General features: G+C 64.9%; 51 protein-coding genes (1 of these 51 running past the window's edge). 24 read left to right on the top strand and 27 right to left on the bottom strand.

Going from position 1 to position 57086, the window contains the following annotated elements:
• The 5 genes from FFS37_RS23480 to FFS37_RS23460 form a co-directional block, all read right to left on the bottom strand.
• Positions 1–536, bottom strand: partial view of a trimethylamine methyltransferase family protein gene (locus FFS37_RS23480; RefSeq protein WP_137933354.1) — the 5' end (the start) only. The gene continues 1003 nt to the left of window position 1, outside the view; 536 of the gene's 1539 nt are visible here — the first part of the coding sequence; it begins with the start codon at positions 534–536; its stop codon lies off the left edge, out of view.
• 65 nt (positions 537–601) lie between these two features.
• A complete protein-coding gene (locus FFS37_RS23475; RefSeq protein WP_137933353.1) occupies positions 602–2704 on the bottom strand; it encodes an oxidoreductase in 2103 nt (700 codons plus the stop codon).
• A 142-nt stretch (positions 2705–2846) separates the two neighbouring features.
• Entirely contained in the window at positions 2847–3986 is a 1140-nt protein-coding gene (locus FFS37_RS23470; RefSeq protein ID WP_137933352.1) for an alpha-hydroxy acid oxidase, read from the bottom strand.
• Positions 3987–4008: 22 nt separating this feature from the next.
• The gene (locus tag FFS37_RS23465) at positions 4009–5106 is read right to left on the bottom strand and encodes an isocitrate/isopropylmalate dehydrogenase family protein (protein WP_137933351.1); all 1098 of its coding nucleotides are present in this window, start codon (positions 5104–5106) and stop codon (positions 4009–4011) included.
• A gap of 25 nt (positions 5107–5131) precedes the next feature.
• On the bottom strand, positions 5132–5875 hold the full coding sequence (locus FFS37_RS23460; protein WP_137933350.1) for a glucose 1-dehydrogenase: 744 nt from the start codon (positions 5873–5875) through the stop codon (positions 5132–5134).
• Positions 5876–6017: 142 nt separating this feature from the next.
• Here FFS37_RS23460 and FFS37_RS23455 point away from each other — a divergent pair, with 142 nt between their 5' ends.
• Positions 6018–7514, top strand: a complete 1497-nt coding sequence (locus FFS37_RS23455) for an aldehyde dehydrogenase family protein (protein ID WP_137933349.1) — start codon at positions 6018–6020, stop codon at positions 7512–7514.
• Between the two features lie 12 nt (positions 7515–7526).
• On the opposite strand, the gene FFS37_RS23450 is transcribed toward FFS37_RS23455, so the two are convergent.
• From FFS37_RS23450 to FFS37_RS23420, 7 genes are all read right to left on the bottom strand, one after another.
• Entirely contained in the window at positions 7527–8438 is a 912-nt protein-coding gene (locus tag FFS37_RS23450; RefSeq protein WP_137933348.1) for an arginase family protein, read from the bottom strand.
• A gap of 70 nt (positions 8439–8508) precedes the next feature.
• Complete coding sequence (locus tag FFS37_RS23445; protein ID WP_137933347.1) at positions 8509–9405, bottom strand: LysR family transcriptional regulator; 897 nt, start codon at positions 9403–9405, stop codon at positions 8509–8511.
• 124 nt (positions 9406–9529) lie between these two features.
• Positions 9530–11029, bottom strand: coding sequence for a sugar ABC transporter ATP-binding protein (locus FFS37_RS23440; RefSeq protein WP_137933346.1), 1500 nt, complete (start codon positions 11027–11029; stop codon positions 9530–9532).
• A 3-nt stretch (positions 11030–11032) separates the two neighbouring features.
• The gene (locus FFS37_RS23435; protein WP_137933345.1) at positions 11033–12127 is read right to left on the bottom strand and encodes an NHL repeat-containing protein; all 1095 of its coding nucleotides are present in this window, start codon (positions 12125–12127) and stop codon (positions 11033–11035) included.
• Positions 12124–14241: an ABC transporter permease gene (locus FFS37_RS23430; protein ID WP_137933344.1), complete on the bottom strand. Its 2118-nt coding sequence runs from the start codon at positions 14239–14241 to the stop codon at positions 12124–12126. Before FFS37_RS23430 ends, FFS37_RS23435 begins: the two co-directional genes overlap by 4 nt.
• A gap of 12 nt (positions 14242–14253) precedes the next feature.
• A complete protein-coding gene (locus FFS37_RS23425; RefSeq protein WP_137933343.1) occupies positions 14254–15270 on the bottom strand; it encodes a sugar ABC transporter substrate-binding protein in 1017 nt (338 codons plus the stop codon).
• 34 nt (positions 15271–15304) lie between these two features.
• Positions 15305–16309 carry an ABC transporter permease gene (locus tag FFS37_RS23420; RefSeq protein ID WP_332311494.1) on the bottom strand — a complete coding sequence of 335 codons (1005 nt, stop codon included), beginning with the start codon at positions 16307–16309 and terminating at the stop codon, positions 15305–15307.
• 260 nt (positions 16310–16569) lie between these two features.
• On the opposite strand from FFS37_RS23420, the gene FFS37_RS23415 reads away from it, so the two are divergent.
• On the top strand, positions 16570–16848 hold the full coding sequence (locus FFS37_RS23415) for a hypothetical protein (protein ID WP_137933341.1): 279 nt from the start codon (positions 16570–16572) through the stop codon (positions 16846–16848).
• A gap of 20 nt (positions 16849–16868) precedes the next feature.
• Here the strand turns inward: FFS37_RS23415 and FFS37_RS23410 are convergent, their stop codons facing one another.
• The 3 genes from FFS37_RS23410 to FFS37_RS23400 form a co-directional block, all read right to left on the bottom strand.
• The gene (locus FFS37_RS23410; protein ID WP_137933340.1) at positions 16869–18095 is read right to left on the bottom strand and encodes an NAD(P)/FAD-dependent oxidoreductase; all 1227 of its coding nucleotides are present in this window, start codon (positions 18093–18095) and stop codon (positions 16869–16871) included.
• Between the two features lie 137 nt (positions 18096–18232).
• Entirely contained in the window at positions 18233–18733 is a 501-nt protein-coding gene (locus FFS37_RS23405; RefSeq protein ID WP_137933339.1) for a peptide deformylase, read from the bottom strand.
• Between the two features lie 86 nt (positions 18734–18819).
• Positions 18820–19905, bottom strand: a complete 1086-nt coding sequence (locus FFS37_RS23400; RefSeq protein ID WP_137933338.1) for a CaiB/BaiF CoA transferase family protein — start codon at positions 19903–19905, stop codon at positions 18820–18822.
• Positions 19906–20025: 120 nt separating this feature from the next.
• Here FFS37_RS23400 and FFS37_RS23395 point away from each other — a divergent pair, with 120 nt between their 5' ends.
• Together FFS37_RS23395 and FFS37_RS23390 are read left to right on the top strand one after the other, a co-directional pair.
• Positions 20026–21048 carry an LLM class flavin-dependent oxidoreductase gene (locus tag FFS37_RS23395; RefSeq protein WP_171026389.1) on the top strand — a complete coding sequence of 341 codons (1023 nt, stop codon included), beginning with the start codon at positions 20026–20028 and terminating at the stop codon, positions 21046–21048.
• Between the two features lie 49 nt (positions 21049–21097).
• Positions 21098–21745 (top strand): ThuA domain-containing protein, encoded by a 648-nt coding sequence (locus tag FFS37_RS23390; protein WP_137933336.1) that lies wholly within the window; start codon positions 21098–21100, stop codon positions 21743–21745.
• A 206-nt stretch (positions 21746–21951) separates the two neighbouring features.
• Here the strand turns inward: FFS37_RS23390 and FFS37_RS23380 are convergent, their stop codons facing one another.
• The 5 genes from FFS37_RS23380 to FFS37_RS23360 form a co-directional block, all read right to left on the bottom strand.
• Complete coding sequence (locus tag FFS37_RS23380) at positions 21952–23979, bottom strand: amidase (protein ID WP_137933335.1); 2028 nt, start codon at positions 23977–23979, stop codon at positions 21952–21954.
• A gap of 101 nt (positions 23980–24080) precedes the next feature.
• Complete coding sequence (locus FFS37_RS23375; RefSeq protein WP_137933334.1) at positions 24081–25166, bottom strand: Gfo/Idh/MocA family protein; 1086 nt, start codon at positions 25164–25166, stop codon at positions 24081–24083.
• Positions 25167–25235: 69 nt separating this feature from the next.
• On the bottom strand, positions 25236–25988 hold the full coding sequence (locus tag FFS37_RS23370) for an ATP-binding cassette domain-containing protein (RefSeq protein WP_137933333.1): 753 nt from the start codon (positions 25986–25988) through the stop codon (positions 25236–25238).
• Positions 25985–26941 (bottom strand): ABC transporter permease, encoded by a 957-nt coding sequence (locus FFS37_RS23365; protein WP_408631448.1) that lies wholly within the window; start codon positions 26939–26941, stop codon positions 25985–25987. Before FFS37_RS23365 ends, FFS37_RS23370 begins: the two co-directional genes overlap by 4 nt.
• A 44-nt stretch (positions 26942–26985) precedes the next feature.
• Entirely contained in the window at positions 26986–27987 is a 1002-nt protein-coding gene (locus FFS37_RS23360) for a sugar ABC transporter substrate-binding protein (protein WP_137933331.1), read from the bottom strand.
• A gap of 393 nt (positions 27988–28380) precedes the next feature.
• Between FFS37_RS23360 and FFS37_RS23355 the strand changes: the two genes are divergently transcribed.
• Both FFS37_RS23355 and FFS37_RS23350 read left to right on the top strand, forming a co-directional pair.
• On the top strand, positions 28381–28611 hold the full coding sequence (locus FFS37_RS23355; RefSeq protein WP_137933330.1) for a hypothetical protein: 231 nt from the start codon (positions 28381–28383) through the stop codon (positions 28609–28611).
• A 96-nt stretch (positions 28612–28707) separates the two neighbouring features.
• A complete protein-coding gene (locus FFS37_RS23350; protein WP_137933329.1) occupies positions 28708–28908 on the top strand; it encodes a hypothetical protein in 201 nt (66 codons plus the stop codon).
• Between the two features lie 98 nt (positions 28909–29006).
• Here FFS37_RS23350 and FFS37_RS23345 read toward each other — a convergent pair whose 3' ends face one another.
• Positions 29007–30215 carry an alpha-D-ribose 1-methylphosphonate 5-triphosphate diphosphatase gene (locus FFS37_RS23345; protein ID WP_137933442.1) on the bottom strand — a complete coding sequence of 403 codons (1209 nt, stop codon included), beginning with the start codon at positions 30213–30215 and terminating at the stop codon, positions 29007–29009.
• A gap of 321 nt (positions 30216–30536) precedes the next feature.
• On the opposite strand from FFS37_RS23345, the gene phnF reads away from it, so the two are divergent.
• On the top strand, positions 30537–31331 hold the full coding sequence (gene phnF, locus FFS37_RS23340; protein WP_232375743.1) for a phosphonate metabolism transcriptional regulator PhnF: 795 nt from the start codon (positions 30537–30539) through the stop codon (positions 31329–31331).
• 9 nt (positions 31332–31340) lie between these two features.
• Here the strand turns inward: phnF and FFS37_RS23335 are convergent, their stop codons facing one another.
• Complete coding sequence (locus tag FFS37_RS23335; RefSeq protein ID WP_137933328.1) at positions 31341–32927, bottom strand: GMC family oxidoreductase; 1587 nt, start codon at positions 32925–32927, stop codon at positions 31341–31343.
• 4 nt (positions 32928–32931) lie between these two features.
• The gene (locus FFS37_RS23330) at positions 32932–34434 is read right to left on the bottom strand and encodes an aldehyde dehydrogenase family protein (protein ID WP_137933327.1); all 1503 of its coding nucleotides are present in this window, start codon (positions 34432–34434) and stop codon (positions 32932–32934) included.
• Positions 34435–34762: 328 nt separating this feature from the next.
• On the opposite strand from FFS37_RS23330, the gene FFS37_RS23325 reads away from it, so the two are divergent.
• From FFS37_RS23325 to FFS37_RS23280, 10 genes are all read left to right on the top strand, one after another.
• A complete protein-coding gene (locus FFS37_RS23325) occupies positions 34763–35653 on the top strand; it encodes a hypothetical protein (RefSeq protein WP_137933326.1) in 891 nt (296 codons plus the stop codon).
• 49 nt (positions 35654–35702) lie between these two features.
• The gene (locus FFS37_RS23320) at positions 35703–36290 is read left to right on the top strand and encodes a YceI family protein (protein WP_137933325.1); all 588 of its coding nucleotides are present in this window, start codon (positions 35703–35705) and stop codon (positions 36288–36290) included.
• A gap of 568 nt (positions 36291–36858) precedes the next feature.
• The gene (locus FFS37_RS23315; protein ID WP_137933324.1) at positions 36859–37647 is read left to right on the top strand and encodes an SDR family NAD(P)-dependent oxidoreductase; all 789 of its coding nucleotides are present in this window, start codon (positions 36859–36861) and stop codon (positions 37645–37647) included.
• A 13-nt stretch (positions 37648–37660) separates the two neighbouring features.
• Complete coding sequence (locus tag FFS37_RS23310; protein ID WP_137933323.1) at positions 37661–38455, top strand: MoaF C-terminal domain-containing protein; 795 nt, start codon at positions 37661–37663, stop codon at positions 38453–38455.
• Positions 38456–38473: 18 nt separating this feature from the next.
• Positions 38474–38863, top strand: coding sequence for a nuclear transport factor 2 family protein (locus FFS37_RS23305; RefSeq protein ID WP_137933322.1), 390 nt, complete (start codon positions 38474–38476; stop codon positions 38861–38863).
• 56 nt (positions 38864–38919) lie between these two features.
• A complete protein-coding gene (locus FFS37_RS23300) occupies positions 38920–40131 on the top strand; it encodes an amino acid ABC transporter substrate-binding protein (protein WP_137933321.1) in 1212 nt (403 codons plus the stop codon).
• Between the two features lie 178 nt (positions 40132–40309).
• The gene (locus tag FFS37_RS23295) at positions 40310–41047 is read left to right on the top strand and encodes an ABC transporter ATP-binding protein (protein ID WP_137933320.1); all 738 of its coding nucleotides are present in this window, start codon (positions 40310–40312) and stop codon (positions 41045–41047) included.
• Positions 41028–41756, top strand: coding sequence for an ABC transporter ATP-binding protein (locus FFS37_RS23290; protein WP_137933319.1), 729 nt, complete (start codon positions 41028–41030; stop codon positions 41754–41756). Before FFS37_RS23295 ends, FFS37_RS23290 begins: the two co-directional genes overlap by 20 nt.
• Positions 41753–42649, top strand: coding sequence for a branched-chain amino acid ABC transporter permease (locus FFS37_RS23285; RefSeq protein ID WP_137933318.1), 897 nt, complete (start codon positions 41753–41755; stop codon positions 42647–42649). The genes FFS37_RS23290 and FFS37_RS23285 overlap by 4 nt, the downstream gene beginning before the upstream one ends.
• A gap of 5 nt (positions 42650–42654) precedes the next feature.
• Entirely contained in the window at positions 42655–43641 is a 987-nt protein-coding gene (locus FFS37_RS23280) for a branched-chain amino acid ABC transporter permease (protein ID WP_137933317.1), read from the top strand.
• Between the two features lie 65 nt (positions 43642–43706).
• On the opposite strand, the gene FFS37_RS23275 is transcribed toward FFS37_RS23280, so the two are convergent.
• A complete protein-coding gene (locus FFS37_RS23275; RefSeq protein WP_137933316.1) occupies positions 43707–46829 on the bottom strand; it encodes a glycosyltransferase in 3123 nt (1040 codons plus the stop codon).
• A gap of 117 nt (positions 46830–46946) precedes the next feature.
• Here FFS37_RS23275 and FFS37_RS23270 point away from each other — a divergent pair, with 117 nt between their 5' ends.
• Positions 46947–47756, top strand: coding sequence for a hypothetical protein (locus tag FFS37_RS23270; protein WP_137933315.1), 810 nt, complete (start codon positions 46947–46949; stop codon positions 47754–47756).
• A gap of 37 nt (positions 47757–47793) precedes the next feature.
• On the opposite strand, the gene FFS37_RS23265 is transcribed toward FFS37_RS23270, so the two are convergent.
• Positions 47794–49002, bottom strand: coding sequence for a class I SAM-dependent methyltransferase (locus FFS37_RS23265; RefSeq protein WP_171026379.1), 1209 nt, complete (start codon positions 49000–49002; stop codon positions 47794–47796).
• Positions 49003–49425: 423 nt separating this feature from the next.
• Between FFS37_RS23265 and FFS37_RS23260 the strand changes: the two genes are divergently transcribed.
• Both FFS37_RS23260 and FFS37_RS23255 read left to right on the top strand, forming a co-directional pair.
• Positions 49426–50772 carry a hypothetical protein gene (locus tag FFS37_RS23260; protein ID WP_137933313.1) on the top strand — a complete coding sequence of 449 codons (1347 nt, stop codon included), beginning with the start codon at positions 49426–49428 and terminating at the stop codon, positions 50770–50772.
• Between the two features lie 31 nt (positions 50773–50803).
• Complete coding sequence (locus tag FFS37_RS23255; RefSeq protein ID WP_171026378.1) at positions 50804–51259, top strand: DUF2059 domain-containing protein; 456 nt, start codon at positions 50804–50806, stop codon at positions 51257–51259.
• A 41-nt stretch (positions 51260–51300) separates the two neighbouring features.
• Here the strand turns inward: FFS37_RS23255 and FFS37_RS23250 are convergent, their stop codons facing one another.
• Together FFS37_RS23250 and FFS37_RS23245 are read right to left on the bottom strand one after the other, a co-directional pair.
• Positions 51301–52449 carry an amidohydrolase gene (locus FFS37_RS23250; RefSeq protein WP_137933311.1) on the bottom strand — a complete coding sequence of 383 codons (1149 nt, stop codon included), beginning with the start codon at positions 52447–52449 and terminating at the stop codon, positions 51301–51303.
• 134 nt (positions 52450–52583) lie between these two features.
• The gene (locus tag FFS37_RS23245; protein WP_137933310.1) at positions 52584–53039 is read right to left on the bottom strand and encodes a hypothetical protein; all 456 of its coding nucleotides are present in this window, start codon (positions 53037–53039) and stop codon (positions 52584–52586) included.
• Between the two features lie 230 nt (positions 53040–53269).
• Here FFS37_RS23245 and FFS37_RS23240 point away from each other — a divergent pair, with 230 nt between their 5' ends.
• The 4 genes from FFS37_RS23240 to FFS37_RS23225 form a co-directional block, all read left to right on the top strand.
• Positions 53270–54130: an FAD binding domain-containing protein gene (locus FFS37_RS23240; RefSeq protein ID WP_137933309.1), complete on the top strand. Its 861-nt coding sequence runs from the start codon at positions 53270–53272 to the stop codon at positions 54128–54130.
• A complete protein-coding gene (locus FFS37_RS23235; protein ID WP_137933308.1) occupies positions 54130–54606 on the top strand; it encodes a (2Fe-2S)-binding protein in 477 nt (158 codons plus the stop codon). The genes FFS37_RS23240 and FFS37_RS23235 overlap by 1 nt, the downstream gene beginning before the upstream one ends.
• 17 nt (positions 54607–54623) lie before the next feature.
• On the top strand, positions 54624–56885 hold the full coding sequence (locus FFS37_RS23230; protein ID WP_137933307.1) for a xanthine dehydrogenase family protein molybdopterin-binding subunit: 2262 nt from the start codon (positions 54624–54626) through the stop codon (positions 56883–56885).
• Between the two features lie 17 nt (positions 56886–56902).
• Positions 56903–57086, top strand: a 184-nt coding sequence (locus FFS37_RS23225; RefSeq protein ID WP_137933306.1) for a MoaD/ThiS family protein, incomplete at its 3' end; no start/stop codon positions are given.

Raw genomic sequence — 57086 nt, 5'->3', positions numbered from 1 at the left:
AGATGCCTGGTGTTCTGGTGCAGGTCGAGCGGCTCGAACGGCCCGCCGCCTTCCTGATGCAGCACGTTGAACGACTGGACGAGCTTGAGGTAGTCGCACATCTCGGCATAGGTGCCGGGGCGGCGGCCGCGATCATTGTCCATGACATAGGCCGGCCCGCCGACCGACGACAGGATACAGTGCTTGCCGCCGACCTTGACGTTCTTTTCCGGATTGCGCGCACGCAGTTCGAAGGATGACGGCGCCATGGCGACGCGCTCCATCACCATGGTGCGGTCGAAGCGCACCCGCATCTCGCCTTCGTCGACATCGCAACCGGCCGCGCGATAGAGCGCGCGCGCCCTTGGCTGCAGCACGCGCATGCCGATCTCTTCCAGGATGGTCAGGCCCATTTCGTGGATCGTCTGCACCTGATCGGCCGACAGGATCTCGATCGGCTGATAGGGCCGCGTCAGCTGCTTCCATGGCCGCTGTTCGATGCCGCCGATCTCGCGCTGCGGGCGGCCGGGTCTGCGACGTGCGGCGATGCGTTCCATGCGTCTCTCCCTGCTTGATGCAATTCCGAACGGAAAACCGCTTCACGCTTTTCCTGGAATTGCTCCTATTCGGCTGCCGTGCGCATATCGAAATCCGTCACGGCATCGACGATCGGCGTGTCGCGGCGATAGGGCTGCCCGCGGCTTTTCGCGCCGATCTCCTGCGCGAGCTTATGGCCGCTGTGCACGGCATGGGCGATGGCGCCCGGCGCCAGCGTATCACCGATGCGATCGACGGTTTTGATACCTGCGGCCTCAAGTTCGCCCGCGCGCTCCGTGAGCGCCTCGAACAGTTCATTGCGCGGCAGCCTCAGCCCGACGATCAGCACCGAGCGGCAGGCAATGCTGCTTTCCTCGCCGGTGAACAGATGCGCCAGCGTCGCCGTCTCGCCGTCGAAGGATTTCAGCAGATGCAGCGTCGTCACCGGCACGTTGCGGCGCGCCAGCGCACGATGCACCAGCGGCAACTCATTGGTCATGATCGTCCATGCGGACGCCTGGCCGGCCGGCGTGACGTAACTGACGGGGATGCCAAGTGCTGCCAGATGTTCGGTCAGCACGCCGCCCATGTAGTAATTGTCGAAATCGAAGACGAGCGTCGGCCCTTGCGGCAACCGTCCGGCGGCGATGTCGTCGGGCGTGAACACGCCGGCACGATCGAGCCGGCCGACCGGGATCTCCATCGAGGAATAGAGCATGTCCGTCCAGCGCGCGCCGGTCGCCAGCACCACGCGCTCCGGCGCCAGATCGATGATCTCGTCCACTCCAAGCGCACTCTCGGGATAGAGCGAGACATTGCCCATCTCTCCGAGGCGGCCGAGGCGATAGTCGACGACACGGTTCCAGGCCGACAGGCCGGGCAAGGTCTTTTCGAAGGTCAGCCGTCCGCCGAAATTGCGGTTGGCGTCGGCCAGTGTCACCTCATGGCCGCGCCGGCCGAGCGTCAGAGCGCATTCGAGGCCTGCCGGGCCGCCGCCCACGATGAGGATGCGTTCCGGTGTGTCGGTACGGCCGGCGCGTTCGGGATGCCAGCCGCGCCGCCATTCCTCGCCGGCGGTCGGGTTCTGGGTGCAGCGTACCGGCACGCCGTCATGCCAGCTCGAAATGCAGATGTTGCAGCCGATGCATTCGCGGATCTCGGCCTCGCGGCCTTCGCGGATCTTGGCCGGCAGGAAGGGATCGGCGATGGACGGTCGCGCGCCGCCGATGAAGTCGAGCACGCCGCGTTTGATCTGCGACACCATCGTGTCGGGCGAGGTGAAGCGGCCGACACCGACCACCGGCTTCTTCGTCAGCGATTTGACGAAATCGATCACCGGTTCATGGCTGCCTTCACCGGTGAAGCGCGATGCCGAACAGTCGGTCGGGCTGGAGTCCATCTTGACGTCGAAGAGATCAGGCAGGTCGGCCAGCAGTTCGATCAGCTCGTGCGCTTCGGAAGGCTGGTTGCGGCCCGGCCGGCCGCGCAGTTCCTCGAGGCTGACGCGCAGCGCCACGCCGCAATCCTTGCCGACGGCCTCCTTGGTGACCTCGATCATCTCGCGCACGAAGCGCACCCGGTTCTCGATCGAGCCACCATATTCGTCGACGCGATGATTGTATTCGGGCAGCAGGAATTCGTAGCCGAGATAGCCCATTCCGGCATAGACATAGACCACGTCGAAGCCGGCCGTACGTGCCTTGCGCGCCGCTTCGGCCTGGCACCGCAGCACCTCTTTTATGTCGGCCTTGTCCATCGTTTTCGGCCTGAGATTGCCCATGAAGCCGACATGCGTGGCCATCCAGGGAATGCCCGACGGCGACAGCGGCGGCAGGCGGCTCGCCCGGTTCATGACCGATGCGCCGCCATGCCATAGCTCCACGCCGGCAAGCGAGCCATGACGGTGGACCGCTTCCGTCATCAGCGCATGGGCGCGGATGTCGTTGTCGTCCCAAAGCGTGGCGAAGGGCAGGGGCGCGTCGTCGGAGCTCGGGTCGATCGAACAGGCGCCGGTGCAGATCACGCCCCAGCCGCCCTCGGCCTTGGCCTCGCGAAAGGCGGCACGAACCCGGGGAAGGGCGTTGGTCATGCCGCTGGCGTGCGGCACCTGGTAGAAGCGGTTGGGCGCGGTGACGGGTCCGATCCGCATCGGCTCGAACAGGATTTCATAGCGGGGATTGCAGGTCATGTGGGCTCTGCGAATATGCTTGTTGTACGATCGTTCAACAAGCATATTCGCGGAAACCGCGGAACGCAATGGCCCAAGTGCCGGCAGGGACCGGTTGAGAAAGGGAAGCACATTCAGCGGTATTGCGGCCGGTCTGGCCTTCTCACGCGATCAGGTCGGGACCGATCTGTCTGAACACCGGCGCGCCGGCGAGCTTCAGGCCGTTGGCGATATCTTCCAGCAGGATATCGAGCACCCTGGCGACACCAGCCTCTCCAGCCGCGGCGCCGAACAGGGCGGCCCGGCCGATCGCGGCCGCGCCGGCGCCAAGCGCTCCGGCCTTGATGACGTCCATGCCGGTGCGGATGCCGGAATCGATGAGGATCGGCACTTGCGCCCCCAGCGCATGGCGGATCGCGGGCAGGGCATCGATGCTCGAAATCGCGCTGTCCAGCTGGCGGCCGCCATGGTTGGACACCCAGATGCCGTCGGCCCCAGCCGCCATGAGAGCGGCTGCGTCGCCGGCATGCAGAACGCCCTTGACCACCAGCGGCCCTTGCCACCAGTCGCGGATGCGGCGGAAATCGTCCCAGCCGAAGCCGGCATGAAGATTGGCGCCGACGCGCGCCGCGATCGTCAGTCCGGCGCTGGTGTCGCCGAGATAGCCGCGCACGTTCTCGAATTGCGGCAGGCCGCCACGCAGCAGGCGCAGCGACCAGCCCGGGCGCAGCATGCCTTCGAGCACGTGGCGAGGCGAGGGGCGCAGCGGGATCGAGATGCCGTTGCGCAGGTCCTTCTCGCGCTTTCCACCCGCCTGCAGGTCGACGGTCACCACCAGCGTCGAATAGCCGTTTTCCCGCGCCCGCTGGGTCAATTGCCTGACGAAGTCGAGATCCCTCAAGACATAGAGCTGAAACCAGAGCGGCCCGTCCACGGCCCTGGCCATGCGCTCGATGCCGGTCGTGGCCATGGTGGAGAGCGTGTAGGGGATGCCGCGCGCCGCCGCCGCCCTGGCGATCGCGATGTCGGCTTGCGGCCAGACCAGGGAGCAGGAGCCCATGGGGCTGATCACCAGCGGTGTCGGCAGGCTCTGCGAGAAGAGCGAAGTGGAGAGGTCCGGTCGCGACACATCGGTCAGCACGCGCGGTATCAGCCGGATGCGCTCGAAGTCGGCGCGGTTGGCCGCAAGCGTCAGTTCCTGCCCGGCGCCGCCGTCGACGAATTCGAAGATCGATTTCGGCAGGCGCCGGCGCGCGAGCTGGCGGAAATCCTCGACCGAAACCAGGCGATCGAGCGAACCCATGTTCAGAAGCCGGCCGGCCGCATCACGCCCGGCCAGCCAGCCGTTCGCAGACGGCCTGCGTGATCTCGCGCGTCGACGATTTTCCTTTCAGGTCGGCGCTGAGCAGGCCGCCGGCGAGGCAGGATTCGGTGATGCTCCGGATGCGCTCGGCCGCGTCGTTCAGCCTTTCGTCGCCATGCCTGTGGCCGAGCCAGTCAAGCATGGAAGCCGCCGACAGGATCGTGCCGTAGGGATTGGCGATGCCCTTGCCCGCAATGTCGGGCGCCGAGCCGTGCGCGGCCTGGAAGAAGCCATTTGCCTCGCCGATCTCGGCCGACGGCGCCATGCCCATGCCGCCGACGGTGGCGGCCGCGAGGTCGGACAGGATGTCGCCGAACATGTTCTCCGAGACGATGACGTTGAAGTGGCCCGGCTTCAGCACGAGGTGCATGGCCATGGCATCGACCAGCGCATATTCGGTGACAATGTCGGGATAGTCCTTCGCCACCTCGTCGAAGACCGAGCGGAAGAAGGCGTAGCTGCGCAGGACGTTGGCCTTGTCGCAGCAGGTGACGCGGCGCACGCCGTCGCGCGGCGCGCCCCTGGACAGGCGGGCCAGTTCGAAAGCCTTGCGCACGATGCGCTCGATGCCGGCGCGGGTCTGCACCAGCGTGTCGACCGCGACTTCCCCGCGCAGCAGCGCGCCCGAGCCGCGTGCCGCATAAAGGCCTTCGCTGTTCTCGCGCAGGATGATGTAATCGATGTCGCCGGCCTTCATGCCGGCCAGCGGGCTCTGCACGCCCTCGAACAGGCGGATCGGGCGGATGTTGGCGTAGAGGTCGAGCTCGAAGCGCAGTTTCAGCGTGAAGTCCAGGCCGGCTTCGGTGCCGTCCGGATGGACGACGCCCGGCAGGCCGCCGGCGCCGTGCAGGATGGCATCGGCCTCCCGGCAGGCCTTGAAAGTCGGCTCTGGAAAGCTTTGGCCGGTCTTGAGGAAATGCTCCGCGCCGGCGGGGTATTCGTCGAAGCGCAGCGGATTGGAGGTCGCGAGTGCCGCCTTCACCACCTCGACCGTGGCGGAGCAGACTTCGGGGCCGATGCCGTCGCCATGCACGACCGCGATCCGGTAGGTATCCTTCATCGCCAAACCCTCAGGGGACGCCGGTTCAGATGCACTTGCCGCCATCGACGTTGAGGTCGACGCCGGTGATCATGCTGGCTTCGTCGGAACAGAGGAAGGCGGCCGCATTGCCCATGTCCTGCGGCGTCGACAGGCGGCCGATCGGAATGGTCGCGACGACCCGGGCGCGGTTCTCCTCGCCCGAGCCGATGAAGGTCGAGAGCAGCGGCGTATCGCCGGCAACCGGGTTTATGGCGTTGACGCGGATGCCGAAGGGGGCCAGCTCCACGGCCATGGCCCGGGTGGCGGCAATCGCCCAGCCCTTGGAGGCATTGTACCAGGTGAGGTTGGGGCGCGGCGAGACGCCGCCGGTCGAAGCGACGTTGAGGATGGCGCCCGACTTGATCGCCTTGAAATGCGGGACGACCGCGCGCGAGCCATTGTAGATCGAGCGCATGTTGACGTCGGCGATGCGGTCGAACAGCTGCTCTTCCATGGTCTCGAGCGGCAGTGGCGGCTGCGCGACGCCGGCATTGTTGACCAATATGTCGAGACCGCCAAACGCCGAGCGGGCGAGATCGGCCGCCGCCGTGAAGCTTTCCAGCGTCGAGACGTCGCCGGTGATCGGCCGCACGTTTTTCCCGGTTTCGTTCGCGACGCGCGAGGCGGCGGCCGCGTCACGGTCCATCAGGACGACCAGCGCGCCTTCCGCGACGAATTTCCTGACGATGCCTTCGCCAAATCCCGAACCGCCGCCGGTGACGATGGCGACCTTGCCTGCAAGTCTCATGGCTGTTCCTCCGTTGCCGGCACAATCGGGGAAGTCGCGCGCGTTGCACAGTCCGATTATCTGAACGCCCTTTTAGCTTTCCTTGTTTGAGGTCGCGGACTGCGGGAGTAATAGTCGCGGCGGAATTCTCAAGGAGGAAGAGATGACGCTGAACTTCGACCCGAGGGCGAAGGCGACGACGCTCTACCATGGCGAATTCCGGCCGATGTTCATCGGCGGCAAGTGGGTCGCGGCGCAATCCGGCCAGGAGATGCAGGCGCTCAACCCGGCGACCGGCGAGGTGCTGGCCACGGTGCCGCGCGGCGGCGCCGCCGACATCGACGCGGCGGTGGCAGCGGCGCGTGCCGCCTTCGAAGGTCCCTGGTCGAAGTTTTCGCCCTACGAGCGGCAATGCGTGCTGCTCAGGATCGCCGATCTGTTTGAAAAGCACTGGGAAGAGCTCAGCGTTTCCGACACGCTCGACATGGGGCTGCCGATCACGCGCACGCTGGCCAACCGGCGCCGCGTCATCGGCATGCTGCGCTTCTATGGCGGCATGGCGACCGCGCTGCATGGCGAGGCGATCGACAACTCCATCCCGGGAGAGATCGTCACCTTCACGAGGCGCGAGCCGGTCGGCGTCGTCGGCGCCATCATTCCCTGGAATGCGCCGACCGCCGCGTCGATCTGGAAGATCGCGCCGGCGCTCGCCACCGGCTGCACCATCGTGCTGAAGCCGTCGGAGGACGCATCGCTGACACCGCTGCTGATCGCGCGGCTGATGCAGGAGGCCGGCGTGCCGGACGGCGTCGTCAACATCGTCACCGGCACCGGGGCGGAAGCCGGCGCGCGGCTGGCCGAGCACCCAGACGTCAACAAGATCGTGTTCACCGGCTCGACGCTGACCGGCCAGGCGATCGCGCGGGCCGGGGTGAACAATCTCAAGCGCGTCTCGCTGGAACTCGGCGGCAAGTCGCCGATCATTGTCTGCCGCGACGCTGATATCGACAAGGCCGTGCCTGTCGCGGCCATGGCGGTGTTCGTGCATTCCGGCCAGATCTGCATCGCCGGCTCGCGGCTGTTCGTGGCGCGCGAGATCCATGACGAGTTCGTGCGCCGGGTCGGCGAATTCGCCGGCAAGCTGCGCATCGGCCACGGCATCGAGGAGCAGACGGAAATCGGGCCGCTCATCAATGCCAGGCAGGCCGGCAAGGTCGAAGGCTACATCAAGGCCGGCAGCGACGAGGGCGCCGAACTGGTGGCCGGCGGCACGCGGCTGAAGGGTGCTCTCTACGATGGCGGCAACTTCATCGCGCCGACCGTCTTTGGCGCGGTGTCGGACAAGATGACGATCGCGCGCGAAGAGATTTTCGGGCCGGTCATCTCGGCCATGCCCTTCGACACGCTGGACGAAGCGGTCGCGCGCGCCAATGCCACGCCCTACGGGCTGGCGGCCGGCATCTTCACCACCAATCTGGGAACCGCGCACAAGCTGGCGCGGCGCGTCAAGGCCGGCTCGGTGTGGGTCAACATGTACCATGCCATCGATCCGGCGGTGCCGTTCGGCGGCATGAAGATGTCCGGCTATGGCCGCGAGGGCGGCGTCGAGCATCTGCACGAGTATCTGGAGACCAAGGCGGTCTGGATTCAGACCGATTGAGCCGGCGACGGCTCAATCCTGCCTGACGATACGCCCGATGGCGTTGACGATGAGGCGTGCGGCCGTGAGCGCCGTGATGCCGGCAACGTCATCTGTCGTATGGAATTCGATGAGGTCGAAGCCGACGAGACGGCCGCGCTTGCTCGCGCCTTCGATCAGCCCGATGGCCTGCTGATAGTTCAGCCCGCCGGCCGCGCGACCGGCCACACCTGGCATGATGCCGGGGTCGAGCCCGTCGCAATCGAGGGTCACCACCACGCGCGCGCCCTCGGGTATGTGCTTGAGGGTGGCCTGGACGCCTTCGGCGTGGATCTCCCGCGCGGTGACGAGATGGGCGCCCCAGCGTCTGGCGGTCTCGACCTCTTGTGGTCGGGCGCTGCCGACGCCGCGCATGCCCACCTGCACGATGCCCGCGACATGGGCCATCTCGCTTGCCCGGCGCATGGTGCTGGAAAAGCCGAGCGGCTCGCCGAAGCGCTCGTCGCGCCAGTCGATATGGGCATCGATCTGCAAAATCCAGATCGGGCCGTGGCCGGCGAAACCGGCGAAGAAGGGGATGGGCACGGAATCGTCGCCACCCATCATCACCGGCGTGGCGCCGGCGTCGAGGACGGCGCGGGTCTTCTCTTCGACAAGCCTGCGATTTCCGGCATTGTCGGAAGCCGATGTCGCGAGGTCGCCGGCATCGACGCACGAGGATACGCCGTCCGCGAAGAGAGGGCCGTCCAGGTCGAAGTCCCAGCTGTCAAGGAATTGCACATCGCCCTGGCTCGCGGCGCGGATGGCGGCCGGCGCGGCGGCAAAGCCTGAAGGATCGGCGCCGGGATAGGTGCTGCCGTGCGGCGCGCCGAACAGAACCACGCGCGGCTTTGCACCGCCGGGCAAATGGGCGGGAAAACCGAGAAAGCCGGGATGCTGGGACATGTCGGGATCCTTTTGCGGGTTGGTGATGGGAAGGCGAGGGAACGTCGACTTGGCGCGCGCGTTGCCGTGCCTAGCCCGCCAGTTCGCGCAAATTGGTGCGGATCAGGTTCATCAGCTGTTCGGAGAAGGAGTGGTGCACGTAGCCGCGCGCGGTGATGATGCCGACCGAACGGTGGGCGTCGCGGTGGTCGATGGGCACCACGCGCATGCGCTCGTCGTTGCGTGAGATGGCGATGCCGGGGACGACGCAGACACCCAGCCCCGACGACACCAGCGCCACCGCCGTCTGCGCGCTTTCGACCTCGTATTGCGGCTTGAGCTCGATGCCTTCGGCCGCCGTCAGCCGGTCGACCAGCCCGCGCACCGCCGTCTTGCGGTTGAGCAGGATGAGCGGGAAGCGCTGCAGGTCGGACAAAAGCAGCTTCTTTTCGCCGCCGTAGATTTCGGTGGGGATGCAGGCCATCAGCGGATCGTCGAGGATGGACTCGAACTGGAAGTCCGTCAGGTTGGGCAGTTCCGGGCCAATATAGAACTCGACCTCCTGCTGCTGCAGCAGGCTGAGGGCGGCCTGCGGGGGCAGTTCGATGACCTCGACGATCGAGCGGGGATAGCGCAGCTTGAAGGTCGCCAGTATGTCGCCCAGGCGGCTTGCCGCAAGGGTGGGGGCACAGGCGATCTGCACCTTGCCCTTGCGCCGCGCGGCGATCTCGGTCAGCCGGTCGAGGCTGGCCTGCACCTGCGACATCGCATTGGCGATCTCCTCGAACAGGACCTGGCCTTCCGGCGTCAGGCTGGCGCGTTGCGCGGTGCGGATGAACAGCGAGATGCCGATCTGCTCCTCGAGGTCGCGGATCTGCATGGAGACGGCCGATGGCGAGCGGTTGCTTTCTTCGGCAGCACGCCGGAAGCTGCCGTTTTCGGCGGCAAGCAGGAACGTCTGCAGAAGTTTGAGGTTGATGCTGGACATGTCCGTTCAGGTAGCAGGTGACCTCCTGACCTATTCAGACGCGCAAGTGATTGCAAGGCAATAGGGCCGGTCCAACCATTGGTCCTGGTTTAGCCGGCAAGACGTTTCCCGCGCCAAGCGGCGCTCAGTGCACCGCGGCGAACATGACGCGCTCCTCGGTCGCCTCCGACAGCATCATCTCTTCCACCACGCGGCCACGCTTGACCACCAGGATGCGATCGGAAACTGCAAGGATCTCAGGCAGATAGGAGGAAATCACGACGACGGCCATGCCCTGGTCGGCAAGATCGCTGATCAACTGATGGATCTCGACGATGGCGCCGACATCGACGCCGCGCGTCGGTTCGTCGAAGATCACCAGCTTCGGCTTCTGGATCAGCGACTTGGCGATCACGACCTTTTGCTGATTGCCGCCGGAGAGTTCGATCATCCGGGCGCGGTCGCTGATCTGCTTCAGCCTCAGGCGGTCGCCCCACTCACGGGCAAGCTGCCTGGCCCGCGACAGCGACACGATCGAGACCGGGTTGGCGCCCTCGGTCAGTTCGCCTATCTGCAGGTTCTCGCCCGCCGTCATGGTCTCGAAGAAGCCGTCGACCTTGCGGTCCTCGGTGACATAGACGATGCCGTCGCGCACCGCTGGCCTGGGCACGCGGTAGCGCACCGATTTGCCAAGCAGGCGAATCTCGCCGCCATGGAAGATGTTGCGCTTCAACAGGCCGGCGACGACCTTGGCCATTTCCGTGCGGCCGGCGCCGACAAGGCCGAACATGCCGGTCACCTGGCCCGAGAAGACCGAGAAGGACGAGTTGCGCACCAGCCCGGCGCAGGACAGGTTCTCGACCGAAAGCACCTTGTCGCCATAGGGGCGCGCCGTGCGCTTGACCTCGCCATGCAGCGTTTCGGTCAGCGTGCGGCCGACCATGGCCTGCACGATGGAAGCGCGCGTGAAGCCCTTGGCATCGCCGGACGCGACGATCTCGCCGTCGCGCATGACGGTGATGCGGTTGGCGACCGCGAGCGCCTCTTCCAGCGCATGGGTGATGAAGATCACCGCGATGCCTTCCTTCACCAGACGCTGCAGGAGGTTGAAGAAATGGCTCTTCTCCTCCGGCGTCAATGTCGCGGTCGGCTCGTCGAAGATGATGACGCGGGCCTTGTGGTGGACGGCGCGCGCGATCTCGACCATCTGCTTGTGCGCCGCGCCCAGCGTGCTGACCTGCGCCGTCGGGTCGACCTGAAAGCCCATGCCGGCGAGGAACTGGCGCGCCTGGATGTAGAGGCCGCGCAGCCGGTTGAACATCTTCTCTTCGCCGAGATAGAGGTTCTGCGCCACCGTCATGGCCGGCACGAGATTGGTTTCCTGGAACACCATGGCGATGCCGGCGCGCAGTGCCTCGGCGGGCGTGGCGAACGACACGTCCTTGCCGTCGAAGGTCATCTTGCCCTCGGTCAGCTTGAACACGCCCGCCATGACCTTGGTCAGCGTCGACTTGCCGGCGCCGTTTTCGCCGAGAAGCGCGTGGATCTCGCCCTTGCGCAGGTCGAAGTCGACGTTCTTGAAGGCGGGGATGCGCGAGAAGGCCTTGGCCGCGCCCCGGAGTTCGATGATGTTGGCGTCCGACATCGCTTAACCCCGCTTGCCGCTGGCTGCGGCGGCCACGCGCACGATCCGGGAGCCGCCGCGCGAGGCGACGAGCAGGTCGTCGCCGGTTTCGCAGGCGCTGAGCGTGCCGTGCACCTTGCCGTCGGCGCGTGAATGGAAACTCGACAGCGGCTTCATGTTCTGGTCGCAATGCACCACCAACCCGTAGGACCGGGTGACCGCATAGGGCTTCAGCACATTCATCTGCTTCAACTGGCTGCCTTGCATCGGTTCGCGGTAATCGCGCCATGAGTGGAGCGACGGCGCCACCCAGTAGGCCTCGGGAACCTCGGCCAGCATGCGCTTGCGGTAGCCATCCTCGCGCAGGATGAACTCCACCAGCTGGTTGCGGACGGAATAGAAGCTCAGCCAGTAGCCGGCGTTGAAGGCGGGCGCGATGCGTGCGGGATAGGCCGGCAGGTGTTCCAGCACCGGCGCGGTGGCCCTGGTGGCGAGGTCGATGGCCAGCACGCGGTGGCGCCAGGCTTCGGTGACATAGATGCGGTTGGAACCTGTCGTGGCGATGCCGGCGGGCCAGGCGAGGCCGTCGCGGACCAGTTCAAGCCGGCCGCTCTTGAGGTCGAGGCGCCACAGCGAACCGGACGCGTTCTTCTCCATCAGGTCGCGGCGCCAGCCGCTGGCTGGCAGCGAGGCGGAGCCGTTGGCGATCAGCAGGCTGTTGGAGTCAAGGAAGGTGAGGGCGGTGACGCAGGACAGCCTGCGCGCCTCGTCGCCCGTGGGCTCGCGCCCGTCATGCAGGCCGCCGCGGATCGTTACACCCTTGCCGTCGACCGCGACGGCGGTCATGCCGCGCGCATGGGCAAGCGCGGTGATCTCGCCGGAAAATTCCTGCAGCACTTCGGCCTGGCCGTCGGCGCCGAGGCGCATCAGCCGGTTCGCGCTGCTCGCCAGTATGCCCTTTTCGGTGCGCACGAGATTGTCGGCCTCGGGCAGGCTGGCGAATGTCGGTGCTTCCTCCAGCCCCTGGTTTGGCAGCAGCGGACCGTCCAGCGTCGGCACCGTGACGGCCCAGTCGCCGCGGCCGAGAAAGCGGTCGAAAAGCCGGCTCACGGCGCTCATGGCTTCTTGCCCCAGTAGGAATCCGAGCTGAACCAGTCGGGATCGACGCCTTTCAGCGGCAGGGTGCCCATGCGGTTGTTGAAGATGCCGCAGAGATAGAGCGTGCCCTTGTGCTCGCGCATGGAGGTGATCATCGGATGCTTCTCGCCGGCCTGGTCCCAGAGGCTTTCGAGGATGTTGCCGTTCTCGTCGAAGCGCAGCACGCAGCCGGTGTTGAGATTGGGCATCAGCCAGGCGTCCTCGGACACGCGCCGCGCCATGCGGCGTCGGAAGCCCGGCATTTCGAGCGACAGGTCGAGCGCCGGCGTGCGCATGCCCATCAGCGCCAGCCAGTAGGTGCCGTCCGAGGCACGGTTGATGTTGTCGGGATAGCCGGGGAGGCCCTCGAGGACGCGCTCGACCTTGCCCTTCTTGGGGCCGTCGAAATAGTAGCGGCTGATGCGGCAGGCCCAGCTTTCGGCGAACAGCACGGACTGGCCGTCGAAGGCGGTGCAGATGCCGTTCGGGAAGACGAGGTTCGACAAAAGCGTGCGCGTCGAGCCGGTTTTGGGATCGTGGACGATGATGCGTCCATTGCCACGACTTTCCAGCGCGTCGGCGTACCAGTCGTGCATCTCGAAGCGCACGGTGGCCTCGGAGAAGACGATGCGGCCGTCGGGCAGGATATCGCAGTCGTCGGCGAGCTTCATGGTCGAGTCGTCGACCACCGAAGTCAGCGAGCGGTTGGTCTCGGCGGTCAGGAGCTTGACCTCGCCGGCCGGCGAGACCTGGTAGAGGCCCATGCCGGCGACGCAGATGACTAGGTTGTCGTCGCGATCGAAGGCCATGCCGAGCGGCGAGCCGCCAATATGGGCGAACACTTCGCTCTCGGTGTAGTGCGGCGGCTTGAAGCGCAGGATGTCGCCCTGGCGGCTGCCGGTGTAGAGGCGGTCCTGGCGGTCGAAGATGACATCCTCGGCGCCGTCGAGGAAACCGAGGCCGATGACGCCGACATCCTTGAGCCGGTCGTTGACGGCCATCGGCGCGCCCGGCGCGGTCGAGATTGCCTGCGGCATCTTGGCGAAGGTCGGCGAGATGTAGACGCTGCGCAGGATCTTGTGACGGTTCTTGACCCAGCGCACGTCGAGCAGCACCGACAAGAGCAAGACGAAGCCGAGGATCAGGAAATTGACCGGGCCGGGTACGGCAAGCGCCAGAAGGCTGTTCGACAGGACGAGCACGAAGACCGTGCCCATCAGCGCCTTGGCCACCGAGCCGCGCCCGCCGCCCAGGGAAATGCCGCCGAGCACGGTCGCGGTCAGCACCTGCAGTTCGAGCCCGGTGCCGATATCGGAAGCGGCGCTGCCGATGCGGGCCGAGAAGAAGAAGCCGGAGAGCGCGACCAGCACCGAGCACAGCACATAGGCGCTGAACAGGATGAAACGCACATTGATGCCGGCATTGTAGGCGGAGCGGCGCGCGCCGCCGACCGCGAACAGCCGCCAGCCGTAACGGGCGCGCGACAGGACGAGGTGGATCGCCAGCGCGATGACCACGAAGACGACGAAGGATGTCGGCACGCCCCAGAGCGTACCGAAGCCGAGGAAATCATAGGCCGGGGAATCCGGACCGCTGGTGACGATCGGCGTCGAGACCTGCGGGAAGACGATGTCGAAGGTCGAGCGGTAGATGATGAGCGTGACCAGCGTGGTCAGGAATGCCCGCATGCGCAGGAAACCGACCAGGAAGCCATTGATGGCGCCGCAGACGACGCCGAGGCCCAGGCATGCGAGCAGGCCGGTGCCGAAGCTCCATTGCTCGACATTCATGCCGTAGAGCGTGACCAGAACGGCGAGCGCGAAGGTCGAGCCGACGGACAGGTCGATGCCGCCGGACACCATGACGATGGTCATGCCGAGCACGACCAGGCCAAGCTCGGCGGTCTGGCCGCTGAGATTGGTCAGCGTCGTCAGGTCGAAGAAGCCCGGCACGATCGAGCCGAAGATCGCGCACAGGATCACCAGCGCCGTGAAGGGGATGACGCTGTCGATCCACTTCTTGGTCAGGATCTCCCCGACCACGTGGTCGGGGAGCAGGCGGTAGCGCCAGCGCACAAGGCTTTCGGCCATGCTCATCAAGTCAGTCCGTTACTTGAGCTCGTCGAGCTTCCAGCAGTTCCTGCCGGTCGCGTTGGTCTTGTCGACGCGGGTGATCGGGCCGAAGAAGATGGTCTTCTCGCTGCCGGCCTTGCGGCCGGGCTGCTGCAGCAGTTCGGAAATCTGCTGTGCGGCGATCTCGGCCTGGATCGGGGCGTTGAAGTTGAAGATCACGTCGAGCAGGCCGTTCTTGATGCTCTCGCAGCCCGTGGCGCTGCCGGCGCCGTTGGTGACGATGGTGACCTGGTCCTGCTTGCCGGCGGCAACGACGGCGGCACCCGCGCCAACCTCGGCATTGTCCCAGATGCCCATGATGCCGCAGAGGTCCGGATGCTGCTGGAGCACGGTCTCGGTGATCTGGCGGGCTTTCTCGCTCATGTAGTCGGCCGGCTGGTCGGAGACGAGCTGCAGCTCGGGATTGGCCTTCAGCACTTCGTCGATGCCCGTGCGCATATAGATGTTGGCGGCGCCGGTCTGGACGCCGGCCAACCACACGACCTTGTGCGAGACGGCGTTGGGGCCGGTGCAGTGCTTGGCCAGTTCGCCCATTTCGAGGCGGCCCATCTCGATCCAGTCATTGCCGACATAGGAGTCGGTCTGGGTCGCCGACTGCATGTTGACCTGCAGCACCTTGATGCCGGCGGCCTGCGCCTGCTTCAGAAGGCGGGCGTAGGTCTGAACGTCGGGGTTCTGCACGATGATCAGGTCGGGCTTCTCGGCGATGGCACCCTGCATGGCGCGGATGCCGGCATTGGTGTCGCCGGAGGGATCGCGCACTTCAAGCGTGAAGCCGTAGCGGGCGGCGTGACGCTGCCAGACCACCACCCAGGCCTGGTTGAGGTCCATGCCCTGCGAGATCGGCACGAAGATGACCTTCTTGCCCTTGAGCGATTCGAGATAGGTCGAGCGGCCGACCTGGTCGGTTTCCTGCGCGGTCGTGACTTGCGCCGCGCCCAGCAGCGTCAGCGCGGTCAGCCCCGCCAAAAGGCAGTTCTTCAACAGTTTCATTGGTTTCCTCCCTGATTTGATATGCGTTGTTGCTTCAGATGTCGCCGCTCTGCGAGGTCTGCTCGTCGCGCGGATTGATGATGGCGTCGATTGCCAGCGCTCCCAGCAGGATCACGCTCTTGATGAGGTTCTGGCTGGTGTAGCTGAAGTTCAGGATGGTCATGCCGTTGGTGAGGATGCCGACCAGTATGGTGCCGGCGATGACGTTGCGCACGCCACCCTGGCCGCCGGAGAGGCCGATGCCGCCGAGCACCACCACCAGCAGCACGTCGTAGATCAGGCTCGAATTGTAGAGCCGCGTGTCGATGCCGGTGACCAGGCCGAGCATGATGATGCCGGCGGTGAAGGCGACCAGCGCGCTGATGACATATTGGGTCACGATGATCGGGCGCGTCGGAAGCCCTGTCGTGCGGGCCGCGTTGGGGTTGTCGCCGGTGGCGTAGACCAGGCGGCCGAAGCGGGTCTTGCGCAGGAAGAAGCCCATCAGCGCGGCGACCGCGCCGAAGATCACCACCGACATCGGGATGCCGAGGATGGTGCCGCTGCCGACGAATTTCAGCCAGCCGATGTTGGACGGGGCGTAGAGCACGTCCGAGGCAAAGACGATGCGGCCGGAGCCGTAGACCGAGGACGCGATTGCCAGTGTGGCGAAGATCGGCGGGATTTCGGCGATCGCCACCATGATGCCGGTGAACAGGCCGATCGCGGCGGCGAGCAGCGCGCCGCAGATGATCGCGAGCGTGAAATCGATGCCCCAGGTGGAAATCCAGATCGAGAAGGCGACGCCGACCACCATCACCGCCACCATGGTGAGGTCGATACCGCGGCCGACGACGATGAAGCCCATGCCGACGGCAAGCGTGCCGAGGATCGAGACGTTCTTCAGGATGGCGATGATGTTGCCCTGGCTCAGGAAGTTGTTGAGCGTCGCGGAGAAGACGAGGACGAGAATGACCGATATCGCAACGACAACGATCTCCTGGGACACCTTGATGCCCATGCGACCGCCGTCGGATCCGCCCGAACCAGCCAACTCCATTCCTCCCTGGCCGCCCGTTTCAGGCGGCGTCCGTGCGGGCGGCTTTGCCGCTCCGCTACTCCTCCACAGCCGCAAGGCGGCCTGTCTCCTCGGTCACCATTGCGGCTCGTGACGGCAGGGGCAATTTCGATTTTCTGATGCGCTGTGCAGTTCGATCCAGCCGCCGGCGGCGTCATCACCGCCTTGCGCCTAGGGAACTTTTGTCTCGTTGACGATTTTCGCTGTATGATAGAGCTTGCACAGTCAGGAAGGTGTTGCCGATGACCATGAAATCGCTAGCGATCTGCGCTCTCGCACTGGCCGTGGGTTGCGGCGCGGCCTCCTCGGCGTTCGCCGGGACCAAGCATTACAAGCAGCAGCAGACCGATCAGCAGCGTTATGTCCCCGCCAATGACAACCTGTTCGAGTTCCTGTTCGGCGGCCCGCGTTACTACGACCAGCAGCTGTTCACCACGGGCGCCGGTCCCTGTTCCTATCATCGGACCGGTCCTGACGGTTTTGCGAGCAACAAGATCAACGATCACTACTGCGGGAAGTAGGCGGCGGCCGTAACCGGCGCTCAGACCGTCTCCCATCCCGGGAAGCGGTCGGGTCGCAGCCATTGCCGTGGCGGATTGCCGTCGCCCGAGAGCACGGCATCGACCAGCCAGCGCGCGGTGGCGGGTGCGGCATGCATGCCGATGGAGCCCATGCCGCCATGCACGAACAGGCCTTCGACGGCTGTCGCGCCGGCGACGGGAAGACCGTCGGACAGCATGGGGCGGTTACCGGGATAGACATTCTTGACCTGCGGCGAGCCAAGGCCGGGCAGCATGCGTAGCGTGCGGCTGGCGATCCGGCTCGCCATGTCGGTGTTGCGGACGAGATCGCGATAGGCAGGCTGGACGGAAGCGCCCAGCCTGGCGTCGCCGCCGCGCATGGGGTTGAGGCAGATGGCCTCCACCGCCGGCTGGTCGTCGCGCTGGGCGGCGACATCGGCCAGGCCCTCGAGCCTCATGCGCCGGCCGAGCTCTTCCTGATCCGGCCAGGTCAGTTCCTCGACGATCCAAGGCAAATCGAAATCCAGCCTGCCGAGCTGGATCAGCCAACCGCGGCCGGCGGTGAAGGGCAGGCCGGGCAGCGGCCCGTCCCCGACGGTGCGACGCAACAGATCCGACATCCATAGTCCGTTGGCGATGAAGACGAGATCGGCGGGAACGATGCCCTGGTCGGTCAGGACGCCCTGAACCTTGCCGCCTCTGGAGAAGATCTGGGCGACGCGCAGGCCGGTGCGGATGGTGGCGCCCGCCTCGCGTGCCGCATGGGCAAAGGCGTGGGTTGCGCCCATCGGCTCCAGGGTCCAGGCGCGACCGACGCTGTAGCCGCCCGCCACATTGAAGCCGATGCGCGGATAGTCCCGCGCCAGTTCCTTGCCGGTAACCTTTTCCATCGGCACACCGGCTGCCCTGTAGCGGTCCGCGATCGCGGCGGCAGCCTCGAAACTGGCGTCGTCCTCGGAAATCAGCAGATGGGCGACAGGAGCGAATTCGAAGGGAACCGGACCTTCGGCAAGCTCGGCATAGATCTCGACGCTGGCATCGAGCAATTCGACGACTTCTTTCTGCGGGCCGCTGAGCAAGGTGCCCGTATTCCGCCCCGAGGACTCCGCCGCGATCATGCTCTGCTCAAGGACGGTTGTCCTGAGGCCGCGCCGGGCCAGCTCATAGGCGAGCGTGCAACCGGCAATGCCGCCACCGATGACGAGGGCGTCCACCGGCTTTTCCGCGAAATCCCTGGCGATGGCCATCGCGACCTCCCATTAACAGTTCCAATCTCGTATACTCGTATACGAGATTGCAAAGCGGCATGCAAGAAGTTCCGGCTGCCATGCCGCAGCGGGGCAGGCGGCCGGCCCAAGGCGGTCGTCCATATGTGCGGTGGTGTCTAGGAGGCTCGCGTCAGCTTGGCGTAACGCTTGATCAGCCGGTCGCGCTTGAGGCGCGTCAGCCTGTGCGTCCAGAACAGCCCGTCGAGCTGATCGATCTCATGCTGGTGGCAAACCGCCAGCAGCCCATCGGCGTCCTCGAACCGCTCGTTGCCGTCAAGATCCTGATAGCGGACACGGACGCGGGCATGCCGCTCGATGTCCTCCGTGACGCCGGGCATCGAAACGCTGCCTTCCGCGTGACGGATCATCTCGGGCGAGGCCTCGATGATCGACGGATTGACATAGGTTCCCGGCTTCGCGGCTGACGGAAGCTGGATCACCACCACGCGTTTCAGAACACCGATATGCGGGCCGGTGATGCCGATCCCCGGCGCCGCGTGCATGGTGTCGACGAGATCCGCGACCAGGCCGTGCAGGTCGCTGTCGAATCGCTCTACGGGTTCCGCAGCCGTGCGAAGGAGTGGGTTGGGAAATCTTATGATCGGCCGAACCGCCATGAACCTCGTCCTATCCGCCAATCGTTTTCGTCACGTCGCTGGCATAGCCTGGCATGGCACCGTGCCGGCGGCGATTTGCGACGTCGTCACGGCACTGTCAGCTCGGCCCTGATATCAGCGTCGTGTTCGCCGCGCGTGGGGCTTCTCGCGGGGATCGGCTGCTTCGCCCCGGAAAAACGCGGCGCGGCGGCGGCCTGCAAGGCGCCACCCACGGTCTGCCACGAACCGCGCGCCGCCATGTGCGGGTGCGAGGCAGCCTCCCACGGGTTGAGCACGGGGGAGACGCAGGCATCCGAGCCCTCGAACAGCGCCGCCCATTCATCGCGTGACTTCGCGGCAAAGATCGCCGCCAGCCTGCCGCCGAGTTCCGGCCACAGATCGCTGTCGAACTGCCTGGCAAACTGTGGATCGGCGGCGAGACCCAGCCTGTCGAGGAAGAGCGCGTAGAATTTCGCTTCCAGGCACTGGACGCTGATGAAGCCGCCATCCGCCGTGCGATAGACGCGGCACCAATGCGGCCCGTCGAGCAGGCTGCGGCCACGCCCGGCGAAGAGCGCGCCCGACTGGCCGAGCGACATCAGGAGGTTCATCATATGGGCCGAGCCGTCGACGATCGCCGCGTCGACGACGGTACCTTCCCCGCCGGCGCGCGCGTTCATGATGCCGGCGAGCATGCCGATCACCAGATAGAGCGCGCCGCCGCCTATGTCGCCGGTGAGCGTCGGCGGCGTCATCGGCGGCTCGCCAGGCAGGGAGGCGTACCAGAGCGCTCCGGAGACGCCGATATAGTTCATGTCGTGGCCGGCGGTGTGGGCCAGCGGTCCATCCTGGCCCCAGCCGGTCATGCGGCCATAGACCAGACGAGGATTGGCCGCGAGGCAGGTATCCGGGCCAAGCCCGAGGCGTTCCATGGTGCTCGGCCGGAAGCCCTCGATCAGGCCGTCGGCGGTGGCGATGAGGCGCATCAGCACGGCCACGTCATCCGCATCCTTCAGATCGAGCGCGATGGAGCGCTTGCCGCGATCGAGCAGCGAGCGCTCGGGCTGGCCTGGCATGGCCGGCTGCTTGCGGTGGACGACGATGACGTCGGCGCCGAGATCGGCGAGCAGCATGCCGGCGAAGGGCGCCGGCCCCAGCGCCTCGATCTCGACGATGCGGATACCCCTGAGCATTCCACCTTCCATGGCGTTCAGTCCCTGGCGTCGCGCACTTCCGGTCTTGCTTTGGGCGACGGTGTGTAACCTTGTTCGTTTGGCATTGAAGCATGTGGCGCGCGCATATACTTCATGGCCATGAAAAAAATCGGTTTCCTCTCGTTCGGGCACTGGACGCCCTCGTCGCAATCGCAGGTGCGCTCGGCTTCGGACGCGCTGCTGCAGTCCATCGACCTTGCCGTCGCCGCTGAGCAGCTCGGCGCGGACGGCGCCTATTTCCGCGTGCATCACTTCGCACGCCAGCTCGCCTCGCCGTTTCCGCTGCTGGCGGCGGTCGGCGCCAGGACCAGCCGCATCGAGATCGGGACGGCGGTCATCGACATGCGCTACGAGAACCCGCTCTACATGGCCGAGGATGCGGGCGCCGCCGACATCATCGCGGGAGGGCGCCTGCAGCTCGGCATCAGCCGCGGCTCGCCCGAACAGGTCATCGATGGCTGGCGCTATTTCGGCTACGCGCCGCGCGAGGGACAGAGCGAGGCCGACATGGCGCGCCATCACGCCGAGGTCTTCCTCGACACGCTGCGCGGCGAAGGCTTCGCCCAGCCCAATCCCCGGCCGATGTTCCCCAATCCGCCCGGCCTGCTCAGGCTCGAGCCGCATTCGGAAGGCCTGCGCGAGCGCATCTGGTGGGGCGCGGCCACCAACGCCACTTCGGAATGGGCGGCGAAACTGGGCATGAACCTGCAGAGCTCGACGCTCAAATTCGACGAGACCGGCAAGCCCTTCCACGTCCAGCAGGCCGAGCAGATCCGCGCCTATCGCGAAGCCTGGAAGGCGGCTGGCCACAGCCATGAGCCGCGCGTCTCGGTCAGCCGCAGCATCTTCGCGCTGGTCGACGACCGCGACCGCGCCTATTTCGGGCGCGGTAACGAAAGCCGCGACCAGATCGGCTTCATCGAGGAAAACACGCGCGCCATCTTCGGCCGCAGCTATGCCGCCGAGCCCGATGTGCTGATCAGGGAATTGGCGCAGGACGAGGCGATCGCCGAGGCCGACACGCTGCTGCTCACCGTGCCCAACCAGCTCGGCGTCGACTACAACGCCCATGTCATCGAGGCGATCCTGACGCATGTGGCACCCGGCCTGGGCTGGCGCTGAGGGCTGAGCCGTGTAACCATCGGCGGCTGCGTCGACGGAGGTTCACGGCATGCCGGGGAAAGCGCTGATTGCCTGGGGCGGCTGGGAAGGCCACACGCCTGAACGCAGCGCTGACGTCGTGCGCGGCATGCTGGAGCGCAATGGGTTCGCGGTTACGCTGGGCGAGGGCACGGCGATGTTCGCCGATCCGGACCTTGGCTCGTTCGATCTCATCGTCCCTGTCATCACGATGTCGACGATCGAGAAAGCCGAATTGCAGAACCTGACGCGCGCGGTTCGCGCGGGAAGCGGGCTCGGCGGCTTCCATGGCACGATGGGCGACAGTTTCCGCAACGAGCCCGACTACCAGTTCATGACCGGCGGCCAATGGGTCGCGCACCCCGGCGATATCATCTGTTATCGTGTGGTGATCACACGACCGGAGGATCCGATCACAAAAGGCGTCGGTGACTTCGACTACCGGTCGGAGCAGTATTACATGCATGTCGACCCCAGCAACGAGGTGCTGGCGACGACCACTTTCACCGACGCGCATTTTCCGGGCATTGGTGGCGTGGTCATGCCGGTGGTGTGGAAGCGCCGCTATGGCGCGGGGAGGGTGTTTTACAGTTCCCTTGGGCACACGGCGGATGAGTTCGCGGTGCCGGAAATGGCGCTGATTGTGGAGCGTGGTTTGCTCTGGGCCGCACGGGGGTAGCGCTCTACGGCGCCCCCCTCTGTCCTGCCGGACATCTCCCCCACTTGGGGGGAGATCGGCCGTCACCGCGGCCTTCGCGAATTTTCAAAGTTGCAGGAAAGAGCGAGGTGTCAAAGCTGCTAATCTCCCCCCTGGTGGGGGAGATGTCCGGCAGGACAGAGGGGGGCGTGACGGAACTCCACGGTGGGTGTTGGCTTTACCGCCGTTCACCCGATCCCGCCCGTAACGACATAGGCGCCAGCGCTACGCCCGTCCTCCAGCCGCACGACCGCCGTCACGATCGAGCCATAGGAGCCGCGCCAGGCGCTGTGGATACGCCGGTGCTCGGCGGCCGGGACGAGCGCGCGGCCGGTGAGGCGGGCGCCGGCCCGCTGCATCTCGACGGCCTGTCCGTTGACATGAACCTGGACGCGGATCCCCTCGCTGTCGGCTGCCTCATCGGGCAGGTCGAGCATGATGATGATTTCGTCCCTTTCGCCCGAAACCAGCGTCTCGGCGGCAAGCGTGATGGCGAACGCCGCGGCATCGCCGCCGCCAGGGCGAACCGGCCGGCGTGCAAATGCCTCGCCCGGCAGTGCCGGCGTGCGCGGCGGGCGGGTGCGGCGCTGGGACGAACGCTCGTAATCGCCGGCCATGCGCAGCAGCCCCTCATCGCCGTAGGCCTTGCCGGCGAAGGTCAGGCCGACCGGCATGCCGATGTCGGCCATGGTGCCCATCGGCACGGTGACGGTCGGGATGCCGAAATGGCGCCAGACCAGATTGCCGTTGGCGACCCAGGTGCCGTTGCGCCAGGCAAGGGTCGCGGATGCCTCGTTGGTGTCGGCATCGGCCGGGCCGACATCGGCGGCGGCCGGCAGCACCACGGCGTCGAGCCCGTTGGCATCCATCCAGTCCTCGAAGTCGATGCGCCGCGTCGCCTCCAGACCCTTCAGCCCTTCCTCCAGCGTCGGGATATCGATGAACGGAGTGACGCCGGCTTTCGCGCGCTCGACATATTCGGCGACATCGAAGCCGCCTTCGTAGCGGTCGGGCAAGGCGCCGGGCGGCTGCGGGAAGATCTTCGGTCCGTCGACCGAAGCGAGATCGGGCAGGGCGGGATCGGCGTTGGCGAGCAGGAAATCGTCCCAGCCCCAGACGCAGAGGTCCCAGATCTCATGCCGGGCAAACTCCTGCGGCACCAGCCCGCGCTCGGCCATGGTGCGGGTGCCGGGACGGTCGCGCTCATAGTTGGAGACGACGGGGAAATCGACTTCCACCACTTCTGCCCCGAGCCGCTTGAGATCGGCGGCCGCCTGCTGCCAAAGGGCCAGCACCGAGGCGCGGGTTTCGATCGGCCGGTCGGCACCGCTGTCGCGGCCGATATACATTCTGGGCACGCCGAGCCGCTTGCCTTTCAGCGCGCCGGCCAGCGCGAGGCCGGTGTAGCGCTCGGGCCGTATCTCGGCGCTTTTCGGCAGCGCGACCCAGGGCTGCGCGCGCCAGAAATCGCCGCGCGTGCGCGGATCGTCGGCGACGATGATGTCGAGCAGTTCCAGCATGTCCGGCACGGTGCGCGTGTGCGGCACCACCACGTCCATCGTCGGCACCAGCGGCCAGTTGCCGCGAACGGAAATGACGCCGCGCGAGGGCGTGTAGGCGACCAGCGCGTTGTTGGTGGCCGGGGCGCGGCCGGACGACCAGGTTTCCTCACCGAGCCCAAAGGCGCAGAAGCTGGCGGCCGTCGCCGTGCCCGAGCCGTTGGAGGAACCGGACGCGAAGGCCGCGGTCAGATAGTCGCCATTATACGGGCTTTCGGCGCGGCCATAGACGCCGCGCTGCATGCCGCCATTGGCCATGGGCGGCATGTTGGTGAGCCCGATCAGCACCGCGCCGCCGGCGCGCAGACGGGCGATGGTGAAGGCATCCTCGTTGGCGATCAGATGTTCGAAGGCCGGCGAACCGGAGGCGACCGTCAGGCCTTTGACCTTGTAGCTGTCCTTGGCTGTGTAGGGAATGCCGTCGAGCGGACCCAGCGTCTTGCCCGTGGCGCGCCGCCTGTCGGATGCGGCGGCCTCCTCGAACATGTCAGGATTGAGGACGGGGACAGCATTGAGGCTGATGCCATGCCGGTCGAAATGCGCGATGCGTCTCAGATACGCCGCGACAAGCTCGACGCTGGTGACGGTGCCGTCATCGAGCGCGCGGCGCAGTTGGTCGATCGTGGCGTCCACGAGGTGAAAGCTGGCATCGGTCATCATTGCTCCCAAGCTGTCGTCTCCCGCCCATGGATGAGCGAGAGCAACGGCTTCGGCAAGAGCCAATCAGCAGTCTACGTGTTGTTCCTGCTTCCTTGCATTCAGGCGGTTCCGCCACTCCCCTTCATCTTCTCGATGATCCCGGCCATCAGCGCCAGGTCGCGGCGGGAGTCGGCGAGGTCGGTCAGGGGTTTTGTTCCTTCCGTGATGTGGCGGTGGAAGGTTTCCAGTTCGTTGGAGAAGGCGTCGCCATAGAGCGGGCCGAAGCTTTTCGTCACCGGCCCGAGCGGACCGGCATCGGTCACTTCCAGCCGGGTCGGCAGGCTTCTGATGTAGGGCGTGTCGTAGATGATGCGCACGCGCCTTGTGTTGGAGCGCACCTCGATCATGGCGTCGAACAGGCCGAGATCGTCGACGACGGCGTCATAGAGGCAGGCAAAATGACCGTAGTCGAAGGTGACGGAGGTGTTGGCGCCGCCATTGGTGCGGTACGCTGACACCACGCCTTTCGGCTCGCCGATGAGACCGCGCATGGCGGAGATGTGATGCGAGGAAAGCGCGGTCAGCCCGCGATAGGCGCGCACGAGGTCGGCGGGCGCGTCGGCGCCGACCACCTCGCGGATCAGCGCGTCGCGCTCCTTGGTGCCACGCGCCAGCAAGGCAGGGTCGATGTCGTTGGGATAGAGCACGTTCTGGCTTTTCTTGAGGAAATGCCGGCCCTCGGAGATGAGATCGAAGATGCGCACATGGGTGATGTCGGCATGCGCGGGCAGTTCGTCGCGCGCGGCGAGGTAGGCGGGCGCATAGCGGCGCATGTAGCCGACGAACAGGGTCTTCCCGTAGGACGGCATCAGCGCCAGCAATTCATCGATTTCGCGCACCGTCAGGCAGGCGGGCTTTTCCAACAGGATGTGCTTGTCGGCCTGCATGGCCGCGCGCACGAAGCGGCTGTGGGTGTCGTCCGACGACAGCACGAACACCACGTCGATATCGGGCGAATTGATCAGCGCCTCGGCGCTGTCATAGGCCTTCGCGCCATATTCCGAAGTGATCAGCGTCACAAGGCTCGGCGAGACGTCGTAGACGCCCGCGATCGACCAGCGGTCGCGCTGGTCGGCCAGCACGGGCAGATGGATCGACTGGGCGACTTCTCCAAGACCGAGAAGACCGACACGAAGTGGCGCCACTGAAAAACTCCTTCCGATTTCATGCTCGTTGCTGGCCGCGCCCGCGGCCAGACGTTGATTTGATGGGGATTACGCCGCGCCGGTGACGAGCGCGACGAGTTCGTTGCCCGACGTCTCGGCAGAGCGCACGGTCGCGGCCATCTTGCCGGCGCGCATCACCCAGATCTGGTCGGACAGGCGGCGCACCTGATCGAAATTGTGGCTGACCAGGATGACCGAGACCGATTGTTCGCGCAGGCGCCTGATCAGTGCCTCGACATTGGCGGTCTCCTGCACGCCGAGTGCGGCCGTCGGTTCGTCCATCACCACCAGCTTGGCGCCGGAGCCGACGGCGCGGCAGATCGAGATCGCCTGCCGCTGGCCGCCCGACAGGCGGCGCACACGCTGGTTGATCGAGGGCACGTTGATCGACAGGCGCGACAGCATCGAGCGGGCCTCGCGCTTCATCGCCTTGCGGTCGAGGAAGGCGAACGGGCCGATCCGCCGCACGATCTCGCGGTTGAGGAACAGGTTCTGCGCCACCGTCAGTTCGTCGATCAGCGCCAGATTCTGGTGCACGGTCTCGATGCCGGCCTTGCGGGCGCCATCGGGGTTGGAGAAGGGGTGCTCGCGGCCGTCGAAGACGATCGAGCCGGCATCGGGCACATGCACGCCGACCAGGCAACGGATCAGCGTCGACTTGCCGGCGCCATTGTCGCCGATCACGGCGGTAACCTCGCCGCGGCGCGCCTGGAAGGCGACATCGGTGAAGGCGCGCACGCCGCCGAAGTGTTTGCTCAGGCCCTGGCAGGCGATGATCGCGTCGGAAGAGGGGGCGCTCATTTCTGGTACCGCATGATCAGCGCCGCCAGCACCACGATGGCACCCACGGCGAGCGGTTGATAGAAAGCCGAGACGCTGAGCAGCGTCAGGCCGTTGACCAGCGCGGTCAGCATCAGCGCACCGATCGCAGGCCCGAGAATGCTGGCGCGGCCGCCGAACAGGCTGACGCCGCCAAGCACCACCGCGGCCACGGAATTCAGGAGCAGGCTGGTGTTGATCAGCGGTTCGGCCGAGCCGATGCGCGCCACCAGCAGGATGGCCGCGATGCCGGCGCACAGGCCAGAGATGGTGTACGCGGCGATCTTGACCCGGCCGGTGCGGATGCCGAGCGCGCCGGCACTTTCAGCCTGGCCGCCGGTGGCCAGCAAATGGACGCCGAAACGGGTGTGGTAGAGCACGATATGCGCCACGATGACCGCCGCGATCGCCACCCAGACCGGGTAGCCGAACGGGCCGAAGGAGCCGGAGGCAAGTTTCAAGAGGAAGGTGGAGCCGACCATGGTCGGCTCGCCGCCGGAGAGGATGAGGCCAAGCCCGGTCACGGCCGACAGCGTGCCGAGCGTCACCACGAAGTCGGGGATCTTGCCGACCGTGATGATGAAGCCGTTGAGGAAACCGATGGCGCTGGTGGCAAGCAGCGCCAGCACGCAGGCAAGGAAGATGCCGTAGCCGGCCGCGTTGACGAGACCGAGGATGATGGCGCCCAGCATGACGGCCGCCGCCATCGACAGGTCTATGCCCGACGTTGCCACGACGAAGGTCTGGCCGATCGACAGCACGACCAGGATCGCGGATGCCAGCAGCAGCGCCTGCAGGTTGGCGACGCTGAGGAAAACCGGTTGGGCGATACCGAAGATGATGACGAGACCGACCAGGCCGACGACGGACGCCCAGTCGGCCCAGAAGGAGGGATCGAGGAGGAGAGCCGACAGGGAGGGGCGGCTCTCCTCCATCGCGCCCGCCGAATGGGCGGCGGGCGCGTTTTCAGTGGAATTGCTCACTTCAGCATCTCACGCAGCGGATCGGGATAGTCGCCGCCCGGACGCGGGAAGTTCTTCAGCGAGGCTTCGGCATTGTCCTTGTTGATCAACAGCACGGGCGCGGGCACATAGGCGGGCAGTTCCTTGCCTTTGGCCGCGAGCTTGCAGGCTTCCATGCCCATGGCGCCGACGACATAGGGGTACTGGGCGACGGTGGCGGAAAGTTCGCCCGCCGCGACCGACTTCAGCGCGTCGACGATGCCGTCGAGGCCGATCACCTTGACGTCCTTGCCCGAAGTCCGCACGGCGCGCTCGACGCCGAGCGCCATGATGTCGTTGGCGGCGAAGAAGCCGGCGACGTCGGGATGTGCCGCCATGATGTCGGTGGCCGCCGTCAGCGCCTTCTCGCGATCCCAGTCGGCGCTCACCATCACCACCACGTCGAGCTTGCCGTCCACGGCCTGCTTGAAGCCCTTGATGCGGGCGTTCGAGCCGACATCGCCGACGATGCCGGCGACCAGCGCGACCTTGGAGCCGTTGGGCACCAGCTTCAGCATTTCCTCGCCGGCCAGCGCGCCCGCGGCGACATTGTCGGTGCCAATATAGGTCGAGACGGTGAAGCCGGCGGCCTTGGCCTGCTCGGGATCGATGGTCGAGTCGATGTTGACGATCGGCTTCTTCTTCTGCGCGACCGGCACCAGAGCCTGGACGAGGTTGGAAACGCTGATCGGATTGACGAGGTAGCAGTCGAAGTCCTGCATGGCCATGGCGGTCAGACGGTCGGCCTGGCCGGTGGCGTCACCCATATTGGCGGCGGCCTGCACGGTCACGGCGACGCCTTCGGCCTTGGCCTGCTCCTCGATGCCTTTCTGCATGGTCTGGAAGAACGGGTTGTCCAGACCCTTGACGATCGCGGCGACCTTGGCCGCGTCCTCGGCATGGGCTGGGGCCATCATCGTCGTTGCAAGCAGGGCTGCAAGCAGGTTGGCGCCGATCGCCAGCCTATTGAACATGCGCATTGATCTTTCTCCTCCGGTTTTTTGGTTGACGGCATGTTTTTCGAGGGAAGGAATGCCTTGTGCGGCGCAAGCGACCCCGGCGCTCGCGCTGGAAAGGTGACAGCGGGTTGGGCGCGGGCCGCGCAATGCGCGGATCGCCGCCCCGATCTCTTCCATATCAGGCATTGCTCCTCCCAGAGCGCCGACCCATGCCTCGTCAGCGTTTCCGCATGTTTTATAAAAAATTGACACGCGTCAAGATTTAAAATGGTGCGCAGCGATTTTGGCTCTGTTTAGCCGGGAATTTTCCGGAGTGTTCCATCAAAATCGTCGATCCGGAGAAAAAATCGATTTTCCATGCAACCTCTGATGGGTAGGTTGCGTTACTGGGCTCCCGGAGGAGTGAGGTTTGAATTGGACCGTTTCGAGATCCTGAACGAGCCGACGGGCACGTATTCCATTTTCGACAGATCCACGGAATTGCCGGCGACCGCGGACGGCACGACGTGCATCGGGCTCCAGCGGCACGAAGTGCCGCTTGCGCTGCTTGCCATCATGACAAGTGCCGCCGGCAACGGCTGGTTGCCGCCGTCGCTGTCGCCACTGGGCAACTGTCAGACAAATAATACAGAACAGCGGTGTTGAACGGCTTGCAAGGCCGAGCTAAAGCTCGCAGAAGTTGCGTTAAAAAGCATACCATAAAAGAAAACTATTTCGTCATCAAAGCATGAGAGGGGAATCATGCCTGACCAGAACGCCCTTATCCGCGCGGCCATCGCAAGGCTGCTTGCCGAGAAAACAGGGGTTGCCGTCATTTCGATGAAAGACAGCGTCACGGAATTGCTGGCGGTATCCGGCGTGGCGCTCACTGTTGAAAGCCTCCAGGACCTGCTGCTGGAAATGGCCGAGGTGCGCGGCATGATGGTGGCGCTCGACCTTTAGAGCGACCCGGCACCTCATCGAGATGCCGGGCCGCCCGTTCTCTTCATTCCTGACGCAATCCCTGGGGGATACTCGCTTTACGCTGTCCTGAAATTGCTTCAGGCCAGCCGATAGCGCTCGGGCGCGCTCTGTTCCAGGTGCTGGGCCCGTGCAGGCGCCAGCGTGCCGTCGCCATAGATCATGCGTCCGGCGCGGAAGGTGGCCCGCACGCGCGCCACGGGATGACGGTCCGCCACGACGAGATCGGCAAGGAGTCCCGGCTCGATGGCGCCCCTGTCGGCGAGCCCGAGAGCGGCGGCTGGATTGGCGCTGGCCAGCGCGACCGCCGCGACGAGGCTGCGGTCACGCAGCTCGGCCAGACCGAGCACGGCCGGCAGGATCGAGGCCGGATGGTAGTCGCTGGCCAGCATGTCGAGCAGTCCCGCCTCGTAGGCATGCCGGGCCGACAGATTGCCGGAATAGGATTCTCCGCGCAGGGCGTTGGGAGCGCCCATGGCGGTGCGCATGCCCAGCCTGCGGGCCTCCTCGGCCGCTTCCAGCGTGACCGGGAATTCGCTGAGGGTGGCGCCCAGGCCATGCACGAGTTCCACCTTTTCCAGCGTGTCGTCATCATGCGAGGCGAGAACGACGCCGCAAGCCCGCGCCCGGGCCGACAGGTCCTGCAAGGCATTGAGCACGTCGCCCTGGCCCTCGCGGCCGGCCATGCGCTTGCCGACGACCTCGGATGCCGCGGCTACGGACATGCCGCGCTCCTTGGCGATGCGGGCGATATAGAGCTCGACGTCGCGGTACTGCCCCTGGCCGGGCGTGTGGTCCATCAGCGAGATCAGGTGCAGCCTGCCGGCATCCATCAGCTTCTGCAGCGAAGCTATGGCGGGGGTGAAGGTCACTTCGAAACGGGCATGGATGCGGTGGTCGACGAGCAGGTGTTCCTTCAGGCCGATTATGGTGTCGATCATCCCGGACGTATGGTCTTCTGAGCGCAGCACGCCGCTGGTGACGCTGGCGCCGATGAAGGACAGCGCGGCATAGGCCGTGGTCACGCCGCAGGAGGCGAGCTTCTTGTCGAGTTCGGCAATGCCGATCTTCATCGGCACGTGGACACCGATGCGCGGCTCGACTTCCCGCTCCACCATGTCGCCATGCATGTCGATGAAGCCAGGCAGCAGCAGGCGGCCACCCCCCAATATGTCGGCCTCGGCGACGGGCGTTTCGCGAATCTCGGCGATCCGGCCGTCCTCGATCCTCACCGCGCCATTGGGGATGACGCGGTCTCGCAGCACGATTTCGAAGTCACTCAGCCACATGCCATGTCCCTTCGGCTGCCCGGCCGCGTCCTCATGTGGCATGCCCTTGTCCGTCCGTTCCAGCATCGTCTTCTCCAAAAGAGGATACCGCCTTTCCGGATTCCACTCCGGTCCAGCGGGTTCAAGTATATCATCCGAATGTTTTGATTTCATCCGGATGAATGGGTAACGCGATTTGATGACAGTCATGTGTAGGCCGCTGGCTTCTCCAGCCCGCAGCGTAAGAAAAACCGGGGATATCCTGGGACACAGCCGCATTGTCAGGCCTGCCGCCGGCCGCTATGATTCATTCGAATGATACCAGCAACGCGGTGCCAGCCGGTGGCACCGTCGTTCGCCAGCGAGGTGAGGATGCAGAGCAGGATACCGCACGGCCAGTGGCAGCAAGTGGAAGAAGAACTCGCCGCCGATATCGCCGCCGGCCGCTTCATCGGCGACAGCAGGCTGCCGCGGGAAACGGAGCTGATGGCGCGTTTCGGCGTCGGCCGCCACTCGATCCGGCGGGCGATGCAGCAATTGCAGAGCCGCGGCCTGGTCCAGGTCGAACAGGGCAAGGGCACGTTCGTGCGCGATACCAGGCTCGACTACCGGCTGTCGGAGCGCACGCGTTTTTCGCAGAACCTGCTGGAGCAGGGGCGCGAGCCGCTGGGTCAGGCGATCAAGGAAGCGGCCATTGCAGCGCCGCTCCGCGTCAGCGAGGCACTGCGGCTGCCGCCGGGCGAGCCGGTCTACCACATTGTGCGCCTGGGCCTTGCCGATGAGGATCCGCTGGGTCTCTCCAACGCCTATTTTCCGGTGCGCCGCTTCCCCGGCTTCGACAAGGCGCGCCGCGGCGGGCACAGCATCAGCGCCATCCTCGCCGAATACGGCGTCACCGATTACATAAGGCTGCGCACGGACATCATCGTGCGGCTGCCGACCCGGGAAGAGGCGCGGCATCTCAAGCAGTCCGAGACGCAGCCGATCGTGCTTCTGAAGAAGGTCGACGTCGACATGAAGGGCACGCCGGTCTCCTATTCGGAAACCGCCTGGGCCAGCGAGCGGGTGCAGTTCTCGATCGACAATACCAGCCAGCTGCTCAGCGTGCTGGCGCAAGCGGCGACCGCTGGCGATTGACCCGGCGGATCATGCACCGAGGATGAAATCGGCGCAGCGGTCGGCGATCATGATCACGGGCGCGTTGGTGTTGCCGCTGATCAGGCGCGGCATGACCGAGGCATCGCAGATGCGCAGGCGCGGCACGCCGCGCACGCGCAGCTGCGGATCGACCACGGCATTATCGTCCGTGCCCATCCGGCAGGTGCCGCAGGGGTGATAGACGGTCTTGGCGTGTTCGAGGATATGGTCCGTAATCGCCTGCTCGGAGAGATCGGCGTCGTCGCCCGGCGACAGCTCCTCGGCGACCACGGCCTGAAGTGCCGGCTGACGCACTATGGTGCGGGCGATCTTCATGCCGGCGACGAGCAGCGCGAGATCGTCCGGGTCGGACAGGAAGCCGGTGGTGAAGCGGATCGGGTCGGCCGCGTCGCGCGAGCGCAGCCGCACCGTGCCGCGCGACTTTGGCCGCAGCACACAAGGGTTCAGCTCCATGCCGTGACGCTCGATCGAGCCGTGCTCGGCGCTTTCGATCATCACAGGCAGGACGTGGAACTGGACATCGGGCCGGCCGTCGCCATCGGTATCGAAGAAACCGCCGCTCTCGACGACGTTGGAGGTGAGGAGGCCCGTGCGGAACATGAGGTATTGCAGGCCGTGGCGCAGCGCCTTCAGGCCCCGGTCTTCTCCCAGCAGCGAGATCGGCTGGCGCGTCAGCGCATAGAGCGGGGCGGCGACATGGTCCTGCAGGTCGCGACCGACCGCCGGCATGTCGCGGATCACGGGAATACCGAGCCCGGCCAGATGCTCGGCCGGGCCGAGGCCCGACAGCATCATCAGCTTCGGCGTCGCCAATGCCCCGGCGGTGAGGATCACCTCGGCCTTCGCCGTCGCCTTGTGGCTCTGGCCGTCCGAGGTGGTGTAGGCGAGGCCGCTCGCCGCGCCGTTTTCCAGCGTCACGCCGGTGACCAGCGCATCGGTGACCACGGTCAGGTTGGCGTTGCCGGCGAGCGGCCTCAAAAACACCTTTGCCGCCGACTGGCGCTCGCCATTGGCTGTTGTCGTCTGGTAGAAGCCGACGCCTTCCTGGCGGATGCCGTTGAAGTCGTCATTATAGGCATAGCCGGCCTGCTGCGCGGCTTTCACATAGGCCAATGAAAGCGGATGGCGGTGACGGGGGTCGGACACCGGCAGCGGTCCGTCCGTGCCATGGCGCTCACCGGCCAGCCGCTCGTTGCGCTCCAGCCGCTTGAACGCCGGCAGCACCTCGTCCCAGCTCCAGCCGGGGCAGCCGAGATCGCGCCAGCCATCATAGTCCTGCGGCTGGCCCCTGATGTAGAGCATGGCGTTGATCGAGGAGCCGCCGCCCAGCGTGCGGCCCTGCGGCACCGGCAGCCGGCGCCCGCCGACGCTCGGCTCGGGCTCGGATTCGTAGATCCAGCTGCGCGCCGTGCCGATCACCTTGGCGAAGGTGGCGGGCATGTCGATGAGCCGCGTGTTGTCGGCGGGGCCGGCCTCGACGACGAGTACCCGCTTGCCGGCGGTCACCAGCCGGTTGGCCAGCGTGCAGCCGGCCGAGCCGGCGCCGGCGATGATGTAGTCGTACTCAGCGCTCATCGTGTCAGGCATAGCGCATGATGACGGTCTTGGTCTCGAGATAGCCGTCGATGGCCGCACGGCCATGTTCGCGGCCGATGCCAGACTGCTTGAAACCGCCAAAGGGCGCGTTGGGATCGAGCGTGTTGTGGGAATTGACCCACACCGTGCCGGCTTTGAGGCCGTGGATGGCTGTCATCGCCTTGCCCATGTCGCGGGTCCAGATCGAGGCCGACAGGCCGTAGCGGGTATCGTTGGCGACGCGGATCGCCTCGTCGAGATCGGCGACCGGCATAGCCGCCACCACCGGTCCGAACACTTCCTCGCGCACGATTTCCATATCGGGGCGGACATTGTGCAGGATTGTCGGCGCCACGTAGTGGCCCCTGGCCGGCACAGGCCGCGCGCCGCTGACGCGTTCGCCGCCCGCTGCCAGACCGCGCTCGACAAAGCCTTCGACGCTTTTCCTGTGCTTGGCCGAGACCAGCGGGTTGATCTGCGCCCCGGCGTCGCGGCCGGCGCCCAGCGTCATGCCGTCGGCGATCTCGGCCAGCCGCGCCAATGTGCGGTCATAAATCGACTTTTCGATCAGCAGCCGCGAGGCCGAGGTGCAGACCTGGCCCTGGTTGAAGAACATGCCGAGCCCGGCGACCAGCGGCTCGATGCCGTCCTCCATGTCGGCAAGCAGGATCATCGGCGATTTCGAGCCGAGTTCCAGCGTGAAGCGGGCGACGCGATCGACCGCTGCGTAGCCGATGCGTTTGCCGACCTCCGTCGAGCCGGTGAAGGTCAGTTTGTCGATGCCGGGGTGGCGGATCAGCGCTTCGCCGGTGACCGCGCCGCTGCCGGTGACGATGTTGACGACGCCGGGCGGGAAACCGACCGCTTCGATGAGTTCGGCGAGCCTCAGCAGGCCGAGCGGGGTTTCCTGCGGCGGCTTCAGCACCACCGTGCAGCCGCAGGCAAGCGCCGGGGCGATCTTCCACATGCCGATCAGCAGCGGAAAATTCCACGGCACGATGGCGCCGACGACGCCGACCGGTTCCATCACCGTCATCGCCTGGTGTTTTGCGCCGGGCGGCACGGGAATGGAGACCTGGAAGGTCGAGCCCTCGATCTTGGTCGCCCAGCCGGCATAGTAGCGCAGCCAGTCGACGGTTCCGGCCGCGCTCAGCATGCGGGCGACCCCGAGCGACTTGCCGTTCTCGATGCTTTCGATCTCGGCCAGAAGGTCGGCATCGGCCTCGACGGCGTCGGCGAGTTTCAGCATCAGGTTCTGGCGATCGACAGGCCGCATCGAGGCCCATGGACCTTCGAGCGCCGCACGCGCCGCGCGCACCGCCTGGTCGACCAGCTCGGGGCCGCTTTCAGGCACATGCGCGACGATTTCACCGGATGCCGAATCGTCGACGGCGAGGCCCTCGCCAGCAAGCCCCTCGACGAAACGGCCGTTGATGAAGGGCCGGTGCGAGCGCGCCAGGAAGGCGGCGGCGGCAGGGCTGATCGGCGGCACGGTTCTCTCGTTCATGCCATCCTCCTCGATTGCTGGTGAACATAGTGAACCGGTTATGGAGCGCATCGGCCAGCTTCAAGCCGCAGAAGGCGCGAGTGCGCTTTCAGTCAAAACAAAGTTCCCGCTCGGACAAGACGCCCCGCGTTCGGCCAGCCTAGATCAAGGAACGATCATCGCCAACCTGGTTTCGCTCCGCCGCCCCCTCATCCGGCCGCTTCGCGGCCACCTTCTCCCCGAGGGGAGAAGAGGGAAGCGCTGGCTCTCGTAGTCTCCTCTCCCCTCGGGGAGAGGTCAGCCGAGCGAAGCGGAGGCTGGGTGAGGGGGCTGGCTCGGAGGGGTGTAGTTGAGCGCATTGCTGGGCAATCCGATGGTCACCACGGCGGCGCTGCCGCTGCTGCTCGGCGTCGTGATGGGTCTGCTGGCGCGGCTGGCCCTTCCGGCATCCCTGCTTTTCCTGCTGTGGGCAGCGCTGCTCCTGTTCTTCTACTGGGACACGCTCGGCCCGCCCGTGGTGCCGCCGGTCGCGGCCAGCCAGAAGCTCATCTATCTGGCCTTTGCCGGCATTATTCTTGGGCCGTTGTCGCAACGGCTGGACGCCGGCGCGGGACGCGTGCTGGTCATTGTTGCTCTTGCGGCCGCGTTTTCGTGGCTCGGCTGGCGCCGGGTTGCCGGCGGGGCGCTCGACCTGCAGATGATCGCCGCGCTTGCGGCCGGCCTGTTGGCGATCGTCGGCGCGGCGCTGCTTCTGCCTGCGCGGACCTTGCCGTCGCCTCCGGTCGAGGAGCCGTTCCTGGTCCCGGCGGCGATGCTTGCCATGTGCCTCTGCGGTGCCATCGCCTCGGTGCTCGGCGCGTCCATCGTCACCGGACAATTGCTGGGCTCGATCGCCGCGCTCGCCGGCGGCTGGTGTCTCGTCCAGTACGTCGCCGTGCTGCGCGGCGGTGAGGCGGTTGCCTGGAGCAAAGGTTCCGAGCTCACCCTCGTCTTTGCCGGCGCCACGGTGCTGATCCAGGTGGCGCTGCTGGCGCCGAAGGCAAATCCGGCCGCGCTGGTTCTCTCATCCCTGCCGCTGATCATGGCCGCGCTCGTGCGAGGTCCGCTGCAAGGTCTTGTTCCCCGCGTCCGGCCGTTGCGGCCGCTGGCTGCCGGCCTGCTGATCGCCATGCCGGCGATGCTGGCCATCCTGACGGCACTCTTGTGGGCGCCGCACGGAGCCGCCCTCGGCTTTTCCTGAGCCAGACAATGACAACCAACAACGGACCACCAACAATCGGGAGATCAACGTGACGACGAGAAAACTGACGGCAGCGCTTGCCTTCGCCTCGATGTGCGCCCTGGCATCGGCCGCGCATGCCGACAACTACGAAATCGACGGCCAGCACGCCTGGGTGACCTTCACCATCAAACACGGCATCTACGGCACCGCGCACGGCCAGTTCGATGCGGTGAAGGGCGCGATCGTGATGGACAAGGCCGATCCTTCGAAGAGCAGCGTGAAGGCCGAGATCGAGGTGGGGTCCGTGCACACCGCCTATGACCAGCGCGACAGCGACTTGAAAGGCCCCGACTTCTTCAACGCCGCCGAGTTTCCGGCGATCTCCTTCGAAAGCACCAAGGTCGAGAAGGTCACGGACAAGACCGGCAAGGTGACCGGCAACCTGACCATCAGCGGCGTGTCCAAGGAAATCACGCTCGACGTGACGCTGGTCAACGAGGCGCCCGCACCATGGGACGCGACGTTGACCAAGGCGGCCTTCACCGCCACCGGCAAGGTCAGCACCGCCGACTTCCCGATGGCCAAGGCCGCCGCCGGATTCGGCCTCGGCCCGGATGTCGACATCGTCATCGATCTGGAAGCCGTGAAGAAATAGGCCGCCTGAAGCCAACGGGGGTGTGGGTGGCCCCGCCGCGCGGCCGAAAGGCCGCGCGGCACTTTCTCCCCTCAAAACGGGCTGGGCGATTCACACATCTTGGGCGATGAGCGTGACCGATCATGGTGGGGCTTGATTGCGATGTGTTTCCCCCAATCCGTCGCTGCTTCGCAGCGCCACCTTTCCCCCCTCCGGAGGGAAAGGAAGGGAGCCTCGCTGGACGTGCGCTGGCGGAAAAAAGCCTGGCGCCTTTCCTCTCCCCCGTCGATCGGGGGAGAGGTGTCTCGGCAAAGCCGAGACGGAGTGGGGGTCGACCAGCGCGGCACGAACAATGCATGCGCCAAACCGACATGCATGCTTCCGCCAAGGACCAACTGTTTGGAGATGTGTGCATCCCTTAGCCCAAACGGGCGGCCGAGCGGTCACGCGGCACTTCCCCAGACAGGCGCCAAGTGCGCGCTCAGTCAAAACAAAGTTCCCGCTCGGACAAGACGCAAAAACGCCGATGCGGCACTATCCCTGGCGAAGATCGGCGCATAGCCGGCGCACTCAGCAATCGGGATGGATCATGCGATTTTCCGGAAAGACGGCCTTCATCACCGGCGGCGGCACAGGCATCGGTGCGGCAGTCGCCAGGCGCATGGCGGCCGACGGCGCCAGGGTGGTGCTGATGGGCCGGCGCCGCGAGCCGCTGGAGGCCGTCACCAAGGACATTGGCGGCCTGGTCGTGCAGGGCGATGCGGCCGATCCGAAAGCGGTGCGCGCGGCACTTGCCGAAGTCCACGAGAAGGTGGGGCCGGTCGATATCCTCGTCGCCAATGCCGGCGGCCACGGCGTCGGCCCGACCATTTCGATGAGCGACGAGACGTGGGCGCTGGCGACCCGCACCAATCTCGACACCGCCTTCGTCTGCGCCAGGGAATGCCTGCCCGACCTGATCGCGCAAAAGGGCAACATCGTCGTCGTCGCCTCGATCGCAGGCCTGTTCGCGGGTCCGGACGCCGCCGGCTACGTCACCATGAAACATGCCTTGATCGGCTTCGGCAAATCGCTGGCGCGCGACTATGGCCGCAAGGGCGTGCGCACCAACATCATCTGCCCGGGCTGGGTGTCGACCGACATGGCCGACGAACAGATGCAGGTAATCGTCGAAAAGCATGGTCTGGGCTCGATCGAGGAAGCCTATCGCCTTGTCACCAAGGATGTGCCGCTCGGCCGGCCGGCGACGCCGCAGGAAGTGTCCAACGTCATCTGCTTCGTCGCTTCCGCCGAGGCGGCGATGATGAACGGTTCGATCCTGACCGTCGATGGCGGCGCCACCGTCGTCGACCTGCCCACGCTAGCTTTTGTCGATTGATCTGGAGACTGCGATGAACGATCAGAACAGACCGGCGGACTGGAAGCACTTCGACGATTTCGCTGCTGGCATCGCCACCAACCGGTTGCCCACGACATCAGCGTTGCGCGGCCAGACCTTCAAGATCACGCTCGACAGCGGGCGCACCATCGACCTTGCCTTCACATCCGCCGACACGGTGGCGTGGAGCGAGGGCAGCGAGGCCGGCGCCGACTGGTACGAGGCGCTGGAAGTGGCCTCCAACGTGTTCTTCATCAACATGACCTTCGCTGCCCGTCCGGCCGAGGACGAGGCCTTCATCGTCAACACCGCCACGCGGCGCGTGCTTTCGGTGCGCGAGCGGGTGCGTGAGGCCGGCGAAGCGCCCGGCGAGCCGCGTGTGGCGCAGAGCTGGTCGGCTGGCGTGTTGGGCGACCCCGGCATGGCGCCGACCGGCTTCCAGCCGGCGCCGACCCGCGACCTGATCGGGCTCACGGCGCACTACACATACAGCCCCAACCACGTCTACGAGCACATCTATCTCTCATCCGAGCGCTATGCCTGGCAGAACCTCGTCGGCATCCAGCGCGGCCATGGAGACGTCGATCTGGCGACGACCTGGAAGTTTGCCGAAAACCAGTACGTGTTCGGCTTCCGCGAATTCATCATCCCGGTCGCCTCGCTGTTCTTCTACAATTGGGACGTCATGCACTCGACGGGGAAATTCCTCGGCGTGACCAGTCAGGGCAAGGTCGAGAACAAGCCGGCCGGCGCGCAGATCGAGAAGAAATCCAGAACGGCCTACGACAGGGACAAGGCGCCGGTCTGACCGCGCGGGGGGAACGCCATGAACAGGAATTACGAAGCGATCAAGGCGCACTACGCCGGCTCCGATGCCAAGGACCTCTCGGCGATGATGGCGCCGGTGACTGACAGGACGGCCTGGACCGAGATGGCGGGCTTTCCCTATGCCGGCACCTATGTCGGCCCCGACGCCATCATCGAGGGCGTGTTCAAGCGCATCGGCGAGGAGTGGGACGGCTACGCGCTGAAGCTCGAGAAACTGGTCGATGGCGGCACCACCATTGTCGGCATCGGCACCTATTCGGGCATCTACAGGAAGACCGGCAAGGCGATGTCGGCGCGCGTCGTCCATGTCTGGGAAATGGAGGACGGCAAGGCGCTCAGTTTCGAGCAGTTCACCGACACCAGGCTGGTCGCGGCAGCGACGGCCTGAGGCATGCCCGCGGACACCGGCGGTGCCCGCCCGATCCGAAAAACTGGGAGGATGAAATGGGAAACACTCTGAAGGGAATGCTGGCGGGCCTTGCATTGTCGGCCGCCTTTGCGGCGGGCGGCGCCGGTATCGCCAATGCCGGCGACACCGAGATCGTCATCGGCGCGCCGATCTCCTTGACCGGGCCGCTGGCCGGCGACGGCAAGGAACAGAAATGGGCCTATGAGCAGGCGGTGGCCGACATCAACAAGGCCGGCGGCATCATGCTGAAGTCGGCCGGCAAGAAGCTGCCGGTCCGCCTCGTCATCGCCGACGATGAAAGCTCCGAAGGCAAGGTCGCGTCGGCGCTGGAAAATCTGATCAAGGTGCAGAAGGTCGACGCGCTGCTGTCAACCCATTCCGGGCCGATGAACATCGCCGGCGCCATCGTCGCGGAGAAATACAAGAAATTCTACATGATCACGACGGCCTTCCCGTTCGAATGGCAGCCGTTGAAGCTCAAATATTCCGCCCTGTTCTTCTTCCATCCCGGGCCGGGCGCGGAAGTGCCGTTCGAGATCTGGGACAAGCTGCCGGCCAATGAGAAGCCGAAGAACCCGGCGCTGGTCACCGAGGACTCGCCCGACGGCAAGGGCTTTGGCGGCGCCTTCGAAGCGGCGGCCAAGAAATATGGCTACACTTTCGCGGTCGACGATCCCTGGGCGATCGGCGCCACCGACTATTCGGCGCTGATCACCAAGCTCAAGGCCGCCAATGTCGATGCCATGCTGGTGTTTGGCTCGCCGGCCGACACGGTGACGCTGCTGCGCCAGATGAAGGAGCTCGGCTTCTCCGTGCCTTACCTGCACGGCTGGAAGGGCACCTGGACGGGCGAGTTCCATGAGGCGCTCGGGCCGGATTCCGACTACATCCTGACCGACGGTTTCTGGTCGGCGAGCTATCCCTACAAGGGCGCGAAGGAACTCGGCGACCGCTACGAAGCCGAGTTCAAGAAGGACTCCGTCACCGTCGGCGCCTTCTACGCCAATGCGCAGGTCCTGGCGCAGGCGATCGAAAAGGCCGGCACGACCGACGCGGCGGCGCTGCACGACGCGATCTTCAACCAGGAGTTCAAGGACACGGTGGTCGGCGACCTCAAATTCGACCAGACCGGCTTTGCGCTCATTCCCAGTGTCGCCACGCAATGGTGGCAGGGCAAGCATCAGCTGATCTTCCCCAACGGCAACTGGACCTACAAGCCGGCGCCGGCCTGGGACAAGCGCGGCTGAAGGCAGCGGGTCGGGGAGAGGGGCGCTGTGGCAGATGATTTCGCCAATCGCCAGCGTTGCGGCCAGCCCTTTCTCCCCGTCAATTTACGGGGAGAAATGCCCGGCAGGGCAATGAGGGGCGGCGCCGACCTCGACAAGAATCCGCAGAGATACTTTCCATCCGGAGACCGGAAACACGATGCAGCCTGACGATACCTTGCTTCACCTGGAGGCGGTCCAGAAGCGGTTCGGCGGGCTCGTCGTGCTCAACAACATCGACATCGCGATCGGCGCCAACGAACTGATCGGGCTGATCGGTCCGAACGGCGCCGGCAAGTCGACCTTGTTCAACGTCATCACCGCGCTCTACACGCCCACCCAGGGGCGCATCCGGTTCCGCGGCCGCGATATCACCGGCACGGCGCCGCACCGCATCTGCCGGCTGGGCATCGCGCGGACCTTCCAGCTGGTGCGCACCTTCCTGACCATGACGGCGTTCGAGAACATCATGGTCGGTGCCGTCTATGGCTCCGGCGGGCGCGTCAGGCATGCGACGTCAGCCGCGCAGGATGCGCTGGAGCTGGTCGGGCTCTCCGCCAAGCGCGATATCCGCACCGCGCATATGACCCTGTCCGACCGGCGGCTTCTGGAGATCGCGCGGGCGGTGGCCTCCAGCCCGGCGCTGCTTCTGCTCGACGAGCCGATGGCGGGACTGAACCCGACCGAGATCCAGCGCATGGTCGACGTCATCCGCCGTGTGCGGGCGGAGAAGGGCGTGTCGATCCTGTGGGTGGAGCACAAGGTCGACGCCATCATGAAAGTGTGCAGCCGGGTGATCGTGCTCGACCATGGCGAGAAGATCGCCGACGGCACGCCCCGCGAAATCGTCGCCAACCGCAAAGTGATCGAGGCCTATCTTGGCGAACCGGCTGCTTGAAGTGAACAATCTCGAGGTCGCCTATGGCGATGTCGGCGCGCTGTGGGGCGTGTCGATCCATGTCGACCCCGGCACGATCGTCGCCATTGTCGGGGCCAACGGCGCCGGCAAGACGACACTCCTGAAAACCGTCTCCGGCCTGCTGAAGCCGAAGCGCGGCGAGGTCTTCCTCAACGGCGTCGCGCTCGCCGGCAAGGCGCCGGAGGCGATCGCCGGCATGGGCATCGCGCATGTGCCGGAGGGGCGCGGCCTGTTCCGGCAGATGACGGTGCTGGAGAATCTCGAGCTCGGCGCCTTCCAACCCAAGGTGCGCAAGCATTTCAAACAATCGCTCGAAAAAGCCTACACGCTGTTTCCGCGCCTGAAGGAACGGGCGGGGCAGAAGGCCGGTTCGCTCTCCGGCGGCGAGCAGCAGATGCTGGCCATCGCGCGCGCCACCATGTCGGACCCCGCGCTGCTGATCCTCGACGAACCGTCGCTGGGGCTCAGCCCCATCGTGGTGCAGCAGATGTTCTCGCTGATCGAGACGCTGCACAAACAGGGCGTCACCATCCTGCTTGTCGAGCAGAACATCCACCAGGCGCTGAAAGTGGCCGACTACGCCTTCGTGCTGAAGACCGGCGAACTCGCCATGCAGGGCACGGGCGCGGACCTCATCGCCGATCCGGAAATCCAGAAGGCCTATATGGGCGTGTTGGAGGTGCAATGACTTTGAACATCCCGCCTCCCGACATCCTGCTGCAGCTGTCGCTCAACGGCGCGCTGGGCGGCGCCATGTACGGCGTCGCCGCGGTCGGCCTGAGCTTGGTCTTCGGCACCATGCGGCTGATCTTCCTGGCGCAGGGCGCCATGATCATCCTGGCCGCCTACTTCGTGCGGGCGCTGTTCTATGGGCTCGGCATCGATCCGTTCCTGTCGCTCCTCATCGTCGTGCCTGTCGGGCTCGGCGTTGGCTGGTTGGTCTATCAGGGCCTGTTCCGCCGCGCCGCCGCCGAGGCGGACCGCAACATCTCGCTGCTGATCGCGGTCGGCCTGATGTTCCTGATCCAGAACCTGATGACCGTGGTGTGGGGCGGCAACACCGCCGCCGTGGTGACCTCCTACACGGCGAGCGGCATCGAGATCCTGGGCGTGCGCACCTCCTTCACCCGCTCGATGGGCTTTCTGATCGCGCTCGCTGGCACCGGACTGGTGGTGCTGTTCCTGCGCTCCACGCTGGTCGGCAAGGCGGTGCGCGCGGCCTCCGAGGACATGGAAGCGGCGACGCTGATGGGCATCAGCCCGCACCGCGTCAACGCCATCGCCTTCGCCATCGGCATCGCGCTTGCCGGCGCGGCCGGCGTCGCCGTGGCCACGACCTTCCCGTTCAACCCGTTCGCCGGCTTCATCTTCAGCCTCAAGGCGCTGGTGGCGCTGGCGCTGGGCGGCATCGGCAATGTCGCGGGCGCGCTGGCCGGCGGCATCATTCTCGGCCTCATCGAAGCCTATGTGCAGTATTTCATCTCCGGCGGCTGGACCAATGCCATCGCCTACGGCGTGTTCCTGGCGGTGCTGATGTTCAAGCCGGAAGGCCTGTTCAGCCGGCCCTACAAGAAGGCTTGAGCACCATGTTGAAGCAAGCCTTGCCGCAACGGGCCTGGACGGCGATAGCCATCGTCGCGGTCATCGCCCTGGCGCTGGTGCCGCTGCTGCCGGGCGCGGTGGACTCCTACGCCTTCTCGTTCCTGTTCTTCGTCTTCCTCTACGCCATCATGGCGCAGGGCTGGAACCTCGTCGCCGGTTTCGGCGGCCAGATCAGCCTCGGCAATCATGCGTTTTTCGGACTCGGCGCCTACACCACCGCGATCCTGTGGACCGGCAACTATCTCTGGGGCTCGCTCTATGACAGCCACCCGGACATCTATTATTTCGATCCGGTGACGATGACGCTGGGCGGGCTGGTCGCGGCGGTCGCCGCCATCATCATCGGTCTGCCGCTGCTTTCCAAACTGCGCGGCGACTATTTCGCGCTCGGCACGCTCGGCTTCGGCGAGATCGTCAAGGTGATGTTCATCAATGGGGGCGACTTCACCGGCGGCGCCTTCGGCGTCGTGGCGCCCGCCGGCACGTTCGACACGCTCCTGCCGCACTATCTCGTCGGGCTCGGCCTGATGGCCGGCGTCGGTGTCGCCATCCGCCTGCTCATGCGCTCGCGCTACGGGCTGGCGCTGATTGCCGTGCGCGACGACGAGATGGCGGCGTCGGCCAACGGCATCGACGTGCTCAAGGTCAAGGTATCAGCCTTCGCCGGCAGCGCCTTCATCGCCGGCGTCGCCGGCAGCCTCTACACCTACTACATCTTCCATGTCGGCCCGGACTCGGTCTTCGACCTCGACTGGATGCTGCTGCCGCTGATGATGACCGTGGTGGGCGGCACCGGCACGCTGCTCGGCCCCATCCTCGGCGCGCTGGTGATGTACGCCGTGTTCGACCTCGCCAAGATCGTGGTGCCGGATTACCACCCGGTGATTTCGGGGCTGACGATCATCCTCGCCATGCTGTTCCTGCCGAAGGGGCTGATGCGCAGTTTCGCGGGCAGGGCGCGGGCGGCGTGAGGGCCAGCGTCGCGGCTCAATCGGTAGCGGCGCTGGGGTTGAGAGGATCCAGGGTGGGATCGTCGCTACCGGCGCGTGATGTTGTGCGCCCCCAGAATCTGCGTATACCGATGAATCATCGCATCCATTGAAAACCGGGTCTCCGCGGTGGATCTGGCCGCTCGACCAAGTTTACCAAGCAGGCGTCTTTGACTTTGTAGCTCGATAACCCGCTCAGCCGCCTGGCTGGCGTCGTCCACGAGAAAGCCGTTGACACCATCCACGATCTGTTCGTGCACCCCGCCGGACCGGTTGGCGATCACCGGCAGGCCCATCGCCATGGCTTCCAATGAGGCATTGGGGCAACCTTGCCGCTCGGAAACCATCACGAAAATGCGCATGCATGCGAGGAATGGCCTGACGTCTTCCTGGGCTCCAGTGAACAAGACGTTACCGGGTGCACGGGCCTGCATGGCTCTGAAATAGTCACCGGTTTGAGAGTCCGGACCGCCGACAATGGTCAAGGTCGTGCGTGGCGACCGCTCTGCCAGAATTTCCATCATGTCCAACAGGAAGTCGATCCGTTTATCGGGAACGATGCGGGCGCAGGTTCCGATCGCAAACGCCGGATCCCAGTTTGCTGGAGCGAGGTACTGAGCTGGTGGAAGCGGAACAAAGCCTGGTGGGAGACGCACGCCATTCGGGACGACATGAATTTTGGATCGGTCCGGACACAGGCAAGCCGGCGGCACTCCGTCCTTGTACTTGCTGACAAAGGCATCAAGGCGATCGAAATATTGCCCGGCGGTGAAGGCTATTCGACGCTGAAAGTCTGATGCCGCCTCCAACTCGTCAAACAGCATCGGCCCCGGGCTCACATCAACAATTCGGAGATCGCGCTGAACCAGGATCTTGGTCAGCAGAAGCTTCGTCTCCGGAGCGACGTTCCAAAAGGAGACCACGCGTACATTAAGTCGGTCAATCCAGGTCAGGACAAGCTCAACCCGCTCGATCAAGGTGTCTGCGCCCTGGGCGGATAATATGGGGATCTGAAATTCATCCAGCGAGCGCTTGTGCGTCGCCATCGGCGCGCCCCGCAGCACACCCAAGGCCACCTTCTGCCCGGCGGCATAGCCGGACAATAGATTGACGAGCGAGGTTTGAGGCCCTCCGATCTGAAGATTTTCGGTGAGCAACAGCGTGCCCGACGCCGGAGCCAGATGGACCGAACTGATGGCAATACCGTGCTTGGCCAGCAGCCGCCAAAGATGCGGAACCATCAGGGGTTCGGGTCGTGGTATCGGCAAGACGCGCTCGGTTCGCACCGCGATCTTCAGGATGCCCTCCACATAGGCGTTTATGTCCGAACCATCCTTGACGAGAACGGCGTCTGGCGGGAGCACCTCACTGTTGCCCCCCGCCGCGGCGGTGACCACTGGACATCCCGCCTGCAGGGCTTCCAACAGCGCAATGCTCAGCCCTTCGTAGATGCTGGTGTTCAAGAACACGTCGAATGCCGCGAAGTAGGGCTCGGACGGATCGACATCGCCAGGCATGATCATGTCGGCAATCACCCCGAGATCCACCGCCAGCCGACAGGCGGCTTCGTAGGCAAATCTGCCCCCGCCGTACGTGTGGTCCCAGCCGCCAAGGATCATCAGCCGGGCCGGGACATGCTGCCTGAGCGCGTGCAGCACCTTGACCGCGCGGGTGTATGCCTTCTGCGACTTGAACTGCCCGACCATGCCGATGAGGATGGTTTGATTGTTCAGTGCCCATCTGTTGCGAATGTCGCGCCTGTGGGCCGCCAGCTCCGCCGGTGCGAACACCCTCTGCAATTCATGACGGATCGTGACCGCGGGTGGGGTCCCAACAGCTTGGAATTCCGCGGTCACGGCGTCCGATACGCCGATAATCATCGGGACGTTGCGGTGGTCGTATGCGGCTGGCGGATCGGTCCAGCCTGGGCTCATGTTCTGCAGGACAGGGATCGTGGTTATGCCCATATCCCAAAGAACGCCGAGGTCCTCAGCGGGAATCAGATGCGTATAAACCACCGCGGGCGGGTTCTGAAGCATCCGCAGCGCGAACGCCCGCAAGCTGGATCGTTTGTCCGCTGGATTCTCCGCAAACACGACGCTGAGGTTGCCGCCAGCGCCAACAGAATACTGACGCTGTGATCGATACAGCACGTACAGCGTCTGGTTGAGGTTTGCGCTGGCCTGCAGCGCCTTCATCGTTTCGATCACGCTGCGTTCGGCGCCACCCCTGACAAGGCTCGGCAAGAGCACGTTCAACTGGCTTGTCGAACGAGCCATGTCCTGAGGGAAGCGGATCGGCAGCGGCGTTGGGGGCCGTCCCAACTTGACGGGTGATCGCCTCGGCGAAGGGGTATCTTCCCTGGAACTGATCAGCCCGTACTTGCGGTACAGTTCCCATAGCGTGCTTCCGGGCTTGGGAGCGTCCTTGTCGGGAACGTAGTCCAGGAGTTTGCGACCCCGGTAATCCCCGCGGTCGGCCTCGAGGGTGCGCCACATCTCGTTGATCCAGTGGATGGCCCGCCATTCGCGAGGGATTTCCACCATTTCCTCCACCATCGGCCGGATGAAGTCCAACCAGTGATCGGGATTCGACATGTCCTCGACGATGGAGTGCTGCAGGCCCATCGCCTCGACGTGCCGGGTCAGGATGCGGTTCGGCAAGAGGTAGTCGCTCTCGGGTGTCACCGCCTTCACCGTCTCACGGTACACCTTCTGCATCAAAGGGCTGCCGGCGGGTGTCTTCAGGATGCTTCCTATCACGCCGATGCGGTGGGGCCTGAACGCGTAATCGCCTGGAAAGTCGAATGGACGAAGGCAAGTGACGTCCATGTCCACCCAGATTCCCCCATGCTCGTGGAGCAGCTTGTACCGGAACAGGTCCGAGAACGGCGCGCCGAAACTGTGCCGACCGACCCCGGTCTCCGGATCCGCATTCGTCTTGGCGAAGACCTTCTTCCTGGGGATGATCGTCTCGGCGGGGCGAAGCAGGACGTTGCGGGGAAGGTCGTAGCTGGAAAGATCATCGTAAGCCCACAGGTGAAACTCATGGCCGAAATGGGCGAAGGAATGTAACGTCAACAGTTCGAGCCGCGAAAGACGCGAGCCGAACCACATGCCATGGACGATCCTGTTGTCTTTCCGGATGCGCGAGCCTTCGGCCATAATCATCGATCCACCTCCACTGCTCGGCAAACAGACCGAAGACCATTTCGACAGGCTGGCGACTGACCTTATTGTACTTTAGGCTCTCCTGGCGAGCCCGGATCAATGCGCGCGAAGTGAGTCATGGCACAGAAAATCCTATGCATCACAGCGGGCCAGCGCAGTGGCACCACCGCTTTGCGAAGCCTTATCTCCGCGGATCAGCGCTTCGCCGATCTGGGCGAGATTTTCGACACCTCGATCATGGACCAGCCTCAGTCTTTCTTCGGGTATTGCCGGAGAGGGAAGCTGCAGGTTGTCGACATAATGTCCGGCCACGACGCCGAGCGACTTTGCAAGGAATATGTCTCATACCTAAAAAATCTTGCGGAAGGGCGACATTTACTGATTGACGTCAAGTTCAACTCCTGGGGCGAGATACGCATGCCATGGACGTACATGCATCAGGAGCCTTTCTTTCTTTCGCAGCTAAAATGGATGTCAGCCAAATTCGTCTTTGTCTGGCGACAAGACCTGATCGGTCAGATTCTGAGTGACCGAATTTCGGACAAGCTCGGAAAATGGCACAATCTGACTGCCTCCGACGCCATCGAACCTTTTGAGCTCGACGTCCGGAAACTTGCCGCCCGCGCGAAAATGCTCTGCCAATCGGAACAATATTTCTATCATAACCTGGCTGGATACCCGGCATCGCTAACGCTGTGCTACGAGCACATGTTCAATGAACAGGACGGCTTGGAACGTGACGTTGCAGCCGCGGTACGCTTGCTTGTTCAAGAAGAACTGAGCTTTCCCGAGCAAGGCCTTTATCACCGGAACCGGATCGCAAAAGCCGCGATAGTCTCCAACTACGCCGAAATCGTTTCCGCCATTGAACGTGTCGTCAGGGAATATCGCGACCCGTCGATACCCCGATTCCGGTCGCCAAGCTGAGACGGCGCGCCGGCCCGAGCCTCCAGGCGCTCGATCCTCAGACAAATTGCAGCGGTTCGAACTTAACCCACGCCCCGCTGATTTTCTCGGCCTGATCGATCAGGGATACGCCGATATCCAGGTCGAAAGTTCCTGACGTTTCCTCGGGTGCGCGCAAGAAGGCAAAGTTGGCTTCCGGACCGTCCAGTGTGATCACGCGGTGAGAGATCCGCGCGCCATTGGCGACAAGAGAGAGCTCGACCTGAAGTGGGCCGGGCGCGTCCGGGGACCGTTTGAAGCCCGGGAAGACGATCCCGCTGCATTCACTGCGTCTTAGCCTCCTGACCGAGACGGATATCGCAGGCTCGCCTCGCCGATTTGCGTGCAGAATCAGGGGCGCTGAGCCAAGGTCGTGAGGAATGCGTGACCAAGGGTTCGGGCCGCGGATGGTAATCTCCCAGAATGCGCGGTTCGAGGTCCTTGCCAATGGCGGCTGGGCAACAACGGCGCGCAGCTCCTCCCGGACCTCGAAATTGGTATGAGAAAGTGCGTCCAGAGCCGAGCGCCACTCCGAGAACGGAATATGGCTCTGCCAGGGAATTCGGCAGCACTCGATCAAAGCAGCAGCGTTGCGTGAGGGCTGTTCGTACAGGCGTATCGCCCCGATGTCGGCGTCTCCATGGGCGGCGCTCCGCCGCTCGCCCGGCCAGGATTCAAAGAGATAGAGAGGGCCAAATGCCTGGGAGTTCGCCTGGCGCAGAGGCAGCCGAATGTCATGGAGGGCGATCCAGGCGCCGGGTTCAATCAGATCAAGGATGGACAGCAGATCGAGGCATGGCCACGGATGCATGTGGTTCGCATCGAGAAAGACAAAGTCAAACCGCTCCGGCCGGCTGGGCCAAAGCCGGATATCGGTCGATGTTACGCCAGCGCCGAGCGTCAAGTTGGAAGGCGCCTCGCCGAAAGTTTCTCCTATATAGGCGCCTACGGGCCTGGATGGATCGTCGTAAAAGACGCTGAGCTTATCAACGGAATAGAGCCGGCTTTCGCGTAGCCGATCAGCAAGCAACGTTGCGAGGAAGACTGTCGAAACGCCAGAGGCGACCCCGATTTCGGCGAGCGCGCGGGGGCGCTCGCGCATGATCAGATCGAACAAAAACGCCGCATCCGCCCGTCCAATCGAGCCTTTCGCCCAGGGTGGTCGCGAATAGCGCGCATCGACATAGGCCGCCGCTTCGCGAGATGCACCACAATCCTCAATTCCCACTGGGCCACCCCATTGCGCGCAAGCGGCAACAATATCGGTTTTGCAAGTTATCCGCCATGGCCGCGAGGGCATGGCGGCAGTGAGACCTTGAAATGGGCAGTTCTGCCGAAGTCATCGTCCGGCACCACGCGAAGGAGGATTACGCTGCGTGTCCAACCGTGGGCCGAAACGAATCCGGCGAGCCGTCCGCTCCCTTGCGAGGACGAACAATGGGCACTCATTCCGGTCCGGACAATGATCAGTTTGGGCCGTCTACATCGCGCCCGGCTAGAACTCTTTGCAGATCTCAGTGCTGAACATGCCGAATATGAAAATCTATTTGGGCGTCCTCCGTGGCGCCAATGTAACAATATCGTGAAGATGGCCCCAGCTCTTCCAAAGCCTCATCCCGTAGCGCATATTTGCTGGGGCTCGGGGTGACATATGTATCGCCTGCTGGTTGACTTTACCTCAGATCGCACTTGCTGTGGGGTCCTGTCGCTTCTTGACGATGAGGGTCACAGGCTGTGCGGGCCATTCCCTGTTGCGGGCCGCTCTTCCAGTGTGCTTGCCGCAGCCAAGCGCAATGTACCGCGAAATCCTTCATATCCTTACGGAGATGTCCCTCTCGGCGGCTATGCGGTGCGCCGTATCTTGAAGACGGGCAGCCGCACAGGGCTTCCGCGCGCGCAATTTGGGCCGCACGGTGTCGTTGTGTTGGAGCCTGTCTCGGGCGATGCGGCCGTTGCCGAGGCCAATGGCAGGTTCCATTTCATCATCTCGGGCGGAAATCTTTCGATCGATGGGCAATTGCGTTCGACCGCAGGCGGACTTCGTCTCAAGGATGAACACCAGCTAGAGTTGCTGCGTTGCTTGCGGCGGATGGACGAGGCCCGATGCGACATTGGTCTTCGTGAGACACTTCCCCTGGTCGAGCATGTGGCTGACGACCCTGAGTTGAACATCAGCGACCCCTTGCCGCTCACGTCCGCCATGACAACGGCTCGTCTCGGGCTCGGCCGTGACATGGATAAGCGCCAAGCCACGAGGGCGATGGTATTTGGCTTGACCGTCTCGTTTGTGCTGATGCCGGAAGCCGCACCGGCTCGTACTTCCGACCAGAGCACGGTGCCTGATATCGCCCAACACTCACCGCTGTTGAATGACCTCAAGGGGCCAAGGTTGCAATATGCTCCACCCCAATCGCCTATGGTCCGCCTGGCTTACGAGACGAGCGAGCCCGGTGACACGAGCTTCGTCAATTCCGAAATGTCGAGTTCGGTGGAAGGTACCGCTCACCCCATCGCAAGTGAATACGCATCCAAGCTTCTCGATATTTGGACCGAAGCCAAACCCGTCACCGAAGTCGGCTCGACCACCGTGGACGTATTGAAGGACATAACCGGCAAGATGGGCGAGGCGGCAGAGGCGGACAATTTTCAATCCGCAATGAACTTCGTCGGCGATGCCGATACGGAATTCCGCATTTCCAACTATTCAATTGCATCTCAGGCGCTGGAAGGGGTGAGCGCTGCCTTGGCGCTGAAGTCATCATACGAGATAGGCGCCAAGGTGGGCGAGGCAATCAATGACCTGAATGATGGAAAAATCAGTGTGGAGCAGTTCGTGGAAAAGGTTGGGCCCGCGCCGGCGAAATTGCTCTTGACCAGGGTCGGTGTTCCGTTTGCGGATCAGTATGTGGATAGCGGGATTGCGACCATCAACGCTGGTGTTTCTTGGGCAATTGACGCGGGGTTCGACTTCTATGACAAGTACAAAGGATATAAGTAGGAGGCTCCAGGTGCACTGTGCAAATTGCTGGATGCGATCAATTTATTCAGGTGCAAGGCTGGCAGGTTTTGCAATTTTGTTTTTGACCGGACTGTCCGTTTCGAGCGTGGCTCGTGCCGATCCCGCTGATACGCTTGTGCTTATTCTTCACTACGATACTTACTACAAGAATATTTCCGAAATTGCGTTGAGTCAGTCGCTGCAGCGCCTCAAGGAAAAAGGCCTTACCGACAATAAACTATCCGACGCAACTTCGGCTCTTAACGTGGAGGTTGAAAATTATAAAAAAGTTTTCCTTGGCAAGATGGCTGACGCATATCGGAGCCGCTTCTCTGCCGACGAAATAAATTCCTTGATAGCTTTCTACAAAAGCCCGTTGGGAATCAAAGCGGGAGCCAATCAAAAATCAATTCAGGATTATCTGGCGACCGCGACCCGCGACGCCGGTATATATGTCGGCGTTTCCGCCGCTCAGTTCGCGCAATAGCCGAGCGCGGCCCCGTGGCGGGCCTCGGCCGACAGCCGAATTCACCCCAGCAAATTGCGCGCCGTGCGCATGAAGATCCGCGAGCCGATCGGGATCAGATCGTCGGGAAAATCATAGTCCGGGTTGTGCAGCGCCGGATAGGTCTCGCCGGCGCCGAGGAAGAACATGGCCGACCTGGCGCTGTGGCCGAACAGGCCGAAATCCTCCGAGGCGCGCATCGGCAGCGCTTCCTCGCCATGGGTTACGCCTTCCTCGTCAAGCGCGCGCTGCAGATGTTCCACCGCGTCGGGCGCGTTGATGCTGGCGACGAAGATCTCGTGGTAGTCCCAGCGTGCCGAGAGGCGGTGGCGGGCGGCGATTTCCGTGACCAGAGCCTCGGCGGCGGCACAGAGATCGGCCATGCGCTCGTCGCGGCGGGTGCGCAATGTGGCCCACACCTCGCCATGGGCGGGCGCGATGCCGAACACGGCTTCGCCCATGGCGGCATGGGTGACGGTGACCATGGAAAAATCATCGTCGGCGAAGGTGGCGCGGCCGAGCGCGGGCAGGGCGGGCATCAATTCGGAGATCGCCTTCATGGGCGAGATGCCGGTCTCGGGCATGGAGGAATGCGCGGTCTTGCCTTCCAGCACGATGCGCATGCCGCGCGAGGCGCAGTTGACCACGCCTGACTTCACACGCACCTCGCCGAACGGCACGCCGGGGAGGTTGTGCAGCGAGAAGGCGAAGTCCGGCGCGATCTCGCCATAGCGCGGATCGGCGACGACGCCGGCGGCGCCATTGCCGGTTTCTTCCGCCGGCTGGAACATCAGCACGACGCGGCCGCTGGCCGGCCGCTCGCGGCCGAACTGGCGGCCGAGCGAGGCGATGATGGCGGTGTGCCCGTCATGGCCGCACATATGCGACTTGCCGGGGATCTCGGACGAATGCGCCACGCCGGACAGCTCCTCGATGGGCAGGGCGTCGAGCTCGGAACGGAACAAGAGGGTGGGTCCCGCCTTGCCGCTGTCATAGACCGCCGCCACGCCATGGCCGCCCAGGCCGTTCAGCACCTTGTCGGGCGCGGTGTCGGCGAGGAAGGCAACGACCGCCTGCGCGGTCTTTTCCTCTTCGTTGGAGATTTCCGGCTGCCGGTGCAGCTGGCGCCGCCATTCGGTGAGTTCGACAATGTCGCGGTTGGTCAGGGTCATGCGTTTCGCCTCCGCTTTGCGCCTCGTGACACGCCCATGCTGCGTGCGCATGTCTTGACGAGTAGCGGCAAACGGCGTTTCCCGCCACACGCCAACCGCCGCGCTTTGGCGGGCCAGTGAAGGGCGGCCGCGGCCTATTTCAAGCGGTTCGGACAGAGCGCCTTGAACTGGTCGATCGTGTAGTCGTAGCCGGAAGCGCCGGAGCCATCGAGCATCACATTCTCCGCGACGGCCTTGATGAGATAGTCCGTCGTCACCTCGGTGCCCTTGTTGCGGCCCTGGAACAGCATCTTGGCGCCATAGAAGGTGGTGAACTCGCCGCTCTTGCAATTGGCCGTGATCTCGAAGCTCAGCGGCGCCTTCATTTCGTCGTCGATGCATTTCTTCGTGAAATCATGGCCATACTCCCGGCAGTATATGGTCGCATCATGCCTGTCGTGCCTGGCCAGGATGCTGGCATGCTCCGAGCCGATGCCCGTCTTCTTGACGATGGTGAGCTTCATCCCGACCCTGGCGCCATAATAGAGCGTGGCGGCGCCGGCCGGCGCGGCGAGCAGCAGCACGCTGAGCAAAAACAGGAAACGTCGCATGGAAAGCCTCCCTTTGGACGACAGAGGATTGCCGCGCGACGGCGCGTGGTCAAGCATCAATGCGCCATCCCCGATCACGCCGCCGGCATTCATTCCTCGTCTGCGTGGTTTCAGATGGGCCGCCTTTCGCCCCTCCTGGCCCAATCTTGTCGGGCCAGGAAGCGGATGGTCATTATGAGGAGACAGGTTATAACGGTCGGCGAAATCGCTATGACCTAAAAGGGGAGACGATGCGTTACATACGTCCGCTTTCAATCGAAGATGCCGTCGGCCAGTTGGCCGGATCGGCGGGCCCGGCGGCCATCCTGGCGGGAGGCAGCGACCTGCTGGTGCGCATGAAGGGCGGCTTCGTCGAACCCGAGCTGATCGTCGACATCAAGGGGATCCCCGGCTTCAGCGACATCCGCGAAACCGCCGATGGCTTCAGCATCGGCGCGGCGGTGCCCTGCGCGGTGCTGGGCGAGCACGCCGTGCTGAAAAAGGCATGGCCGGGCGTGGTCGAGGCGGCCAAACTGATCGGCTCCAAGCAGGTGCAGGGGCGCTGCACCATCACGGGCAATCTGTGCAACGCCTCGCCGGCGGCCGACAGCGTGCCGGCGCTGGTGGCGGCGGGCGCCCGCGCCGTGGTCACGGGGCCTTCGGGCACGCGCACCATTGCCGTGGAAACCGTGCCGACCGGCCCCGGAAAGACCTCGCTCGCCAAGGGCGAGATCATCGAGGCGATCCTGCTTGGCAAGCGCGCGCCGCATTCGGGCGACGCCTATCTGAGGTTCATTCCGCGCACGGAAATGGATATCGCCGTGGTCAGCGCCGGCGTGAACCTGACGCTGGACGAGGCCGGCGTGATCCGGGCCGCCCGCGTGGCTCTGGGCGCGGCCGCCCCCACCGTGCTTCTGGTGGAGGAGGCAGCCGAAGCGCTGGTCGGCCGCAAGCTCGACGACGCGGCATTGGAACGGCTGGCCAAGGTGTGTTCCGGCGCCTGCCGGCCCATCGACGACAAGCGAGGCACCATCGAATTCAGACGCAAGGTGGCGGGCGTTCTGGCGGGACGCGCAGCAACGACCGCCTATGCACGCGCGGGAGGCAAATAATGGCTGGCATAGCGGTTTCAACCACGATCAACGGCGACAGCGTCGAGTATCTCTGCCAGCCCGACGAGCCGCTGCTCGACGTGCTGCGCGACCGTCTGGGACTTACGGGCGCCAAGGAAGGCTGCGGCACGGGCGACTGCGGCGCCTGCAGCGTCATCCTCGACGACCGGCTGGTCTGTTCCTGCCTGGTGCTGGGCGCGGAGGCGCAAGGCCGCCGCATCGAGACCGTCGAGGGCATGGCGCATGGCGAGACGCTGCACCCGCTGCAGCAGAAATTCCTTGAGCACGCCGCACTCCAATGCGGCATCTGCACGCCGGGCTTCCTGATCGCGGCCAAGGACCTGCTCGCCAAGAACCCCGACCCGAGCGAAGAGGAAATCCGCTTCGGGCTGGCGGGAAACCTGTGCCGCTGCACCGGCTATGACAAGATCGTGCGCGCCGTCCAGGACGCCGCGCATGTGATGAAACAGGCCTGATTTAAGGGAGCCCCGCGATGAATTTCGATCCGCGCTACGCCAATCGCAATTTCGCCTCCGTCGGCACGCGCCCCATCCGGCCCGACGGCATCGACAAGGTGACCGGCCGCGCCCGCTACGGCGCCGACTTCAACATGGCCGGCCAGCTGGTGGGCCGCGTGCTGCGCAGCCCGCACGCGCATGCCAGGATCCGCAGCATCGACATTTCGAAAGCCGAGGCGCTGCCCGGCGTGAAGGCGGTGGTGACGGCGAAGGACCTGCCGGACCTGACCAATGGCGATGCCGCCATGTACGACATTCTCGACAACTCGATGGCGCGCGCCAAGGCGCTCTATGACGGCCATGCGGTGGCCGCGATCGCGGCGATCGACGCGCGCACCGCCAGGCAGGCGCTGAAGCTGATCGAGGTCGACTACGAGGTGCTGCCGCATGTCACCGATGTGGACGAGGCGATGCGGCATCACGCGCCGCTGATCAACGACACGGTCTTCACCGAGGGGCTGGAGGAGAAGCCGGTCAAACCGTCCAATATCACCAAGCGCAGCCAGTTCGGCCATGGCGACGTGCATGCCGGCTTCGCGCAGGCCGATTTCATCGTCGAGCGCTCGTTCAAGACCGAGCAGACGCACCAGGGCTATATCGAGCCGCATGCCTGCGTGGCGAATGTCAATCTCGACGGCACGGCGGAGCTGTGGGTGTGCACGCAGGGCCATTTCGTCTACCGCCAGCACTGCGCGCAACTGCTGGGGCTCGAAGCCTCGAAGCTGCGCGTCACCTCCTCGGAGATCGGCGGCGGCTTCGGCGGCAAGACCCATGTCTGGGCCGAGCCGGTGGCGCTCGCTCTGTCGCGCAAGGCGGGGCGGCCGGTGAAGCTGGTGATGACGCGCGACGAGGTGTTTCGCGCCTCAGGCCCAACCAGCGCCACCTCCATCGACGTCAGGATCGGCGCGCGCAAGGACGGCACGATCACGGCGGCGGAAGCCACACTGCGCTACAGCAGCGGCCCCTATGCCGGCTCCTGGGCCGAGATCGGCGCCATGACGGCCTTTGCCTGCTACAGGCTCGATAACGTCAAGACCGTCGGCTACGAGGTGCTGGTCAACCGGCCGAAGACGGCGGCCTACCGTGCGCCTTCCGCGCCGATGGCGGCCTTCGCGGTGGAAAGCGCCGTCGACGAGCTCGCCAAGGAGATCGGCATCGACCCGGTCGACTTCCGCATCAGGAACGCCGCGCAGGAAGGCACGCGCTCCTCCTATGGCCCGGTCTATGGCCCGATCGGCATCGGCCCGACGCTGGAGGCGGTGAAGAACCATCCGCACATGAAGGCGCCGCTGAAGAAGAACCAGGGCAGGGGCATGGCCTGCGGCTTCTGGTTCAATTTCGGCGGCCAGACCTGCGTCGACCTGAACATCGGCATGGACGGTTCCGTGTCGCTGGCCGTGGGTACCGTCGATGTGGGCGGTTCCCGCGCGTCGCTGTCGCTGGTGGCGGCCGAAGAGCTCGGCATCGACTACAGCCAGCTGAAGGCCATCGTCGCCGACACGTCTTCCCTTGGTTACAACGACATGACCGACGGCAGCCGCGGCACCTTCTCCTCCTCCATGGCCACCATCTCGGCCGCCCGCAACGCGATCAAGATCCTGCGCGACCGCGCCGCGCAGATGTGGGACATTCCGGTGGACGACGTGGTGTGGGAACAGGGCCACGCGGTGGCCAAGGGCGACAATTACGGCAATCTCGGCAAGCTTTCGCTGCGCGATATCGCCGCCAAGTCGGGCACCACGGGCGGGCCGATCGCCGGCCACAGCGAGCTCGTCGCCGACGGCGCCGGCGTCTCCTTCGCCACCCATATCTGCGACGTCGAGGTGGACCCCGAGACCGGCGCCACGCGCGTCATCCGCTACACGGTGGTGCAGGATGCCGGCAAGGCGGTGCACCCTACCTATGTCGAGGGCCAGTACCAGGGCGGTGCGGCGCAAGGCATAGGCTGGGCGCTCAACGAGGAGTATATCTACGGCAAGGACGGGCGGCTGCAGAACGCCGGCTTCCTCGACTACCGCATTCCCGTCTGCTCCGACCTGCCGATGATCGACACGCAGATCCTGGAAATCCCCAACCCCAACCATCCCTATGGCGTGCGCGGCGTCGGCGAAACCTCGATCGTGCCGCCGCTGGCGGCGATCGCCAACGCGGTGTCGAATGCCGCCGGCGTGCGCATGACCCACATCCCGATGTCGCCGCCGAGGATTCTGGCGGCGATCGAGGCGGAGCGGGGCTAGGCCGGGGCCGACCGGCGATGGTCGAAGTCACCCTCTGGGGCGCACTCAGCCAGCTTGCCGGCGGCAAGGACAAGGTCGAGGTCGAGGCCAGGGATATCAGGGAACTGTTCAGGAAACTGGCTGAACAGTATCCCGCGTTTGAGCCGTGGATCGAGAAGGGCATCGCGGTGGCGATCGACGGGGTGATTTACCGGGATACGT

This window comes from Mesorhizobium comanense (assembly GCF_005503535.1).
Classification (GTDB): domain Bacteria; phylum Pseudomonadota; class Alphaproteobacteria; order Rhizobiales; family Rhizobiaceae; genus Mesorhizobium; species Mesorhizobium comanense.
Note: the sequence above shows the minus strand (reverse complement) of the source record. Positions and strands in the feature narration are given on the sequence as shown.

Bases quoted from the DNA above. Each gene is read 5' to 3' on its own strand.
- FFS37_RS23400 (WP_137933338.1), bottom strand. From the start codon at position 19,905: ATGCTCAGGGGTATCCGCATCGTCGAGATCGAGGCGCTGGGGCCGGCG.
- FFS37_RS23370 (WP_137933333.1), bottom strand. From the start codon at position 25,988: ATGAGCGCCCCCTCTTCCGACGCGATCATCGCCTGCCAGGGCCTGAGC.
- FFS37_RS23430 (WP_137933344.1), bottom strand. From the start codon at position 14,241: ATGAGCATGGCCGAAAGCCTTGTGCGCTGGCGCTACCGCCTGCTCCCC.
- FFS37_RS23255 (WP_171026378.1), top strand. From the start codon at position 50,804: ATGCGATCAATTTATTCAGGTGCAAGGCTGGCAGGTTTTGCAATTTTG.
- FFS37_RS23445 (WP_137933347.1), bottom strand. From the start codon at position 9,405: ATGTCCAGCATCAACCTCAAACTTCTGCAGACGTTCCTGCTTGCCGCC.
- FFS37_RS23360 (WP_137933331.1), bottom strand. From the start codon at position 27,987: ATGCGCATGTTCAATAGGCTGGCGATCGGCGCCAACCTGCTTGCAGCC.
- FFS37_RS23240 (WP_137933309.1), top strand. From the start codon at position 53,270: ATGCGTTACATACGTCCGCTTTCAATCGAAGATGCCGTCGGCCAGTTG.
- FFS37_RS23425 (WP_137933343.1), bottom strand. From the start codon at position 15,270: ATGAAACTGTTGAAGAACTGCCTTTTGGCGGGGCTGACCGCGCTGACG.
- FFS37_RS23345 (WP_137933442.1), bottom strand. From the start codon at position 30,215: ATGTGGCTGAGTGACTTCGAAATCGTGCTGCGAGACCGCGTCATCCCC.
- FFS37_RS23315 (WP_137933324.1), top strand. From the start codon at position 36,859: ATGCGATTTTCCGGAAAGACGGCCTTCATCACCGGCGGCGGCACAGGC.
- FFS37_RS23335 (WP_137933328.1), bottom strand. From the start codon at position 32,927: ATGAGCGCTGAGTACGACTACATCATCGCCGGCGCCGGCTCGGCCGGC.
- FFS37_RS23270 (WP_137933315.1), top strand. From the start codon at position 46,947: ATGGCACAGAAAATCCTATGCATCACAGCGGGCCAGCGCAGTGGCACC.
- FFS37_RS23365 (WP_408631448.1), bottom strand. From the start codon at position 26,941: ATGGAGGAGAGCCGCCCCTCCCTGTCGGCTCTCCTCCTCGATCCCTCC.
- FFS37_RS23410 (WP_137933340.1), bottom strand. From the start codon at position 18,095: ATGGCCATCGCCAGGGATTTCGCGGAAAAGCCGGTGGACGCCCTCGTC.
- FFS37_RS23465 (WP_137933351.1), bottom strand. From the start codon at position 5,106: ATGAAGGATACCTACCGGATCGCGGTCGTGCATGGCGACGGCATCGGC.
- FFS37_RS23470 (WP_137933352.1), bottom strand. From the start codon at position 3,986: ATGGGTTCGCTCGATCGCCTGGTTTCGGTCGAGGATTTCCGCCAGCTC.
- FFS37_RS23245 (WP_137933310.1), bottom strand. From the start codon at position 53,039: ATGCGACGTTTCCTGTTTTTGCTCAGCGTGCTGCTGCTCGCCGCGCCG.
- FFS37_RS23305 (WP_137933322.1), top strand. From the start codon at position 38,474: ATGAACAGGAATTACGAAGCGATCAAGGCGCACTACGCCGGCTCCGAT.
- FFS37_RS23285 (WP_137933318.1), top strand. From the start codon at position 41,753: ATGACTTTGAACATCCCGCCTCCCGACATCCTGCTGCAGCTGTCGCTC.
- FFS37_RS23420 (WP_332311494.1), bottom strand. From the start codon at position 16,309: ATGGAGTTGGCTGGTTCGGGCGGATCCGACGGCGGTCGCATGGGCATC.
- FFS37_RS23390 (WP_137933336.1), top strand. From the start codon at position 21,098: ATGCCGGGGAAAGCGCTGATTGCCTGGGGCGGCTGGGAAGGCCACACG.
- FFS37_RS23435 (WP_137933345.1), bottom strand. From the start codon at position 12,127: ATGAGCGCCGTGAGCCGGCTTTTCGACCGCTTTCTCGGCCGCGGCGAC.
- FFS37_RS23395 (WP_171026389.1), top strand. From the start codon at position 20,026: ATGAAAAAAATCGGTTTCCTCTCGTTCGGGCACTGGACGCCCTCGTCG.
- FFS37_RS23460 (WP_137933350.1), bottom strand. From the start codon at position 5,875: ATGAGACTTGCAGGCAAGGTCGCCATCGTCACCGGCGGCGGTTCGGGA.
- FFS37_RS23380 (WP_137933335.1), bottom strand. From the start codon at position 23,979: ATGACCGATGCCAGCTTTCACCTCGTGGACGCCACGATCGACCAACTG.
- FFS37_RS23280 (WP_137933317.1), top strand. From the start codon at position 42,655: ATGTTGAAGCAAGCCTTGCCGCAACGGGCCTGGACGGCGATAGCCATC.
- FFS37_RS23260 (WP_137933313.1), top strand. From the start codon at position 49,426: ATGTATCGCCTGCTGGTTGACTTTACCTCAGATCGCACTTGCTGTGGG.
- FFS37_RS23415 (WP_137933341.1), top strand. From the start codon at position 16,570: ATGACCATGAAATCGCTAGCGATCTGCGCTCTCGCACTGGCCGTGGGT.
- FFS37_RS23275 (WP_137933316.1), bottom strand. From the start codon at position 46,829: ATGATTATGGCCGAAGGCTCGCGCATCCGGAAAGACAACAGGATCGTC.
- FFS37_RS23455 (WP_137933349.1), top strand. From the start codon at position 6,018: ATGACGCTGAACTTCGACCCGAGGGCGAAGGCGACGACGCTCTACCAT.
- FFS37_RS23295 (WP_137933320.1), top strand. From the start codon at position 40,310: ATGCAGCCTGACGATACCTTGCTTCACCTGGAGGCGGTCCAGAAGCGG.
- FFS37_RS23450 (WP_137933348.1), bottom strand. From the start codon at position 8,438: ATGTCCCAGCATCCCGGCTTTCTCGGTTTTCCCGCCCATTTGCCCGGC.
- FFS37_RS23440 (WP_137933346.1), bottom strand. From the start codon at position 11,029: ATGTCGGACGCCAACATCATCGAACTCCGGGGCGCGGCCAAGGCCTTC.
- FFS37_RS23230 (WP_137933307.1), top strand. From the start codon at position 54,624: ATGAATTTCGATCCGCGCTACGCCAATCGCAATTTCGCCTCCGTCGGC.
- FFS37_RS23330 (WP_137933327.1), bottom strand. From the start codon at position 34,434: ATGAACGAGAGAACCGTGCCGCCGATCAGCCCTGCCGCCGCCGCCTTC.
- FFS37_RS23405 (WP_137933339.1), bottom strand. From the start codon at position 18,733: ATGGCGGTTCGGCCGATCATAAGATTTCCCAACCCACTCCTTCGCACG.
- FFS37_RS23235 (WP_137933308.1), top strand. From the start codon at position 54,130: ATGGCTGGCATAGCGGTTTCAACCACGATCAACGGCGACAGCGTCGAG.
- FFS37_RS23300 (WP_137933321.1), top strand. From the start codon at position 38,920: ATGGGAAACACTCTGAAGGGAATGCTGGCGGGCCTTGCATTGTCGGCC.
- FFS37_RS23310 (WP_137933323.1), top strand. From the start codon at position 37,661: ATGAACGATCAGAACAGACCGGCGGACTGGAAGCACTTCGACGATTTC.
- FFS37_RS23250 (WP_137933311.1), bottom strand. From the start codon at position 52,449: ATGACCCTGACCAACCGCGACATTGTCGAACTCACCGAATGGCGGCGC.
- FFS37_RS23475 (WP_137933353.1), bottom strand. From the start codon at position 2,704: ATGACCTGCAATCCCCGCTATGAAATCCTGTTCGAGCCGATGCGGATC.
- FFS37_RS23350 (WP_137933329.1), top strand. From the start codon at position 28,708: ATGCCTGACCAGAACGCCCTTATCCGCGCGGCCATCGCAAGGCTGCTT.